51 protein-coding genes and 1 pseudogene are annotated in these 56560 nt (G+C 43.5%); 20 read left to right on the forward strand and 32 right to left on the reverse strand.

The annotated features are described in order from the left end of the window. Window positions 1–181: hypothetical protein (locus tag E4K68_RS20855; RefSeq protein WP_206751217.1), on the forward strand; the 181-nt coding region annotated here is incomplete at its 5' end. Window positions 182–861: 680 nt separating this feature from the next. Continuing rightward, complete coding sequence (locus E4K68_RS18625) at window positions 862–2067, forward strand: N-acetylmuramoyl-L-alanine amidase (RefSeq protein WP_135380417.1); 1206 nt, start codon at window positions 862–864, stop codon at window positions 2065–2067. A gap of 99 nt (window positions 2068–2166) precedes the next feature. Here the strand turns inward: E4K68_RS18625 and E4K68_RS18630 are convergent, their stop codons facing one another. Beyond that, a complete protein-coding gene (locus E4K68_RS18630; RefSeq protein ID WP_135380418.1) occupies window positions 2167–3768 on the reverse strand; it encodes a peptide chain release factor 3 in 1602 nt (533 codons plus the stop codon). Window positions 3769–4068: 300 nt separating this feature from the next. Here E4K68_RS18630 and E4K68_RS18635 point away from each other — a divergent pair, with 300 nt between their 5' ends. After that, window positions 4069–4527 (forward strand): YbjN domain-containing protein, encoded by a 459-nt coding sequence (locus tag E4K68_RS18635; RefSeq protein ID WP_135380419.1) that lies wholly within the window; start codon window positions 4069–4071, stop codon window positions 4525–4527. A gap of 120 nt (window positions 4528–4647) precedes the next feature. Here the strand turns inward: E4K68_RS18635 and E4K68_RS18640 are convergent, their stop codons facing one another. Further along, window positions 4648–5298 carry a hemolysin III family protein gene (locus tag E4K68_RS18640; protein WP_135380420.1) on the reverse strand — a complete coding sequence of 217 codons (651 nt, stop codon included), beginning with the start codon at window positions 5296–5298 and terminating at the stop codon, window positions 4648–4650. A 247-nt stretch (window positions 5299–5545) separates the two neighbouring features. Between E4K68_RS18640 and E4K68_RS18645 the strand changes: the two genes are divergently transcribed. Next, a complete protein-coding gene (locus E4K68_RS18645; RefSeq protein WP_135380421.1) occupies window positions 5546–5752 on the forward strand; it encodes an alpha/beta-type small acid-soluble spore protein in 207 nt (68 codons plus the stop codon). 278 nt (window positions 5753–6030) lie between these two features. On the opposite strand, the gene E4K68_RS18650 is transcribed toward E4K68_RS18645, so the two are convergent. Beyond that, entirely contained in the window at window positions 6031–6228 is a 198-nt protein-coding gene (locus E4K68_RS18650) for a hypothetical protein (RefSeq protein WP_135380422.1), read from the reverse strand. Window positions 6229–6465: 237 nt separating this feature from the next. On the opposite strand from E4K68_RS18650, the gene E4K68_RS18655 reads away from it, so the two are divergent. Further along, window positions 6466–7458 carry an MBL fold metallo-hydrolase gene (locus tag E4K68_RS18655; RefSeq protein WP_243450448.1) on the forward strand — a complete coding sequence of 331 codons (993 nt, stop codon included), beginning with the start codon at window positions 6466–6468 and terminating at the stop codon, window positions 7456–7458. Window positions 7459–7600: 142 nt separating this feature from the next. Here E4K68_RS18655 and E4K68_RS18660 read toward each other — a convergent pair whose 3' ends face one another. From E4K68_RS18660 to E4K68_RS18685, 6 genes are all read right to left on the reverse strand, one after another. Beyond that, window positions 7601–7801, reverse strand: coding sequence for a cation transporter (locus tag E4K68_RS18660; RefSeq protein ID WP_135380423.1), 201 nt, complete (start codon window positions 7799–7801; stop codon window positions 7601–7603). 230 nt (window positions 7802–8031) lie between these two features. Continuing rightward, window positions 8032–10830 carry a heavy metal translocating P-type ATPase gene (locus E4K68_RS18665; RefSeq protein WP_135380424.1) on the reverse strand — a complete coding sequence of 933 codons (2799 nt, stop codon included), beginning with the start codon at window positions 10828–10830 and terminating at the stop codon, window positions 8032–8034. A gap of 77 nt (window positions 10831–10907) precedes the next feature. Then, window positions 10908–11252 (reverse strand): metal-sensitive transcriptional regulator, encoded by a 345-nt coding sequence (locus tag E4K68_RS18670; protein WP_135380425.1) that lies wholly within the window; start codon window positions 11250–11252, stop codon window positions 10908–10910. Window positions 11253–11529: 277 nt separating this feature from the next. Further along, complete coding sequence (gene hutH / locus E4K68_RS18675) at window positions 11530–13086, reverse strand: histidine ammonia-lyase (RefSeq protein ID WP_135380426.1); 1557 nt, start codon at window positions 13084–13086, stop codon at window positions 11530–11532. 145 nt (window positions 13087–13231) lie between these two features. Continuing rightward, window positions 13232–13672 (reverse strand): HutP family protein, encoded by a 441-nt coding sequence (locus tag E4K68_RS18680; RefSeq protein WP_135380427.1) that lies wholly within the window; start codon window positions 13670–13672, stop codon window positions 13232–13234. 154 nt (window positions 13673–13826) lie between these two features. Next, window positions 13827–14144 carry a YmaF family protein gene (locus tag E4K68_RS18685; RefSeq protein ID WP_243450449.1) on the reverse strand — a complete coding sequence of 106 codons (318 nt, stop codon included), beginning with the start codon at window positions 14142–14144 and terminating at the stop codon, window positions 13827–13829. Between the two features lie 204 nt (window positions 14145–14348). On the opposite strand from E4K68_RS18685, the gene E4K68_RS18690 reads away from it, so the two are divergent. Beyond that, window positions 14349–15770, forward strand: a complete 1422-nt coding sequence (locus E4K68_RS18690; protein ID WP_282433013.1) for an amino acid permease — start codon at window positions 14349–14351, stop codon at window positions 15768–15770. Window positions 15771–15909: 139 nt separating this feature from the next. On the opposite strand, the gene E4K68_RS18695 is transcribed toward E4K68_RS18690, so the two are convergent. The 3 genes from E4K68_RS18695 to E4K68_RS18705 form a co-directional block, all read right to left on the reverse strand. After that, entirely contained in the window at window positions 15910–16209 is a 300-nt protein-coding gene (locus tag E4K68_RS18695) for an SHOCT domain-containing protein (protein WP_135380429.1), read from the reverse strand. 14 nt (window positions 16210–16223) lie between these two features. Continuing rightward, window positions 16224–16406, reverse strand: coding sequence for an SHOCT domain-containing protein (locus E4K68_RS18700; RefSeq protein WP_135380430.1), 183 nt, complete (start codon window positions 16404–16406; stop codon window positions 16224–16226). Window positions 16407–16895: 489 nt separating this feature from the next. Continuing rightward, complete coding sequence (locus E4K68_RS18705; RefSeq protein ID WP_135380431.1) at window positions 16896–17120, reverse strand: hypothetical protein; 225 nt, start codon at window positions 17118–17120, stop codon at window positions 16896–16898. 224 nt (window positions 17121–17344) lie between these two features. On the opposite strand from E4K68_RS18705, the gene E4K68_RS18710 reads away from it, so the two are divergent. Further along, window positions 17345–17545 carry a hypothetical protein gene (locus tag E4K68_RS18710; RefSeq protein ID WP_135380432.1) on the forward strand — a complete coding sequence of 67 codons (201 nt, stop codon included), beginning with the start codon at window positions 17345–17347 and terminating at the stop codon, window positions 17543–17545. A 76-nt stretch (window positions 17546–17621) separates the two neighbouring features. On the opposite strand, the gene E4K68_RS18715 is transcribed toward E4K68_RS18710, so the two are convergent. The 5 genes from E4K68_RS18715 to E4K68_RS18735 form a co-directional block, all read right to left on the reverse strand. After that, window positions 17622–18965 carry an acetyl-CoA hydrolase/transferase C-terminal domain-containing protein gene (locus E4K68_RS18715; RefSeq protein ID WP_135380433.1) on the reverse strand — a complete coding sequence of 448 codons (1344 nt, stop codon included), beginning with the start codon at window positions 18963–18965 and terminating at the stop codon, window positions 17622–17624. Between the two features lie 459 nt (window positions 18966–19424). Then, on the reverse strand, window positions 19425–21191 hold the full coding sequence (locus E4K68_RS18720; protein WP_135380434.1) for an acyl-CoA dehydrogenase family protein: 1767 nt from the start codon (window positions 21189–21191) through the stop codon (window positions 19425–19427). Window positions 21192–21477: 286 nt separating this feature from the next. Beyond that, window positions 21478–22635 (reverse strand): acetyl-CoA C-acyltransferase, encoded by a 1158-nt coding sequence (locus E4K68_RS18725; RefSeq protein ID WP_135380435.1) that lies wholly within the window; start codon window positions 22633–22635, stop codon window positions 21478–21480. A gap of 11 nt (window positions 22636–22646) precedes the next feature. Further along, window positions 22647–25034, reverse strand: a complete 2388-nt coding sequence (locus tag E4K68_RS18730; RefSeq protein WP_135380436.1) for a 3-hydroxyacyl-CoA dehydrogenase/enoyl-CoA hydratase family protein — start codon at window positions 25032–25034, stop codon at window positions 22647–22649. Continuing rightward, window positions 25021–25674 carry a TetR/AcrR family transcriptional regulator gene (locus E4K68_RS18735; RefSeq protein WP_135380437.1) on the reverse strand — a complete coding sequence of 218 codons (654 nt, stop codon included), beginning with the start codon at window positions 25672–25674 and terminating at the stop codon, window positions 25021–25023. Before E4K68_RS18735 ends, E4K68_RS18730 begins: the two co-directional genes overlap by 14 nt. Before the next feature lie 280 nt (window positions 25675–25954). Here E4K68_RS18735 and E4K68_RS20760 point away from each other — a divergent pair, with 280 nt between their 5' ends. The 4 genes from E4K68_RS20760 to E4K68_RS18755 all read left to right on the forward strand — a co-directional run bounded on the left by E4K68_RS20760 (window position 25955) and on the right by E4K68_RS18755 (window position 29167). Next, a complete protein-coding gene (locus E4K68_RS20760) occupies window positions 25955–26125 on the forward strand; it encodes a hypothetical protein (RefSeq protein WP_199241831.1) in 171 nt (56 codons plus the stop codon). Window positions 26126–26298: 173 nt separating this feature from the next. Continuing rightward, window positions 26299–27027, forward strand: a complete 729-nt coding sequence (locus E4K68_RS18745; protein WP_135380439.1) for a (Fe-S)-binding protein — start codon at window positions 26299–26301, stop codon at window positions 27025–27027. Continuing rightward, window positions 27024–28451, forward strand: coding sequence for a LutB/LldF family L-lactate oxidation iron-sulfur protein (locus tag E4K68_RS18750; RefSeq protein ID WP_135380440.1), 1428 nt, complete (start codon window positions 27024–27026; stop codon window positions 28449–28451). The genes E4K68_RS18745 and E4K68_RS18750 overlap by 4 nt, the downstream gene beginning before the upstream one ends. A 29-nt stretch (window positions 28452–28480) precedes the next feature. Next, a complete protein-coding gene (locus tag E4K68_RS18755; RefSeq protein ID WP_135380441.1) occupies window positions 28481–29167 on the forward strand; it encodes an LUD domain-containing protein in 687 nt (228 codons plus the stop codon). 201 nt (window positions 29168–29368) lie between these two features. Here E4K68_RS18755 and splB read toward each other — a convergent pair whose 3' ends face one another. From splB to E4K68_RS18770, 3 genes are all read right to left on the reverse strand, one after another. After that, window positions 29369–30412 (reverse strand): spore photoproduct lyase, encoded by a 1044-nt coding sequence (gene splB / locus E4K68_RS18760; RefSeq protein WP_135380442.1) that lies wholly within the window; start codon window positions 30410–30412, stop codon window positions 29369–29371. 41 nt (window positions 30413–30453) lie between these two features. After that, window positions 30454–32130, reverse strand: a complete 1677-nt coding sequence (locus E4K68_RS18765; protein ID WP_135380443.1) for an AarF/UbiB family protein — start codon at window positions 32128–32130, stop codon at window positions 30454–30456. Window positions 32131–32219: 89 nt separating this feature from the next. Then, the gene (locus E4K68_RS18770) at window positions 32220–32513 is read right to left on the reverse strand and encodes a polyhydroxyalkanoate synthesis regulator (RefSeq protein WP_135380444.1); all 294 of its coding nucleotides are present in this window, start codon (window positions 32511–32513) and stop codon (window positions 32220–32222) included. A gap of 253 nt (window positions 32514–32766) precedes the next feature. On the opposite strand from E4K68_RS18770, the gene E4K68_RS21710 reads away from it, so the two are divergent. Together E4K68_RS21710 and E4K68_RS18780 are read left to right on the forward strand one after the other, a co-directional pair. After that, the gene (locus tag E4K68_RS21710; protein ID WP_348982878.1) at window positions 32767–33033 is read left to right on the forward strand and encodes a hypothetical protein; all 267 of its coding nucleotides are present in this window, start codon (window positions 32767–32769) and stop codon (window positions 33031–33033) included. A 455-nt stretch (window positions 33034–33488) separates the two neighbouring features. Then, a complete protein-coding gene (locus tag E4K68_RS18780; RefSeq protein ID WP_135380445.1) occupies window positions 33489–34205 on the forward strand; it encodes a C40 family peptidase in 717 nt (238 codons plus the stop codon). A gap of 124 nt (window positions 34206–34329) precedes the next feature. Here E4K68_RS18780 and E4K68_RS18785 read toward each other — a convergent pair whose 3' ends face one another. Next, complete coding sequence (locus E4K68_RS18785) at window positions 34330–36333, reverse strand: molybdopterin-dependent oxidoreductase (RefSeq protein ID WP_135380446.1); 2004 nt, start codon at window positions 36331–36333, stop codon at window positions 34330–34332. A 307-nt stretch (window positions 36334–36640) separates the two neighbouring features. Here E4K68_RS18785 and E4K68_RS18790 point away from each other — a divergent pair, with 307 nt between their 5' ends. Continuing rightward, window positions 36641–37213, forward strand: a complete 573-nt coding sequence (locus E4K68_RS18790) for a xanthine phosphoribosyltransferase (protein ID WP_135380447.1) — start codon at window positions 36641–36643, stop codon at window positions 37211–37213. A 239-nt stretch (window positions 37214–37452) separates the two neighbouring features. Here E4K68_RS18790 and E4K68_RS18795 read toward each other — a convergent pair whose 3' ends face one another. From E4K68_RS18795 to E4K68_RS18820, 6 genes are all read right to left on the reverse strand, one after another. Further along, window positions 37453–38169, reverse strand: coding sequence for a SprT family zinc-dependent metalloprotease (locus E4K68_RS18795; protein WP_135380448.1), 717 nt, complete (start codon window positions 38167–38169; stop codon window positions 37453–37455). Window positions 38170–38549: 380 nt separating this feature from the next. Next, the gene (locus E4K68_RS18800; protein ID WP_135380449.1) at window positions 38550–38843 is read right to left on the reverse strand and encodes a hypothetical protein; all 294 of its coding nucleotides are present in this window, start codon (window positions 38841–38843) and stop codon (window positions 38550–38552) included. 96 nt (window positions 38844–38939) lie between these two features. Further along, entirely contained in the window at window positions 38940–40262 is a 1323-nt protein-coding gene (locus E4K68_RS18805) for an HlyD family efflux transporter periplasmic adaptor subunit (RefSeq protein ID WP_135380450.1), read from the reverse strand. Between the two features lie 161 nt (window positions 40263–40423). After that, entirely contained in the window at window positions 40424–42802 is a 2379-nt protein-coding gene (locus E4K68_RS18810) for an FtsX-like permease family protein (protein WP_135380451.1), read from the reverse strand. Next, window positions 42796–43500: an ABC transporter ATP-binding protein gene (locus E4K68_RS18815; protein WP_135380452.1), complete on the reverse strand. Its 705-nt coding sequence runs from the start codon at window positions 43498–43500 to the stop codon at window positions 42796–42798. Before E4K68_RS18815 ends, E4K68_RS18810 begins: the two co-directional genes overlap by 7 nt. Window positions 43501–43518: 18 nt before the next feature. Further along, window positions 43519–44145 (reverse strand): TetR/AcrR family transcriptional regulator, encoded by a 627-nt coding sequence (locus tag E4K68_RS18820; protein WP_135380453.1) that lies wholly within the window; start codon window positions 44143–44145, stop codon window positions 43519–43521. Between the two features lie 326 nt (window positions 44146–44471). On the opposite strand from E4K68_RS18820, the gene E4K68_RS18825 reads away from it, so the two are divergent. Continuing rightward, complete coding sequence (locus E4K68_RS18825; RefSeq protein ID WP_135380454.1) at window positions 44472–44852, forward strand: TIGR02328 family protein; 381 nt, start codon at window positions 44472–44474, stop codon at window positions 44850–44852. 124 nt (window positions 44853–44976) lie between these two features. Here the strand turns inward: E4K68_RS18825 and E4K68_RS18830 are convergent, their stop codons facing one another. Then, window positions 44977–45789 carry an EFR1 family ferrodoxin gene (locus tag E4K68_RS18830; RefSeq protein WP_135380455.1) on the reverse strand — a complete coding sequence of 271 codons (813 nt, stop codon included), beginning with the start codon at window positions 45787–45789 and terminating at the stop codon, window positions 44977–44979. A 344-nt stretch (window positions 45790–46133) separates the two neighbouring features. Between E4K68_RS18830 and E4K68_RS18835 the strand changes: the two genes are divergently transcribed. Next, complete coding sequence (locus E4K68_RS18835) at window positions 46134–46331, forward strand: DUF1858 domain-containing protein (protein ID WP_135380456.1); 198 nt, start codon at window positions 46134–46136, stop codon at window positions 46329–46331. A gap of 133 nt (window positions 46332–46464) precedes the next feature. On the opposite strand, the gene E4K68_RS18840 is transcribed toward E4K68_RS18835, so the two are convergent. From E4K68_RS18840 to E4K68_RS18850, 3 genes are all read right to left on the reverse strand, one after another. Then, on the reverse strand, window positions 46465–47268 hold the full coding sequence (locus tag E4K68_RS18840; RefSeq protein WP_135380457.1) for a helical backbone metal receptor: 804 nt from the start codon (window positions 47266–47268) through the stop codon (window positions 46465–46467). Window positions 47269–47401: 133 nt separating this feature from the next. Further along, window positions 47402–48562, reverse strand: a complete 1161-nt coding sequence (locus E4K68_RS18845; protein WP_135380458.1) for a benzoate/H(+) symporter BenE family transporter — start codon at window positions 48560–48562, stop codon at window positions 47402–47404. Between the two features lie 24 nt (window positions 48563–48586). Continuing rightward, window positions 48587–51565: an EAL domain-containing protein gene (locus E4K68_RS18850; RefSeq protein ID WP_158291470.1), complete on the reverse strand. Its 2979-nt coding sequence runs from the start codon at window positions 51563–51565 to the stop codon at window positions 48587–48589. Between the two features lie 463 nt (window positions 51566–52028). Between E4K68_RS18850 and E4K68_RS18855 the strand changes: the two genes are divergently transcribed. The 4 genes from E4K68_RS18855 (at window position 52029) to E4K68_RS18870 (ending at window position 56128) form a co-directional block, all read left to right on the forward strand. Next, a complete protein-coding gene (locus E4K68_RS18855; RefSeq protein ID WP_135380459.1) occupies window positions 52029–52244 on the forward strand; it encodes a hypothetical protein in 216 nt (71 codons plus the stop codon). 212 nt (window positions 52245–52456) lie between these two features. Beyond that, window positions 52457–52951 carry a 4Fe-4S dicluster domain-containing protein gene (locus E4K68_RS18860; RefSeq protein WP_135380460.1) on the forward strand — a complete coding sequence of 165 codons (495 nt, stop codon included), beginning with the start codon at window positions 52457–52459 and terminating at the stop codon, window positions 52949–52951. Between the two features lies 1 nt (window position 52952). Next, a complete protein-coding gene (gene cooS, locus E4K68_RS18865) occupies window positions 52953–54857 on the forward strand; it encodes an anaerobic carbon-monoxide dehydrogenase catalytic subunit (protein WP_135380461.1) in 1905 nt (634 codons plus the stop codon). Between the two features lie 14 nt (window positions 54858–54871). Next, on the forward strand, window positions 54872–56128 hold the full coding sequence (locus E4K68_RS18870) for an FAD-dependent oxidoreductase (RefSeq protein ID WP_243450450.1): 1257 nt from the start codon (window positions 54872–54874) through the stop codon (window positions 56126–56128). A gap of 89 nt (window positions 56129–56217) precedes the next feature. On the opposite strand, the pseudogene E4K68_RS18875 reads toward E4K68_RS18870, so the two are convergent. Beyond that, window positions 56218–56560, reverse strand: a pseudogene (locus E4K68_RS18875) (hydroxylamine reductase); the annotation flags it as partial.

Consider the following 56560-nt stretch of genomic DNA (forward strand, 5'->3'; position numbering starts at 1 on the left):
CAACTTCTGTATTGAAGAAGATGATGACTTGCTCATTGTTTCTTTGAAACTCTTGCGAGTTTCTCTCATTGGCTGTCCTTGTTGTTTAGTTTTCAAAGACCATGGTTTAAATTTTGTTTCCAGCACCCGTTTGGGCCGGAATCACATCTTAGCATTTTCAACTCGCGTTGTCAATCACTAATTTGTTTGTTCTGATTGATTAGTTCAAAGGTTTTACACCTTACCTTTTTCAATCGGTTTGCGTCTTTGTGGCGCTTAGTTATAATACCATTTCCTGTTGGTGCTGTCAACTATTATTTACGTATATTCGACTTTTTATTCAACTCGATATCCTAACTCTCTTAGCACCTCATTCCGCAGTTTGAACAGTTGGCTAAAATTCACAACAGATATTTAAACGTAATTCCTCCGATGAATTTAGCGAGATATGATTATTAGCCATCGGCTTCGCAAGATATCGCAGATTAGACAGCTGCTCACACGCATGGATCTCTTCCAAAGCTTATACCACTTTGCGCCTAACGATTGTCCAATAAAGTAAGCTCCTACTAATATAGGATACGTCGTCCACTCCCATCCCAGACCTAATCGTATGCGTAGGAAGATTATAAGTGGTATAGGACAATGAACCGATATAAACCATTGCCAAGAAAATTTTCTAACATTCCCTCTCCAATAGCCAAATGGAATATTGAGTATAATTACCACAGCCGAAACCATAATCCAAACCATATTTCCCACCGTCTTTCTTAAACTAATCCTTGGAGAACCCACTTTAAGATTATCTTTAAATTTATGTTTACGGCGCGCTTACTCACAATATACATAAGTGATAACTCTTTAGAGAGGAGCGTGAGCTTAATGTTTCAGCGGCCGATCATTCTGCTAATCCGCAAAACCTGGGCATTGGGAGCCATTATAGTCCTGGCTATTTCATTAATCGGATTAGGATCATTTAAATTAACCTCGGTATTCTCTTCAGATTTAAAAAACAAAGTGATCGTCATAGATCCTGGACATGGCGGAGCTGACCCTGGCGCACAGAATTCAGGCCTTAAGGAAAAAGACGTAAATTTGGATATATCCTTACGTTTACGTAAAGTTCTGGAGTCAAAGGGGTGCACCGTGATCCTAACTCGTGAGGTGGATAAAGATTTTTTTCTCCCGGGGGCTGTTGTGGGCCGAATGGCCAAACGAGCTGAACTGAACAACAGAATTTCTATAGCTTCTAAAAATAATGCGGATTTATTTATAAGCGTTCATGCCAACAGCTTTCCCCAAAGGAATACATACGGAATGGAAACCTACTACCATCTAAAATCATCAACTGGAAAAGTTCTAGCTGAAGGAATCCAAAGACAGTTAACTCAACTCCAACCCAATAATAAACGCCCAGCTAAAGCTGGCGATTATTATATAATCAAACAAACGAAAATGCCGGCCGTTCTCGTCGAAGTGGGTTTTATTTCTAACCCAAAGGAAAGAAAACTCTTGTTGACTGACCATTACAGGGATTTAGTCGCCGATGCCATTGGTACTGGAATTGTACATTACTTCAATGACCACCCAATGGGTGTCCCCGAGAATTCACCAACTGCCTCTGCGCCAGAAGGTCCCCCATCTGCTACCGAAAACACCTATAAACTCTATTACCCAAATGATACCCTAGAAAGTCTTATCCCTGAAGACCGTGAAATTCATGACTCAATATGGGCAAAATCAGACCTCTCCCAAAAGGCCACCTTTATCTTACGTGAACTTATTCGTGGTCCTCAATCAGGCAAAAGCACCCCAACTATCCCATCAACAACAAAAGTGCTCTCGGTAATCATTCAAAATAACGTCGCTACTATTAACTTTAGTAGAGATATACAGGATCATTTCCCTAGTGGGGCTTTAGAAGAAGATATAACGATTAAATCCATTGTTTGGTCATTGACCCAACTCCCTGGGATTAACGGCGTAAATATACTTATCGATGGCGAATTTGGAGAGTCGCTCGGTGGACACATCCTTTTAGATCATACGTTTGGAACTCAACTGAAAATTGTACAAAATGAAGTTTAATAATTGGTACAGAAAACTAAAAAGTCTGGGATAATCCCAGACTTTTTACGTTAGCAATTAGTATTCACCAGTAAGTTGGCAACAGCCAAGGATGGTCGTTTACTCGATAGTCATAGTCTGTGGTTGCATATAAAATTCAATGTCATAACGTTCGCTTAACCATTTTGCTTTCCAGTCATCCAATAACAGAACAGCATAGTTCTCATCTTTATCCAGCGTTACTGTACTCATGCTGGATTCTGTAAGCAACTTGAGCGTCTTTTCATCCTTTTCAACCCAACGAACAATTTCATAGGGAAGGTGTTGAATATCGACCTTTACCCCGTACTCTTCACGCAAACGATATTCTAACACCTCAAACTGCAATTGCCCGACAACACCGACAATCGGAGCCTCTACTCCCATATGGAGATCTCTAAATACATGAATGGCCCCTTCTTCCTGTAATTCCTGAATTCCTTTAATAAATTGCTTTCGCTTTAAGGCGTTAGCAATATTAATACGGGCAAAATTTTCAGGGCTAAAGAAAGGCATTGCTTCAAACTGTAGTCCATCTTTTTCTGAGAGAACATCCCCAATTCGCAAAGATCCACTATCATGAACCCCGATAATGTCACCTGCAAATGCCTCGTCGAGAATCGTTCGTTCTTGAGCAAACAACAACTGAGGCTGAGCAAGTCGGAGTCTACGATGGGTACGCGTATGAATAACATTCATACCCCGTTCGTAGCGACCAGAACAAATCCGAATAAATGCGATACGATCTCGGTGTTGAGCATTCATGTTAGCTTGTATTTTAAATATATACCCCGAAAAGCTAGGGATCTCAGGGTTCAGCTCACCCATATTAGTGCTTCTGGGTTGCGGGGCTGGTGCTAAGTCAATGAAACTATGCAAAAAATTAGGAACTCCGAAGTTATTGAGCGCACTGCCGAAAAACACAGGCGTTACTTCTCCGCGATCTACCCGCTCCTGGGAGAAGGAATTTCCAGCTAGCTCCAACAGCTCGATTTCCTCGTTAAGCTGTTTCAGCAGAGTTTCTCCGATACCTTCTTGTACATCAGGATCACTGAGAGCGCCAGATATAGGAGGCTTGGCATTTGATTTGGTACTTCCTTCAATAAATCGTTCCACCTGCCCTGTCTGCCGATCGTAAATGCCTTTAAAATCCGGACCCATGCCGATAGGCCAATTCATGGCATATGATTCAACTCCCAGTACTTTTTCTACTTCATCCATTAAATCTAGAGGATCCTTGGCATTACGGTCAAACTTATTAATGAAAGTGAAAATAGGGATTCCACGTTTGCGGCAAACATGAAATAACTTTTTGGTCTGAGTCTCAACCCCTTTGGCAGCATCAATCAGCATCACGGCGCTATCAGCAGCTGTCAAGGTTCGGTAAGTGTCTTCACTGAAATCTTGGTGACCAGGTGTATCTAGGATGTTGATGATGTGTCCTTGATACTTAAACTGCAGAGCACTAGAAGTAATAGAAATACCCCTCTGCCGTTCAAGATCCATCCAGTCCGACGTGGCATAGCGTTCTGCTTTTCTAGCTTTAACGGATCCGGCTTCGCGAATTGCACCTCCAAAGAGTAGCAGTTTTTCCGTCAAGGTTGTTTTCCCTGCATCCGGATGGGAAATGATCGCAAAGGTTCGACGGGCATTAATTTCTTTGTTTAAGTCCGTTTGATTCAATGTTTTTAACTCCTTAGCTTATGTTAGTTATACATTCTATTCAAATTCATTGATCTATGAATATACTAAAAATCAATTATAACACGCAGAAGTGAATAACCTCAAACCTTTTCCTTTCGGTGCAAGCTATTTACACCCAGAAACCCCTTCCTGAAAAGGCAAGATCAACTCTACCACCCTTGAAGTTGGTAATATCAAATGCGCTCTGAGATATTTATCGACACACTCATTTTCAGAAGGAATTAGCCAGCCTCACGTGGAATGTAGGTAAGCAAGCGCATATATAGGAGGATGGTAAACATGTCCTTGTTTCGGATGCTTTATGAAATTCTAAACCAAAATGGCTGGGATTTTGATTTTGACAACAAGAATGAGATCATCAAACTTGATATTAATGGCGTTAACACTAACTTCCATGCTTTCCTTTTGGTTGATGAGGAGCAAGAATCCTTACTTTGCAACACGCATATTGACCAAAAGATCCCCCACTCAAAACGCCTTGAGGTTTGTGATTTCATGAGCCGCGTTAACTATGAACTTGCGAACGGTAATTTTGAAATGGATATGGATAACGGTGAAATTCGATATCGTACATTTCTTGATCTGGCAGATGCAGTACCGTCTAAAGATCAGGTACTAAATATTCTTTGGAATGGTGTACTAGGATTCGACACTTTCTACCCTGGGTTAATGAAACTCGTTTATGGGAATTGTAGTGCGGAAGAGGCAGCCTCTTTCTGCACTGAAGAAGATACTTAAATAATAAACTATCGAAGAGGATACTCAGGAGGAGTGACAAACACATTGTCACTCCTCCTTTTTCTAATTAAAGATATCGTTAATTGATCTACAACAGTTTTCGCTTCCATACGTATGAGCCTATTCGGTCATCGGCACAATATAAATGAGTATCATCAGGAAATGTACTACACTGCCTGCTGCAATAAACAAATGAAATATTTCATGAAAACCAAAACGTTTCGGAAAAAAATCAAAGATTTTAGTGGCGTAAATGATAGCACCCATGGTGTAAACCACTCCGCCAACAGCCATAAGAATAATCGCTCCAAAAGGTAAATTTCTAATAAGTTGTAAGAAGGGAACCAAAGCAATCCAGCCTAACGAGACATAAAAAGCTGATGAAACATAGCGAGGTGCATGGATAAACCAGATTTTTAATGCCATTCCAATTATGGCCAAGGTCCAAACTGCAGTAAGCATTGCCCAGCGCCATGCTCCCTCGAGCCCATAATAAAAAACTGGCGTATAAGAGCCTGCGATTAAAAAGTAAATGGCAATATGATCCACCTTTTTCAAAAGAAGTTCTTTCTGAGGTGTGGTCCGAACCCAATGATAGATAGAGCTGGCCCCATAAAGAGCGATCATACTAATCCCATATATCGTCATAGTAATGAGTTTAGACAAATTGTTTCTACTCAAGAAAATAAGGAAAACAAGTCCCACAATTGCTGCTACAAAGGCAATAAAATGTGTCCATGTGTTTACCGGTTCCTTCATCTTCAAGCTCATTCTTGAGTCCTCCAATTCTCTCACCAATGTCAATCATAGTGTTATTTTAAACCTTGAGTCAGTTAAAATCAACCTTCTTAATGCCTCACGATTAGCTTCCCATAGTGAATAACTCAATATTTACTACCATCCATAAAAGGAAACCTCTCTATATTGTAGTAATAATTACCTGAGTAAGAAAAGTTCCATAACACATAATAAGAATGTTCCAGTACACAAATTTAAAATTTAAAGGAGGGCACCTACCATGGCAGGAGAAAGAAGTACTAACACACCAGCAGCTCAAGGAGCTTCACAACAATTGGATCAATTCAAGTATGAAGTTGCAAACGAAATGGGCCTTCAACTGGGCGGCGATCGTACAAGTCGTGAAAACGGTTCTGTCGGTGGTCAAATGACCAAGCGGATGATTCAATTCGCAGAAGAACATTTAAAAGGTGGAACCAAAATCTAACGTTAACCCAAAAGGGTGACACGGGTTATAGTAAGAGGGATATCTAGGGATATCCCTCTTACTCAATTTAAGGTACAACAACCTTTGCTCAGCTTGCTTCGACTAAAATATTTTCGTGAGGAAATAGTCTAAATAAGGCCAGACGAACGCCAAGCCGAAGGCGACTGCCTAGTGGCACTGATATTCGCCGGCCATGGATCGCAAGTGTCCGTATAGCTAAAGAATGAGCAAAAGGGATCAGCTCGGATTTAATTGTACAAAAAAAGGAGCCTATGCTCCTATTTAATTGTACCGTCTGTTTCCTCTAGGTGTTTCTTCTTCGATGCTAAATGTGCTTTGACATCTTTGATTTGATGTGAAGTAAGTTCTCCAGCGTTTTCTGCTAAAAATTCTTCATTTTTATGGATGTTTCGAAGTGTTAATTCTATTTTCTTTAGGTCCTCATTCTTATCTTTATTGCCATCATTTCTTGGCATGATCATCACCTCAAATTTAGTTTGTCCAAAGATAACATAATCATTCTGACTGTAAAGCGGGATTTTCTGAATAAAATCATCTATACTTTGGTTACAACTATTGTTAAAAATAATCCTAAAACAAGAGATTGCCCCATGAAGTTAAGAAACTATATCTTCCAAAGGGAAACAAGGAAAATTCAGGATGACCTTGAATAAGTTCAAATACTAAAACATCGTGATGCGAGGTGATCCCTTTTGAATAGATTTAAGGAAACTCCCTCTACGGGAAATAAACCTGTCAAGAAATGGACTCGGCGACAAATCTTACGCGCAGGTTTTTGGGGAACAGCAGTCATGGTCAGCGGATTTACCTTGTCTCCGGTAGGGAACGACTTCCGATCTCAATTCGAGCAAACGGAACTTACTCTAGCTTCTATCGATACACGACCAGTCCCTTCAAACTGGTCAGACCTTGATTTCACCCTAACTTGGCTCGGACATGCTAGTTTCCTTCTTAATTTTTATGGTACACGCATCCTGATTGATCCAGCTCTAGAAGAGCGAATTGGCATTACCCCCATAGCCAATTTCACAGTCGGTCTTAAACGCACTCAACCCGCCGCCTTAAGTGTCTCTGAGATTGGACCTGTCGATCTTTTATTACTTTCACACGCCCATACAGACCACTTTGACTATCCAACGTTACGGCAACTTCAGTCCCCCAACACAATAGCTGTTACAGCCAAAAACACATCTCCCTTGTGGCAAAACCTTCGTTTTCAATCCGTTTCTGAAATACACTGGCAAGAAAGCAGAACCTACTCAGGAGTCCAAGTTAAATCAATAGAAGGAAAACATTGGGGAGCACGTTTACCATGGCATAAGGAAATGACTGCTAATAGTTATCTTTTATCTAAAAACGGTGTGAACATTTTCTTCGGAGCAGATACGGGATATAGCCAAAAAATCCTTGACCAATTGTCTGGGATTTCCATTGACCTAGCCATCATGGGGATAGGGGCCTATTCTCCGAAGTCTTTCGAAGCCCGTCATGCGACACCTGAACAAGCTTGGCAAATGGCTGAAGAGATGGGGGCTAAATGGGTCATTCCTATGCATTGGGGCACCTTTCGCCTCTCCCAAGAACCCATGGATGAACCGATTGCTCGCTTCCGTCAAACCGCTGCAGGCCAGATGGAGAAGATAGCACTTCAGAAAATAGGTGCCACATGGGCCCGGCCGCGTTAACTTAACTTCGAATAATAGGAACTTCGATTTATACATTGCAAAAAGAACCGCCTGAGCGGTTCTTTTTGACTAATATTCTACGTTACTGTGAATCAACTAAATTATTTTGAGTCATTTGGTAGTCATATCAATAAAAAAAGACTTATCCCACTACCGAGTAACCGGCCTCTTCAACTGCTTTAACAAGATTTGCGTGGTCAACTTCTCCTGTTACGACAGCTTCTTTGGCCTCGAGATCGACTTTAGCACTTTCTACGCCGGTTACCCCTTGCAACGCTTTTTCAGCTCTCATCTTGCAGTGGTTACACGTCATGCCTTCAATCTTCAAAATAGTTTGGCTCATTCCTTTTCACCTCCTAAATCAGAAGTCAGGGATCAGAGGCCAGAGGCCAGATGAACAATAACTTCATCAAAGTAATAGACTGATTTTCTCCTGAATGTAACTAGAAATTTCGACAAGCATAAGTTAGTATACACATCCTCCCAAGATACACCCAAAAATATTCGAGAGGAAAATCAACGATTAACTAATAACTTTAACCCTTAACTCTCAGCTTTCAACTAACAATTATTCTAACCTTCCAGCTTTTTGTCATACCCTCTCAACATAAGCGAGCTGGTGACGACGGATACGGACGAGAAGGCCATAGCCAGACCAGCCCACTCGGGCGGTAAAAGCTTGCCAGTTAAAGGGTAAAGGGCGCCAGCAGCAATAGGAATACCAATCGTATTGTAAATCAAGGCCCAAAATAGGTTTTGCTTGATTTTACTAAGTGTTTTTCGCCCTAAACGAATCGCTCGCTCAACATCCATGAGATCATTGCGAACTAAAACGACATCCCCAGTTTCCTTGGCTACATCGGTTCCTGAGCCAATGGCAATTCCAACATCGGATTGGGCTAAGGCTGGTGCGTCATTAATTCCATCCCCCACCATTGAGACTTTAAAGCCTTGGTCTTGATACTTTTTAATAATATTTATCTTATCTTGAGGTAAAACTTCGGCCATCACTTCATCGATCCCGACCTGTTCTCCTACCATTTGAGCGACTTTTTTATTGTCCCCAGTGATCATGAAGGTTTTTAACCCTAGCTTATGCAACCGTTCAATAGCCTCTTTTGTGCTTTCTTTAACCACATCGGCTAGGGCGATAAGTCCTATCACCCGACCCCCTAGTGCGATAAAGCTAGTTGTCTTACCCTCTTCAGCCAGGCGCTGAAAGTCCTTTTCTACTCCCTGCACATCCACATGGTTCAAGTTCATCAGCTTAATATTACCGATAAGTAACTGCTGACCTTCATAAGCGCAAGTGACTCCGTAGCCACCCTCTTCCGAATAATTCTCCACCTCTTGGATAACAAGCTGTTCTTTCTTAGCCTTAGCAACAACCGCCTGTGCCAGCGGGTGAATCGAGGGATTTTCACCCGCTCCCGCAATTTTTAGAACATTCTTTTTTGTATAAGAATCATACGGAATGATATCTGTCACCTCAGGAGTTCCTTTGGTCAATGTCCCCGTTTTATCGAACCCAATCACTTGTAAGTGAGCAATTCCCTCAAGTACAGCCGCAGATTTAAATAAAATACCACGGTTTAGCCCTACCCCACTGCCCACCATAATCGCCGTCGGAGTGGCCAGTCCCAATGCACAGGGACAAGCAATAACCAAAACAGCAATCGCAGCCGTGAAGGCAAATATAAACGTACTCTGAAAGGCCAGGTACCAAATCAAAAAGGTAATGACTGAAATTGAAACGACTGTGGGAACAAAATAATTAGAAATTGTATCTGCTAGCCGTTGAATCGGGGGTTTAACCCCTTGGGCATCTTCCACCATTTTAATGATTCCAGAAAGGACGGTATCCTGACCAGTTTTGGTCGTTCTTACCTTAATGCTCCCCGATCGATTAATCGTGGCTCCGATCACAGGGTCGCCCACCTTTTTGTCAACAGGGATGGATTCCCCTGTCAGCATCGCTTCATCGATACTTGCTTGTCCTTCCATGATTTCTCCATCTACAGGTATTCGCTCTCCAGATTTCACGAGGACAAGATCCCCGATTCTCAAATCGGATGCCGCTACTTCTTTTTCTTGTCCATCGACGAGTAAGCGCGCCTTATCAGCCTGTAACTCCAGCAGTCGTTTTAAGGCCTGACCAGCCCGCCCTTTCGCTTTAACCTCCAGATATTTACCGAAACGCACAAAAGTGATCAACAAAGCAGACGTGTCAAAGAAATTGGGGCCCTCGAAAAATAACACCGGGAAGAACATGTGCAACGTCGTCATCAGGCTATACCCATAAGCGGCTGTAATTCCCAAGGCTACCAAAACATCCATATTCGCAGAGCGGTTTTTCAAGGCGTGATAAGCTCCGCGATAAAAGGTCCAACCGGCCGTAAACTGAACAATTGTAGCCAAAGCAAGAATCGTATACATTATGGGTCTGGACATGGGGAGAAACATCAACGGCATAACCGGCGATGAAAAAACCGCACTGAAAATCAGCCAATTACGTTGTTTGACAGCGGTACGATCATCTTGATTTTCGTCCGCAGTTTCAAAAGGAAGATACCCCGCATCTCGCACTTGTTTAAAGATTTCTCGCATATTGACAACACCTGGATCAAACTCCACTGAAACCGACTCACTCGCGAAGTTTACCGCAACGTTTTGTACTCCTTGGGTACCTTTAAGCTTTTTCTCAATCGCTAAGGCACAATTAGCACACGTCATTCCGCCTACTTTAAATTGTTGCTTTCCAGCATTTTGACTTTGTGCAGCATACCCAAGGTCCTTGATCTTAGCAAGGAGAGTTTCCTCCTTCACCACCATAGGATCGAGTTCCACGGTTAGTTTTTCCGAAGCAAAATTTACAGCAACTGATTTAATCCCCGGCATGGACTTCAAACCCTTTTCAATCGTCAAAGCACAATTTGCACAGGTCATGCCACTGATTTTGAACAGCTGTTTTTGGTCTCCTGCAACAGATGTGAGCGCTGTTGCTTCAATCTTCTCTAGAAGTTCTGAACGCACTGAGGTTTCCATGTTACTTTTGTTGCCTGCATTCTTCGGATCTTCCACGCTTACAGGGCATTCCGAGCTTTCGGCGTTTTCCGCGTTTTCCTGTCCTACCTGCACATCGGCCGGTTTTTCCATAGAATAACCGGCTTCCTCAATTTCTTGTCGTATATCCACCAAGTTGACTTGAATCGGATCACAATCAAAAGTGGCCTTCGAATCATCTAAAGACACATGTACATTCTCCATACTTGGGTATTTCTTCAAAATCTTTGTGACGTGATTGACGCAATGTTGACAGGTCATGCCATAGACTTGAATCTCTTTTTTCTCTCGAACTGCTTGTTCTGTCATATATAGTATCCCTCCTTAAGAGCAAATATCTAAGAGCTAAAACTAAACATAGACTTCAGATAGGGCTAAATATTCTTCTAACGATTCATACGAAAAATAGTTTTAAGAACCTCATCAATAACCTGTTCATCTCCACTCTGAAGACGCTCTCTGACGCACGATTTCATATGTTTTTCCAACAGTAATCGTGAAGCCCCATCTAAGGCGGATTGAGCAGAAGAGATCTGGTTCAAAATATCATCGCAATAAACGTGACGTTCGATCATTCCTTTAATTCCCCGAATTTGTCCTTCAATGCGGTTCATCCGCGTTACGAGTTCTTTGATTGTTTTATCGTCATGATGGCTTATCCGCTCTCCAGAATTCTCGCCGTTACTCTGACAAGCTGGACAGGGAAGGGCTTGATTTTCATTCGACTTCATGTAATCACCTCACAATAATATAGTATACCCCCCTATGCTATGTGTCAAGGAAAAGTATACATGGGTGCCACCCCGTGAAAGCAGTTATTCTAAAAGAGAAAAGAAAGGGATTGTCCTTTATATAGAAATAACGTTCTATATAAAAAGACATTCCCTTTCTTTTATAGTGTACCCATTTCCGAAACCTTTACCCTGATCCATTTGTTGATCCTACAGCATTAAGACCCTATCTTAACTGATGTAAGATTCAAGATCTTTTGCTTGATCTTAGGCAAACTTAAGCTTCGGCTTGCAGTTTCCGGCGAACCGCCGTGACTAACTTCCCGGAAGAAACCAACTCTTTAGCCACTTGAATATCTGGATACATGACCCGGTCCTCTCCGAGTGTGCTTACCTTTGTACGAACAAGCTGGTAAGCGCCCTCGCTTCCCTTCCCAAGCTGGAGTTCCTCTTTTCCTTTTCTTAAATCAACACCCTGACAGGCAGCTAGAAGTTCCATAGCCAAAACGTTAACCGTGTTTTCCAAGATACTTCGAGCCTTACGGGCAGCAATCGTTCCCATACTTACATGATCTTCTTGATTTGCCGAGGAAGGAATCGAATCCACACTTGCTGGATGAGCCAAGATTTTATTCTCGGAAACCAGTGAAGCTGCAGAATACTGCACAATCATGAATCCCGAATTTAATCCCCCATCAGCAGTTAAAAACGCTGGTAATCCACTTAAGTTTGGATTAACCAGACGTTCCAAGCGTCGCTCGGAGATATTAGCAAGTTCTGCCACCGCAATTCCCAAAAAGTCCATCGCTAAGGCCACGGGTTGGCCGTGGAAATTCCCGCCCGAGAGTACTTCTCCCTCTTCAGGAAAGATCAAAGGATTATCAGTTGCAGAGTTCATCTCAATCTCCACAACCTTTTTTACATATTCCACAGCATCCCCTGAAGGGCCATGTACTTGGGCAATACAACGTAGGGCGTAAGCATCCTGTACCCTGAGACGTTGTTTTCCGGCCACAAACGTGCTCCCCTCGGTAAGAAGTCGAATTTGTTGGGCCACTTCTATCTGACCAGAATGGGGACGCGCAGCATGGATTTTCGGATCAAACGCATCGTGAATTCCTTCGAGCGCTTCAAAGGTCAAAGCCGCTGTAATATTTGCAGATTCCCATAAAATTTCCGCATCCCAAACGGCGAGAGCTGCAACTGCCGTCATAACTTGGGTCCCGTTGATCAGAGCAAGGCCCTCTTTCCCTTCTAAGATAACTGGCTCTAGTCCCGCTTGAGTTAGTGCCTCCCGACCACTCATTCGACGCCCCTTATAAAACGCTTCCCCCTCACCGATCAAGACCAAAACCATATGGGACAAGGGAGCCAAATCCCCGCTCGCTCCGAGCGAGCCCTTTTCAGGTACAACAGGGACAATACCCGCATTAAGCACCTCAAGCAAGGTTTCCAACGTTGAGAGACGTATGCCAGAAAATCCCTTTGCTAAAGCATTAGCTCTCAGCAGCAAAATCCCTCTGACTACTTCAGATGGCAAGGGCTCACCCACCCCAGTTGCATGACTCATAATGAGATTTCGTTGGAGTTTTTTAGCATCTTCCTTTGAAATCAAGACATTGCTAAACATCCCAAAACCTGTCGTAATTCCATAGACCGTTTTGTTTCCCTCGATTAGGTTGTCGACGTACTCTCTGGATTTCAGGATTTTTTCTTTTGCTGCTGGATTTAAACGTGCTTTGGCACCGTACCGCGCCACCGACACCATTTTTTCAAACGTAAGTGATTCCCCATCTAAGAAAATCTCTAGGTTTTCAGCTAAGACTACGCTCATATTTTCTTCCTCCTTAGAGCAATGAAAAAAGAGGATTAAGCCATAAACTTTCGTCTACAGCTTAGCCCTCTAACATCTAATAGCTCTGAGCATGCCCTGATTTATTGCACTTTACTTAAAATTCTTCAATGAAGGATTTACCTAATCATAAATGATTAATTCCTAATCCACAAACCTCATGTTCATGGCCTTTTATCGGCGCTCCAATCATTCCATACATACCGACCGCAATCCAAAGATCATCTAAATCCTCAAGGGTGCGTGGCCCTTTGACAATGGCAAAGCGAAGTCCTACTGTACGCAGAACATTTCCGAGCTGAAGTGGTCCTCTGCCTAACCCCTGCAGAGCATCGAGAATAGCATGGTAAAGGGCATGTTGGGCTCGATAACGCTCATTCGTAAGGCCCTCGCGTTTCGCTGCAGTTTCAACCGCTGCTATGACCTTTTGTACATCCATAGATCCAACCTTACCCACCGCAACCTCAAAACCCTTGTCTCTGGCATTCGACACATAATCTTCAGTCATACTTCCTTCGGCCATGGCAATAAGTAAGGCCGTTTTCCCTAAGGATGAACAATGTTCCATAATAACCCCCTGGTTCAAACGTGAAGTGAATCTTTTTCACTATGCCAGCTACTGATACTTCACCTAATCCCTGCAACTGACTCTATACTTATCATAAACGAGAACCGCTTAGCCTTCAATATAAATTTTTCAGCTACTTGCTATTTGTTATAGCTTAAATACCCGGTGCCGGCATATCTGGACCGCTGACATGATGACGATGTCCTGCAGAAACCGACGTATAGAAATCCCAATTATGAACATGGTAGTTATTTGGTAACGGAACCGCTGGTCCAGAAACTGCTTTATAATAATGAGAATGTCCCTGTTCATACATTACCCAACTTTCCGAATGATGAACGTGGCTTCCATCCTCAGTCCATATGGCTGGCGCGGTAATGTCTAGACATTGATGGGCATGTTCATGATCACTGGACGTGTGGGTGACACTTCCATGGTTATGAGCAGGATCAGATTTAACGTGTGTATACAATGGAATCCCTCCTTCTTCCCTTAAAACACAAGCTAACTCAACAAGCTCAAAATTCCAATTATGATCCAAGTAGCTATCCATTTTATGCTGAAAGAGTTTCCTCTGTGTTAATTTCCATATTCTTATAATAACCCGCAAAAGGAAAAAGGGAAATAGTGTCGAATTAAATCAGAACAGGGAATAATACCTGTGATATAAAACAGAATGGAGATGATAATTATTAATAGCCTTTTACGCAAAAAATCTATCGAACAGCTCCTGACTGAAACTCAGGGCAAAGCCGCTCTGAAAAAGACACTGGGTGCACTAGATCTTACAATGCTAGGAATTGGAGCGATCATTGGAACGGGTATTTTTGTCCTAACGGGTGTAGCTGCTGCTAAATATGCTGGCCCAGGCCTCATTCTTTCGTTTATTATTTCAGGAATTGCTTGTGCTTTTGCGGCCCTGGTTTACGCAGAGTTTGCTTCGTCTATCCCTGTTGCAGGAAGTGCCTACACTTACAGCTATGTATCACTCGGAGAATTTATGGCTTGGATCATCGGGTGGGACCTAATCCTTGAGTACTTGTTAGCAGCCAGTACCGTGTCAATCGGGTGGTCTGGCTATTTTCAAATGTTGCTCAGTGGTTTCGGAATTCATCTCCCAGTTTGGGCAACTGGCGCTTTAGGTTCTTCCCCAGGAGCCATTTTTAATCTCCCCGCAGTGGTCATTGCTTTGGTAATTACGTTACTACTTTCCATGGGGGTCAAGGAAGCAGCACGTTTTAACAACATTATTGTATTTGTCAAACTTGCAGCGATTATCCTATTCATTGTCGTCGCTTCACGGTATGTTAAGCCTGCCAATTGGACCCCTTTCCTTCCCTTTGGGTTTAAAGGAGTATTAGGAGGGGCAGCCGTTGTATTCTTTGCCTATATCGGATTTGATGCAGTCTCTACTGCAGCTGAAGAAGTCAAGGACCCGAAACGGGATATGCCTATAGGTATTATTGCCTCACTTGTGGTTTGTACCGCGCTCTATATTATTGTTTCCCTGATTTTGACTGGTATAGTTCCCTACCAACAACTGGATGTTGCAGCTCCTGTGGCCTTTGCCCTTAACTATATTCATCAAGACTGGGCAGCTGGAATTATTTCTTTAGGCGCTATTGGTGGTATTACCACAGTCTTACTCGTAATGCTCTATGGTCAGACTCGTGTGTTCTTTGCCATGAGCCGAGACGGTCTGCTACCAAGAATATTTTCGCATGTTCATCCAAAGCATCAAACTCCATTCCTTAGTACCTGGTTGACAGGGATTGTTGTCGCCATCATCGCTGGCGTGACACCCATTAATACCGTTGCAGAACTCGTCAATATTGGAACCCTCTCAGCATTTGTCTTTGTTTCGATGGGAGTCATGGTCTTACGCAAAACCCAGCCAGATCTTCATCGTTCATTTAGAGTTCCCTGGGTACCTCTGGTTCCGATTTTAGCTGCGTTTTTCTGCCTATTTCTAATGTTTCAACTTCCACTTATCACATGGATTCGCTTCGTCGTGTGGCTTGTGATTGGGTTGGCCATCTATTTTGGCTATGGTATCCATCACAGTACCCTCGCGAAGCCTGAATCTAACAATCCATAAGAAACAAGATGAAGCTATAAATAACAACACCGTAAACGATTAAAGAGCTGTGAATGAACTAAAATGTTCGTCACAGCTCTTTAGCAATATTCCACCCGCTATATTACACGGCCTGATTCGCTCGGTCACAACCGAAAGATTAATTGGAAAGATCTTGCTTTTTCAGATTAAACTCTTCGGTGCCAATTTCTCCGAGGGCATATCGTTCACGCAGAATCTTTAAGGCAGGGTCGTTTTGTTTTCTAAGGATTCTAACCTTAGAACGATGACGACGCAAGACGATTAAAGCGATAATAATGACGACCACCATAAAGATCAAGTGACAAGCTAACGGAAGCCAACCCATCCACCCGTTATTCCCATAAGCCCTGAAACCTTGGCCAAATCCACGCATTAGATGACCGCTACCATACATCATAGATCCACCGCCGTGCATCATTTATTACTCCCCCTTTATTCTAATGCCTTTTTTCGTTCATTGAATTCTTCCGAGCTTATCTCCCCACGTGCATAACGTTCTCGGACTATGTCGAGAGCATTTTGATGAGAATTTACCGAACAAAAAGGATGACAACCCGTATGCTTACAATGTAAAAAGGCACCGAAACAAAGCAGAATTATTAAAAAACCAAACATTAAAACGTCCTCTCTTCCATGGTTTATTTCGATTCTTAATTAAGACCTAGGCTTAGTATACACTTGGATTAATAATAAAAGGTGAATTAATTGTGAATTTTACGTTAAGATTACTTAAAGTGCCCGAACATGAAGCCCGGATACTTTTTCTTTGAAAGAAATCTTTAAATTAGCATGTATTGTAGACATGAGAGGATAATTCAGTCTATACTAATGGCTAGTTAAACCTTGAATCGTTCCACTTCATATTGAAGATAGTTGGCGTTTTGTGCCAGAGACTGAGCAGCCGTAGCGATGATTTACATAGTTACCGCCACTTCCTTAGTGGACTCCTCAATATTTCCGGCTGTTTCAGCAGCCATTTCCGAAACTTGCATTACCGTGGATACATAATTCCGCAACATCGCTATATTCTAGGACTTCAACTCTCTGCGTCAAATCTCCTTGAGCCACCTGAATGATTCCTTGTTCCATCACATAGATAGGTTTTTAAAAACGACGATAATTTTTTAATGAAGCAAGTATCCCTATGAGTATGCCGGCAAGAAGAAAACATAGCAATAAGATCACGGATTTTTTCAAATCGAGATGCATGACGAAAGCAATAGCTAATCCCATAGCAGATATCATAGGAACAACCGTCACAATTGTTTTGTTTATATATTTGCCTAAACTGATGTTTCCTTTTATGGACATTCCTTCGCTTCCTTCCATTGATAAACTCCTCTCCTCCCACATAATAAACACACCTACATTGACGGAGACCTGCTCCAGCTACGAATTGACACCTTTTATAAAAAGAAATGTTTATTCATTATCCCACTGGTATAATATTGCATAAGATGTATAAATTAATCGTAATTGGCTATAATGATAGTTATGTATTAAATTATGCATATTGTTTCGCAATAGTAGAATTTTCGATTAGGAGGATAACTATGAATACAGCTCTTAACACAGTTGAAACAGCTACTACGATATTAAACGAAAAAAGGCCTGAAAATCTCTCTTATTCATACCGTGTCGTTTGTGAGCGCTGCCACAAAACTATATTTTTTTCTGGTCAAGATGATGCAGAAATTTTCCCTATCCTCTGTGATGAATGTACACTATCGACATTTGATTTTCCTGAAAAATAAATGTCGATAGTGTACATTGTATAGCCGAATAGGCCATGTCTTGCTAGACAATGGCCTATTTTTATGTCTTTTTATTCTATAGATGTTTATTGCTTTCCCGCCAAATGTTTAACTTCTGTGCTTCGAGAATTAATTCCTCTCGGAAATCTGGATGGGCAATGCTGATTAACTTTTCTGCTCTTTGCCAAATAGTTTGCCCTTTAAGGTTGACCTTCCCATACTCTGTCACAACATATTGCACCGTGGAACGGGTATCCGTCACTACTGCACCGTGCGTTAACAGGGGATTTATCCGGGAATGAACCTTTCCATCTGGATCAGTATACGTGGAAGCCATACACATGAAACTTTTCCCGCCCTTAGAATTATAGGCCGCATCCACGAAATCTAATTGTCCACCAGCACCGCTGATCATGCGAGATCCAATTGATTCAGAACACACTTGACCAGTAAGGTCAATTTCGAGAGCATTATTGATCGAAACAACATTATTATTGAGACTGGCAATTACACGATCATTGGTGTAATCCACGGGATAACCTGCCAGTTGTGGATTATTATCAATAAAATCATAGAGCTTTTGAGTTCCTCCAGCAAAGGTATAGACAATCCGGCCAGGATCGATTTGTTTTTTCATACCTGAAATGCGTCCTGCTTCCATCATATCCACGAAACTATCGACAAGTATCTCCGTATGAACCCCTAAGTCTTTCAGGTCGGACTGAGCAATCATTTGCCCCAAGGCATTTGGCATCGAGCCAATTCCAAGTTGCAAACAATCTCCATTATTAATATCCTTGAGAACAAATTCTGCAATTTTTCGATCCACGTCATTTGGATCTTCGGAAGGAACCTGCGGCATTCCTGTATGCCCACCCTCAACAATGTAATCAACTTCAGAAACATGAAGAAAATTTCCATACCCTCCGTGGGCGATAGACATATCCTCATTGACCTCGACGATAATAATTTTGGTCTTGTCAGCCGCCGATCGATAATGAGAAATCGTAGGCCCCAGATTGAAATTACCATGCCTATCCATAGGACTCACTTGAACCATCATAACATCAACGCGTACATTCTCACGAATATAGCGTGGAACTTCAGAGTACTTTAGCGGAATATAAAAGGCTCTTCCCATTTCAAGATATTTACGATCAATTGCACTGAGGTGAACACAATTCCAGGTAAAGTGCTCTCCCTTAGGATCCGCTTTAATTACAGCATGGGGGCGCATTGAAACTCCAGCAAGAAGTTGAATGTCATGAAGTTCAGGAGTACGTGCAGCCAAGGCCCGGTCTAAGATCGGCAAAGTGTTCGCACCATAAGAGTACATAATCCAATCCCCGTTTTTGACAACGCTTACCGCTCTCTCTGGAGAAACGAGCTTACTTTGGTATTCTTTTACCCATTCTGCCATCTTCCTCTTCCTCCTCATTTCTCTTGAACTCTAACTTCAGTCCTGACCCACCACATTTTTCTTTACTAGTCCAACAAATTTATACTACTCTCAAACAAACTCACCCGAACTTCTATATTATAGAGAAATTCCTCAACCTGAATCTCTGTTCGTTAATGTAAGCACTCATGTTAGCGAAATTCTCGCCATCATGAGCGCCTACATTAACGGAATCACACGCACTCAATTCACAAGATGCACAGCATCATTCTATCTCTAACCAGAAACTGGGGAGGCTTTACTAAGTGTACACGTCAGTGGAGTTCACGATACAGGGAGCCCTAATTCTAAAGCATTGTCACGCCGTGCCGTGGTTCACTTATTGCTCTATCCAGAGGTAGGCGCGATAACCTTAGCATCCACGAGCCAGTAAATGGAACTCGTGTGAACATGCAAAGACTCCCTAGTTTCACCGCCGGCTTAGCGAGTCGGATATTCGCCCTTCGCGATGACATATTTAGCAATTTCGTGGCGTAACCCAATCATATCCACAACGGGGCGACGAATGAGCTTGCGCATGCCTGCCAAAACAGTGCTGAGAGAATCTCCTTTTTCAACTGCACAAAGTACTTCTTTGGCTTGTTGCTCCAGGATATTAAAAGCTGCAAAGGTTCCTAGGGTTGCCGCCTTCTCAACGAACACTTTATGATCATCAGATACGTCAAGGGTTTGAACCTTCTGGGCCCGGAGAACGGCACTTTCCATTGAGTAAACTTGGAGCACCATTTCAGCCAGTCCCATCAGAACATATTGATTGTCTTTCAAGCCAGCACCCAAGTTTTGAGCGGCAAGTCCAGCTGCCATCAAGACTAGTTTTTTTGCGTTTTGAGTTATTTTGTTGAATCCCGCCAATCCTTCTTCAAGACTACCACTAACGGAGAGTAGGTCTTTGCTAACAGCTTTAGCGGCTTGGAGTAGTGGGAGTTCACCAGTCATAGCCCGTTTTAGGAGAGTTCCAGGTACGAGTAGACGGTTGATTTCATTGGTTCCTTCAAAGAGTCGATTAATGCGAGAATCCCGGTACATACGTTCAATCGGATATTCCCGAATATAACCATATCCGCCATGAATCTGAACCCCTTCGTCCACGGCAAAATCCAGGACTTCAGAAGCAAGGACTTTGTTAAGTGAGCATTCAATAGCGTACTCTTCTAACGCCTTACCTGCCTCTTTACGGCAGTCACCAGTCAGATCTAGCCCATGGAACCCGTTCTCCATGAGCCCAGCAGTACGATAAACGACACTCTCTGCCATATAGGTCTGGGTAGCTATTTCTCCGATCTTGCCTTGAATCGCTCCAAATTTATCTAGCGTAACTCCAAATTGCTTGCGCTCGGAAGCATATTTTAAGGATGTCTCCAATACGACTTGAGCACTTCCAATTGCACCAGCGGCCAATTTAAAGCGTCCGACATTAAGAATGTTGAATGCAACCACATGCCCACGTCCAAGTTCGCCCACTACATTTTCTACGGGGACCATGACGTCCTCTAGGATGACTTGACGCGTGGAAGACCCTTTTATCCCTAATTTTTTCTCTTCTGGTCCTAATGAGAGCCCTTTCATGTCACGTTCAACAATGAAATTGGTCATTTTTCCATCAACTTTAGCATAGACGAGGAAGATATCGGCAAAACCAGCATTGGTGATAAATTGCTTTGTTCCGTTCAGACAATAATGGGTTCCTTCTGCATTAAGTACAGCAGTGGCTTTGGCACCTAATGCATCTGATCCCGAACCGGGCTCAGTCAAGCAATAGGCGGCAATCGTTTCACCAGTCGCTAAACCTGGCAGATATTTGGCCTTTTGCTCTGGGGTTCCGAAATAAACGATTGGCAATGTCCCAATCCCTGTATGCGCAGCATAAGCAACCGCAAACGGCCCCCCTCGAGGAACTTCCTCACCAACCACGACAGTGGAAGCCTTATCCATGCCAAGTCCACTAAATTCTTCCGGAACTTCAAGGCCCAGTAAGCCCAGTTCTCCAGCTTTACGCATACATTCTCGGACTACACCTTCTTCTTGTTCTTCCATTTCCTCAATTTTAGGAGCAACTTCTTTTTCCATAAAGTTATGCGCCATCCGTTTGAGTTGCAAGTGGTCGTCATTAATTTCCTCACGGACAAAAATTTGTTCTGGGGTAACTTCGGCGAGTAAAAATCCTCCACCACGTACTGCTAAATCCATAGTATTATCCTCCTCATATTCGATTCGACGTTCGAGACACTTGATTACACATTTAGCATTATCGACATTCGATCTTGATGAAGACGTTCGAAGTTCGAGCTCAACAAACTTCGAACATCAAACACGAACCTTGCACTTCGTGCCTCTTCCCACAAATATATCTCTTCCCCCTCGTCCCCCAACGAGAAACTAAGGAGGCTTTGTTAAGTGAACACGCGCACGTCAGTGGTTACTGTAGGGCGAGTAAACGGAACTCGAGTTAACGTGCAAAGACCCTTTAATTTCACTAGAGCAACTCGTACACGCCTGCGGCCCCCATGCCGCCACCGATGCACATGGTCACTATGCCGTATCTTAAGGACCGTTTTTTCATTTCATGGATTAAGGTTGCTGTGAGCTTAGCCCCCGTACAGCCTAGTGGATGTCCGAAGGCAATCGCTCCGCCGTTAACATTGACTTTTGCTGGGTCTATATTCAGAGTTTTAATGATCGCCAACGATTGTGAGGCAAACGCCTCGTTCAATTCGAATAAATCGATTTGGTCTAGGGTCAGTCCGACTTGCTTCAAAACTTTTGGTATAGCCTTGATTGGTCCAATACCCATCAGTTCGGGCTCTACACCAGCTACGGCAAAACCGCGCCAGACAGCAACAGGCTTGAGATCAAGGGCTTTAACTTTTTGTTCCGACATGAGCAAAGTCATGGCTGCGCCGTCACTGGTCTGAGACGAGTTTCCTGCCGTGACTGATCCGCCGTTCAAGAAGGCAGGCTTGAGTTTTGCCAATGATTCTAGTGTGGTCTCTGGACGAATCCCCTCATCTTTGGTGAACCATTTTTCACCTGGCTTGCCCCAACTGGGGATCAACACGGGTACAATCTCCGCATCGAAGCGTCCACTGCTTTGTGCTGCATAAGCTTTTTGATGGCTTGCGACGGCAAAAGCGTCTTGTTGATCACGGGTTACTTCATATTTTTTGGCCACATTTTCAGCGGTGATACCCATGGAGAGATAGACTTCGGGGGCATTGGCGATCATGTAAGGATTGGGTGCTGGCTTAGCTCCGCCCATGGGAACCATGGACATACTCTCTGCCCCACCTGCCAGCATGACATCCGCTTCGCCTAGGCGAATTCGATCCGCCGCCATAGAAATGGCCTGGAGCCCTGAAGAGCAAAATCGATTGATAGTCACGCCGGGGACGTCGAAAGGAAGACCAGCGCGTAGAGCCATGACTTTAGCCAAGTTCATACCCTGTTCTCCTTCAGGGAAGGAACATCCTATGACACAGTCTTCGATTTCATTGGCTTGGAGTGTTGGAACCCTTTTGAGGATATCCTGGATAACGTAGGCTCCCAAATCATCTGGACGTACTTGCGCCAAGCTCCCTTTGACCGATTTTCCAATGGCTGTCCGCTTGGTTTCTATAATGTAGGCGTCTTGCATGCTTTTCCCCCCTAATTCCGTAATGGCTTGCCTTTGGCGAGCATATGGCGGATACGATCTTGGGTCTTTGGTTCTCCAACTAAACTCATAAAGGCTTCTCGTTCAAGGTCTAAGAGATATTGTTCATCGACGAGCGTTCCAGCTGGTCGATCCCCGCCAGTAATGGCATAGGCGAGTTTGTTGCCCATATGCCGATCATAGTCAGAGATGTAGTTCCCTTCGTGCATTCCGTACAGGGCGAGTTCCAAGGTAGCGCGGACGCCAGCGCCTCCCATTTTGACTTTTGTCTTTAAGTTAGGTCTAAAGTTACGAGCTAAGTCGATAACTCGCGCTTTAGCATCCAGAATTATATGTTCTGGGTTCATGCTGTAACGATCATGATCACGCAAGTAACCGAGCTGTCGTGCTTTTTCGGCACTAGTCGAGACATGGGCCATAGCGATAGCTTCAAATCGTTTGGCAAAGAAGTAATCTGGGGCTACTTGCACGCCAGGAAGAACTCCTTCCATGGCTCGCATTGCCATCTCTTTGGTTCCGCCCCCGCCTGGTATTAAGCCTACACCCATTTCAACGAGGCCCATGTAGGTTTCTGAGGAGGCTTGTATGGCATGAGAGTGGAGGCAAATTTCCGCTCCTCCCCCGAGGGTCATTCCGAACGGTGCTGCTACAACAGGTTTTTTGGCATATTTCAGGGCCATGGTTCCGTTCTGGAATTCACGGACCATGAGATCGAGGTCATCCCAGTTTTCATCTTCAGCTTCTAAGAGAATCTGCATAAGGTTGGCGCCGACGCAGAAATTTTTTCCTTGATTGCCAATCACCAAGCCTAGATAGTTTTTGTCGACTTCGGCCAAGGATTTATGGATCATATTCAGGATGTCTGCGCCGATGGAATTGTTCGGGGAGTGGAATTCAAGACAGGCCACTCCGTCACCGAGATCAACTAGGCTTGCTCCGGCATTGCTGGTGATAACTTTGCCTGCTTTATGGGCCTGTTTTAAAGAAAAAGCATAGGGACTGACAGGTTTTTGGCGATAGTCTCCGTCTTCATAGTAAGAGAGCTGTCCAGTTTCTGTCTTCTGATAGAATCGCTCATGCCCTTTGGCGAGCAATTCTTCCACTAATGGAGGTAAGGTGCCCCCTTCTGCGACGATTCGAGCAGCAATCGCTTTGACGCCTAGGGCATCCCAAAGTTCAAAGGGACCCATTTGCCAGTTGAAACCCCAGCGCATGCCCTCATCGATTCCGGTGATGTTGTCTGCGATGTCCTTAGCTAGGGTGGCGGCATAGAGCAAAACGGGTTTTAAGACATTCCATGAAAACTCAGCTCCAGCATCTTTGCCGTTTACTAAGGTTCGAATTTTATCCGTGAGGCCCCCGGCTGCTTTGGCCCTATCGAGGGAAGCGAATTTGACGCTCTTTTTTGGCACATAGGTCATGGTTTGTGGATCGAGAACTTCTACAATTTTGCCTTGAGGTCCTTTGGACTTTTTGTAAAAACCTTGCTTAGTTTTGTCACCCAACCAGCCATTTTTCAGCATGGTTTGCATAAATTCGAGTAAGGCAAAGTTGTCCTTTTCAGCAGGAACTCCTACGGCGACAGTGTTGGCTGTATGGATAAAAGTATCTAAGCCGACAAGGTCAACGGTTCGGAATGAGGCGCTTTTTGGGCGTCCCATGACAGGGCCTGTTAAGGCATCGACTTCGTCAACTGATAGGCCGGAACGCATCATTTCTTGAAGAGTCACGGCTAAGCCGTAGACACCAATCCTGTTGGCGATGAAATTAGGCGTATCTTTGGCTAAGATAACCCCTTTGCCCAAAACCCTCTCGCCAAATTCACAAAGGGATTTGAGAACATCAGGATCGGTATTGGGTCCAGGGATGACTTCTAGAAGTTTCATGTAACGTGGAGGATTAAAGAAGTGTGTCCCCAAGAAATACTGGGTAAAGCTCTCTGGAAGCCCTTCTACCATGGATTTTAGAGAGATTCCAGAGGTGTTGGAACTAACAATCGTACCTGGACGAACTTGGGCTGCTATTTTTCTGAAGAGATCAACTTTTATGTCTAGGCGTTCAACGACAACTTCTATAACCCAATCCACTTCGCTTAAGCGTACTAAATCATCGTTTAAATTTCCAACCTCAATCCGCTCCGCAAACTCCGGAACTAACAATGGGGCAGGATTCATTTTCTTTAGATTCCCCTTATTGGTTTCCGCAATGCTATTTCGCACCTTTCGATCCTCTAGTGTCAATCCGGCTGCTTCTTCTTTCGCCGTCAGTTTGGTAGGGACAATATCCAACAACAGGCTCGGGATTCCCGCATTGGCTAAATGCGCTGCGATGGTACTTCCCATCACACCTGACCCTATTACCGCTACTTTATGAATCTGCATTTCCATCCTCCTCTCGTTTCTGTTGGGCAACACGTTGAACTTCCTCGTTCGCTTGTTTCTTTAACCGTAGTGCGCCTTCGAACAACGCTAACATCGGCTCTACTTCACTAACGAAGGTTCGTGGGTTATGGGCCATTACCCAATCGGTTGTGGCCTCATCTAAGGACCCAAAGATCATCTGACGAGCTACCTTTATATCTTGGCGGGGAACTTCCTTACGTTCTATACCTTGCCGGATCACCTCCTCTATCAGGCTATAATAGTCCAATAAGGGACCATTGATGGCTAACCGCACACTCGGATCGGATTGCCTAAGTTCTAATTGAGTGACGATTGCCAATAACCGGTTTTGCTCCATATAGGAAAAATGTGCTTTTACAATCGTCCGTAAGCACGCTTCCGTTGTCTCACAATGCGAGAGTTCACGGCGCATACTGCTGATAAAATCACCCATACGATGCTGAAAAACCTGTATAAGGACTTCCTCTTTGTTTTTAAAGTATAAATAGATTGTGCCATCTGCTACTCCCGCTAAACGAGCAATTTTAGATACCGGGCATTGGTGGAATCCAGATTCTGCAAAAGCTTCAATAGCAGCATTGAGAATCCGTTCAAATTTACCCTTGCTCGGCGCTTCCATGGAATCAACACTCCTTAAATAACCAATTAATGAGATAAACTTTTTCTTGAATGAATACCCATTCAGTGATATCATCATATCACAGGCAGGCTGTGAAATAAATAGATTTTTCTAAATTTAATACAATAATTTATATTATTCCATCTTTTAGATTGAATAACCCCTCTGGTTTTTTTCTTGTCCCATAACCTATTGACTTCGTGTAGTGATGTTAACTTGACAATGATCGTTGCTAACGTATGATAGAATTACTACGCTACAATGGAAAGGACGAGCATGGATGAAAGTCAAAATTTTCAGTTCCCCGGATACTCGTATTTTGGATAAAGAAATTAATCAATGGTTAGAGGACAACAGCTGGCTGAAGGTGGTCAACATTACCCAAAGCACGGGCACTGCAACCGTCGTTTCCATTTGGTACAACGAACCCAGTGTACCGATACTTGGGTAATCCCTCAATATCCATGGATTATAGAGAAGAGAAGCAATAGGCCGTTAAACGTCTATAGCTTCTCTTTTTAATTTAAATCAAGGCTCTGAGATCCGCATCAAAACCTACTTTATTTGGAAATACTAGGCTTACACCGTAAAGAACAGAGTCATTTTACGAAGGGATGGTATTTTATGAAGGTTTCCCTCTTCGCTACCTGTCTTGCTAATGCCTTCTATCCGGAAGTGGATCTAACGATGGCAAAAATACTAAAGCACCTGGGGCATTCTGTTGATGTTCCTGAGGGGCAAGCCTGCTGCGGACAAATAGCGTTTAATTCTGGTTATGTCTCTGACGCTCGACAAGTCGCTCGTACACTCATTGATTCCTTTGAACACAGCGAAGTTGTGGTAGGCCCCAGTGGCTCCTGCATTGCAATGATCCATGACTATTACCCCACACTTTTCGAGAAGGAACCAGTTTATCTCAAAAAAGCCCATGATCTTATTCATAAGAGTTATGAATTTACTCAATTCATTGTTGACGTCTTAAAGCAACCGGATTTGGGTGCCAGTTATTCCGCAAAAGCTACCTACCATCCATCGTGTCACGCGACCCGACTTTTGGGGATTAGAGAAGCTCCCTTAACACTGCTAGAACACGTGAAAGGATTAGAACTTCTCCCCTTGCCCGAGGCGCAACTTTGTTGTGGATTTGGCGGAACGTTCTCAGTGAAGATGCCTAAGATTTCAGAAGCGATGGTTGCCGAGAAAGCACAACATGTTCTCGAATCCGGGGCAGATTTACTCCTTGGACTCGATATGGGCTGTCTCATGAATATTTCGGGATACCTCGAAAAAATTAAGAAACCTGTTAAAACCATGCACATTATTCAATTGCTTGGGGAGGGAATGAAGTCATGAGCATGTACAACCCCACCATTGATCAACGCGTGGATAAGGCTCTCGCTAATGACTTCTTGCGACAAGCTACACGCAGGGCGACAGATCGTTTACGGAACCAAAAACTTAAAGCAGCTGAGGATTTAGGAGATTGGGAAGAGTGGCGTGAAACAGGGGAAGCGATTCGTACCCAAGTAATTGCTAATCTGGACTATTATTTACAACAACTGATCCGCCAAATCGAAAAACACGGGGGGCATGTGCATCTTGCCAAGACCCCAGAAGATGCAGTGGCCATCGTTCGCAACATTGTGCGTGACCATGACGCAAAAAATGTGATTAAATCCAAATCCATGATCTCGGAAGAGATCCACCTCAATCACGCTTTGGAAGAGGACGGCATCACCGTCACAGAAACAGACCTTGGAGAATACATCATCCAAATAGCCGGTGAGCCCCCCTCACATATCATTGTCCCAGCGATGCACAAAAACCGTCAGCAAGTAGCGGATTTGTTCGAACCTATTGCAGGACATGCCTTAAGTTCTGACACCCCCACACTCACACGTTTCGTTCGCACCCAAATGCGTGAACGCTTTCTTCAAGGGGATATCGGCATCACTGGCTGCAACTTTGCAGTGGCCAATACGGGCAGTATCGTCATGGTTACCAATGAAGGAAATGGACGTATGGTAAGTACCCTACCCAATGTTCAAATTACTCTTATGGGCATGGAGCGCATTGTCCCTTCGTTTCGGGAACTCGACGTTTTGCTCAATCTCCTAGCACGGAGCGCGACCGGGCAGCGGCTCTCTAGCTATACGTCGATTATCACGCCTCCAAGGCAAACCTCGGATTCTGATGGTCCGGAGGAATTCCACCTTGTGATGCTAGACCACAACCGCTCAGAAATTTTAGGAGACAAAACCTTTCATAAAGCCTTAAATTGTATCCGTTGTGGAGCATGTTTCAATGTTTGCCCAGTCTACCGCCAAATCGGTGGGCATGCCTACGGCTCTGTCTATTCTGGTCCGATCGGAGCCGTGATCACGCCGCTGTTAGAAAAAGATTGGGAAACATGGGGACATCTGCCGTACTTCTCCTCGCTCTGTGGTGCTTGCAGTGAAGCCTGCCCCGTCCGAATCCCTCTGCACGACTTACTCGTGAAACTTCGGGAACGCAAAACCACTACAGGACATACTCCCAAAGTCGAACAACAGATTTTCCGTGCCTATCGCTACCTCTTTACACACGAAAAAACCCTCCGAAGCGCCCTGCGTTTAGGAACTCATTTACAACGACCGTTCGTCCGCAACAACCGAATAGTTACAGGACCTCCGCCCCTCTCCAATTGGACGAATAGCCGCACACTTCCCAAAGTAGCTCGCAAACCCTTCATGCAAGTCTGGGCAGAATTACAACGAAATGGAAAATCACCTAAATAAGGTTTACTAGAGTATACGAGGTGAAAGGTATGACACACCCTCAAGATTTTATCAGCGAACTCGCGGCAAAGTTAGGCCGTTCAACACCCACAAATCCCCCTGAACTGGTTCCGATCAATCTTCCGATGTATCAGCTACCTAACCAAGAGGAACGGACCGCCATCTTTCTTCAGAACTGGCAGGCCTTAGGTGGAAAGGGAACTGTCGTAAAATCAACGGAGGATATTATCCAGGCGTTGAAAAATTGGTTTAGCGAACCTTCCGTAGATTTACTTAGAAATCAAGCCATTGTCGCCTGGGATGCCCTTCCAGAAATCGTTGAAGCAGCGTTTACATCTTTAAATTGGAGCTTGACGCGTTATTCCCAAGCTGCGGCAAACCCACGTGACCGCTATCTCCTTGCTGCTCAGGCTGAATTGGGGGTCACAGGTGCAGACTTAGGAGTCGCTCTATCCGGCACACTCGTGATCAAAAGTGAGCCTCATAGAGGACGGACGGTCAGCCTTCTTCCTCCACGTCATTTAGCGTTCATTGAAGCTTCCAAGCTACGAGATAACCTCTTTGAGGTCCTTGATGAACTCTCTGAAATCGGAGACGCACTTCCTGCTGCAATCGAGTTCATCACCGGACCCAGTAGAACCTCCGATATTGAAATGGATCTTTCCATTGGAGTCCACGGTCCGATTGAAGTTTATGTCCTCATCATTGAGGACTAGACCGCGTCATCAGACAACGCTAATAATAGCGTTGTGTTGTGATTGAAAGACCTGCAACTAACTACGCTTAGGCGATCAAATATGATCCCACTAATTTTAGACACTAAGAAATCTCGGGATAACCCGAGATTTTTAGTGTCTAATCATTTACTTCTCAAGTTCGTTAGAAAATATCCTATATACTGGAATCAACGGGTTACTTCAAATCAAGTACTCTATATGAGCCTGAGGAAAGAAATCCTCAACTTGAGCTCTAAAAAACGTTTTCAACTCTTCCATCTCATCTGGATGATAAATATATTTTCCATACCCGAACTGCCCATATTTATACTTCCGAGCATCTTCATCCATGGGCAAGGATGACTGGGGAAAAACCTCTAAGATATTCGTTTTAGCCCTGGCTGTAAACCGATGCGAAATAAATTCGAGCGAAAGTTGTTCTGAGGACCACCCACAAGGTGCACTCTTAGCCAACTTCTCTGCTAAATGTTCGAATAAACGCTTATAATCCTTCTGCCAGCCGTCAAAACGAACGATCGGCGCAATAATGAACCCCAGTGGATACTCGGCCTTCAGCACTTTCGCCGCAGCTTCGATCCGTTCGTTGGGAGGAGGAGTGGCATGTTCATACTTACGTACCACCTCATCACAATTCAAACTAAAGCGAAACCGTGTATGCCCTTCATGTCTCGCATCGAGTAAACTATCGACATCCGTAAACTTAGTAACAAAACGAAAACGGCCGTTCGACTCTTGACCAAAAAATTCGATAACTTGCTTCAAGGCCCCCGAATATTGCTCCACAGGAAGCGGATCTGACGTGGCGGCGCCCTCGAACTGAGTGATCTCCGGAAGCCTTTCCTGAATCAGTTTTGAGGCGACGCCTAAGATCTGACCTAGGTTCACATAAACACGCACATAAGGTTTTTTTCCCAAGGTTGTCGCTAAATAACAATATTCGCACATGCCAGGACAACTAGTAACGAGGGGCAACTGGTAATGGGCCGATGGTTTACACGATTGAAACGCTTCGTTGCGACGCACTCCGATCACTAACGTTCGCTTAGCTTCGCGGTATGCTTCAGCAGCGTCTTTACCTGGAATCCCAGTTACCCGATTGTGGGATGCAGTGGGAGAAATGGGGATCCCCATGTGCTGAAAACGCTCGACTAAGCTTTTCCCCAGAGGATAGTCGAGTGCACCTGGCTCGTAATACACGCGAGTAGGTATGAATTCCTTTGACATCTTCATTCACCTCGGGATTAGGTTGCCCTGAGGAAACAAAACTAAAACTTACCTGATTTAAAAATAGAGATAAACAGCCAAAGCAACATAAGTGTAGCCATCCCAAACCCTATTTCAATAGCAGGCACCTGCCAAAGTAAGATGGGCTGACTGCTCAATGCCGAAGCTATAATTAGGCCCATCATCACAATACTAAAGGAGAGCAAAACAATACTAAAGGAAATCTGATTCGTGATGCGATCCAGCTTTCTAAGAAAAATATCAAGTTCTGGAACACTAACTTCTAAGTGAATACGGCCTCGCAGTAGATCTCGCATTAAATCCTTCATTTGCTTCGGAAGATCCACTAGAAGATCACTATAATCCGAGATATTATGCCAGACCCTCCCTGCCATCGCACTTGGGCGGTAACGCTCCTTGAGGAGTCTGATGCCAAACGGTTCGGCCATATCCATGATGCTAAGTTGAGGATCCAATTTTTCCACAATTCCTTCTAAAATCAGCAAGCACTTTGCCACCATCGTGAAATCTGAGGGAATGCGGATCTGATGACGAAAAGCGACTTTAAATAGGTCACTAATCGCCTCACCCAGACTAATGCGACTCATAGGAACATCCATATACTTTTCCCTTAATTCATCCACATCGGTGCTAAGAAGCGCTAGATTAACACCATCCGGGACAATGCCTATTCTTAAGACTGCTTTAATCATACTTTCTGTATTCTGGCGCATCATAGCGATGACCAGGGAAGCAAAATTATGTTTCATCTCTAAAGTGAGTCTTCCAACCATGCCAAAATCGATGAACGATATCACACCCCCGGATAACAGAAAGATATTTCCTGGATGTGGGTCAGCATGGAAAAACCCTTCGATTAAAACCTGATGGAAGAGAGCCTGCACAAGCTGCTCTGCAATGGTTTTTCGGTCATACCCCTTTTCTTCTAGAGCATCAAACTGATTAAGCTTCAGCCCTTGGACAAACTCCATCGTGAGAACGGTTCGAGTTGAGTAATCCCAAAATATCGTAGGAATGTGAATCGTCTTATCATTTCTAAACTGCTTAGCGATCTTCTCAGCATTTCTAGCTTCGATGGTATAATCCAGCTCATTGCGCAGCGACTTGGCGAACTCTTCAACAACATCTCGTAATTGAAGACGTTCCATCCGTTCCATGCGGTGTTCCGCAAGCGTCGCCAAATCCAGTAGGATTTCCAAGTCTGTTTCAATCATGGCCTTAATTTGGGGGCGCTGCACCTTTACGGCAACTACTTCTCCCGTTCGCAACTGGGCACGATGAACCTGTCCAATCGAAGCCGCCGCGATTACATCCTTATCAAACGAAGAAAAGATCTCCTCCAAAGGGGAGCCTAGTTCTTCTTCAATAATTTTACGTACTTCCTCGAAGGAAAAGGAAGGAACGTTATCTTGTAATTTTTCAAGTTCACGTAGAATATCCTCTGGAATGACATCAGCCCGAGTGCTGGCAATCTGCCCGATCTTGACATAAGTAGGGCCCAGTTCCTCAATGACTTGCCGTATCCGTTCACCGACCGTCATAGGGTCAATATGTTCCATATCCGTGAATAGCCGTTTAGGCAAAGAAAGCATATGTAGAAGCCCTATCTCCTCCACGAAATAACCAAACCCGTGGCGAGCTAGGACTTTAGCGACATCACGATATCGTTTGATATGGCGTATCCTTTTTCCAATCATAAGAAGCGTCCCCTTTATATGTATAGGACCTGAAATGTACTTCAGGTCCTATGGGTTCTAGCACTCAGTCGTGGCACTTACCAAGCGATCTATATATTTCGATTTTCTAATTCAATAATACGTTGTTCCAAACGCTCTAGATCCGCCTTAGTGGGAATATTTAAGTCCTTCAGAAGCTTCTCTAGTTGTTCCTGAATACGGGAATTCATCTCTTTCTTCTCCGCTTCGCCTTTTTCAAACAACTCACGTATCAGTTCCTTAGATCCTGAAGCAGAAACTTCCCCTTTTTTGACCAACTCGTCAACAAGCTTTTCAATCTGTTCCTTGCTAACCACTGCTAATCCCAACCCTAAAGCCAGCCCTTTGTTAATTAGGTCTTTCATACTAGACCTCCTCCTTTTTCTACCATTATACCTTCTTTTTGATGGATGTTCACTAACTGATTAACATATCCCATTCGTCATTGTTACATTACTAATTGTTTACAAAAACGCCTAAACTTATTTAACTATCAACTAAATTTAGTAAGTATAGTAGGCATCAGTTTGTTCGAGCAACGTCGCCTTCAATATCGCCAACCAAATCCACGAAGCCGTTGCGATGAACGGGCAAAACTCTTACACGTCTATATTCGAGGTGGACAACCCACCCCAGGTAAATAGAAGGTGCATCAGCTCAATAGAAGAAAAATCCTTAGGCTGTATCTGCAAAGCAAGACATACACGCCCCCATTCAATCGTTCTACAATATGGTGAAATTTCCAGTGGCAAAGGACTTTACATCATCGATACTCCCGGTCAGGACATCGAATCCATTACAGGAATGCTTGCCGGAGGCGCAACCATTGTAATTTTTACAAAAGGATGCGGTACCCCCACCGGTTCTCCCATTGCCCTGTTATAAAAATAGCCACGAATTCTCGCACGTATACAAATGATGGAAGACAACATCGACATTGACGCCTCGACGATTATTTCAGGTAAAGAAACCATCGAGCAAGTGGGGCACTAAAATTTTAATGAAATCGTCACTATAGCGAATGGACGGAAAACAAAAACAGAGAGCTTAGGTCATAGAGAGTTCGGCATTTACAAAATTGCACCAACCAATTAATGCTTTTAGTAATACTTTTTGGGTTCATCGTGGCACTTATCCAATTTCAATATGTAACTCGAATTCGACAAGAGCGCCACTCGTTTGAATAAAACGGGCGGCGCTCTTGTCTTGCAACATATCCCCTTCGACCCATTATGTACCAGAGACAAGCCAACTATTATCCACTATACTGAGAGACAACTTAACAAAATAAAAACAGTTGTTAGTCACATAAACGACCAACAAAAGAAAGGATGAAGAACATGAAAAACATTATGAATATGAAATGTAATCAATGGTTCCTTCTCCTCGCTCCTGTCATTTCTGCATTCCTATTTGTTACAATTGTCACAGCCGCCCCCCCAACAGTGACATGCGATTCCAATATAAAAGAAAAACAAGTCGCTATGACAGCAGAACTCCAAACTACAGTAAGTTCAAATGCAACCATCGTTAACTCCAGTGCCCCTGTTACTAACAATGTTCCCCAATCCGTCTCGGCCCAGGCAAACAGTGGCAGTACTCCGAAATCAGCTCCTGTAAAACAGGTAGTAACCAAAGAAACATCTCGTTCATCAACTGCATCGACAGCCCCAAAATCGACCTCGCAACCAGCGAAGGCGAGTGCGATTATTAATACAGCCAAACAATATACCGGGGTAAACTATCTTTTTGGTGGGACAACACCTTCAGGGTTCGACTGCTCTGGTTTCGTACAGTACGTTTTTGCGAAAAATGGTACAAATCTTCCCAGAGTTTCGCGTGATCAATTTAAAGTCGGTACCCCTGTGTCATTTAGCAATCTACAACCAGGAGATTTAGTCTTCTTTTCTTTAGCTAAAAATGGTGTCGTTGATCATGAGGGAATCTATGTCGGTAATGGACAATTTATTAATGCAGCCTCTTCAAAAGGCGTGACGATCTATACCTTGGGATCTTATTGGCAATCAGCTTACATCGGAGCAAGACGAGTGCTATAAGCAGCTCATTCATTACAAAAGGGCCTCTAGGTCTAGCATTTTCTGCTACCGTACTTGATATCGCTACTGAACGAGCCCTCCCAATTAGATCTTATCTAACTTGGGAGGGCTCGTTGTTACTTATTCAGGCAAGCCGAATATCAATCTTGACATCGTAAAAGGTACTGCCCGCGGCTCTATCAGTTAGGCGTTGAGATGTAAGCGCATTTACCGTTCGGCCACCTGCTGCGTCTTCGCTTGAAAATAAACCTTCTGTTACGACAACCCCTTGAGGAACCTTCGACGTCAGTTTAAGAATGAACGACACCTCACCTCGCTCATTAAAGGCGATAACTTTCTGACCGTCGTGCAAATTCTTGGCTTCAGCATCTTGGAAATTCATTTGAAGAAACGCTTTCTTCTTGCGAAGTAAATCAGGCCGCTCGTTAAACGAAGAATTTAGCGAATATAAACTAGGCGCACTCATCAAATAAAAGGGGGCATCATCCCCATGGGGCTCAAAATAGCGTGGCAGTGGCTCAGGATCCTTGGAACTATAGAGTTCGATCTTACCTGATGGAGTCAGGAAGCTGGTTTTGTAATTTTCGGGTAGAGAAAGTTCAATCGGAAACCCTTCTCCAAATTTCGCCAAATCAACACCTTCTAGCCAGGGTGTCGGTGGATCAATAAGTTGATTAATTAGGTCATCCGTCGTTTGGCGAAAGAACTCCTCTTCAAATCCCATGGCCTGCGCAAGCAACTGGAAAACCTCCCAGTTAGACTTAGCCTCACCAATCGGAGGAATAACCGCCTTCGCTCTCTGGATGCCATAATGCCCATAAGAACGATAAAGATCCGCGTGCTCTAAGGAGCTTGTAGCCGGCAAGATCACATCGGCATAACGAGCAGTATCCGTCATGAATCGTTCATGAACCACTGTAAATAAGTCCTCTCGCCTAAGTCCTTTGATAATCATTGTTTGGTCAGGGGCTACGACAGCAGGGTTGGAGTGATAGACATACATGCCCATGATCGGCGGATCCGCTAATTCTGTCAATGCGAAGCCCAGCTGATTCATATTGACAATACGTGTTGGCTTTTGCATAAAGTCTTCGCGCTTAACTCGATCCGTTATAAAAGCAGCGCCCGTAGTTACACTTGCGAGCAACCCCCCTCCCGGTTTGCCCCAAGCTCCGACCAGCGCGGGAAGACAGGTAATCGTGCGAACCGTCATCGCGCCGTTGCCATAGCGGCAAAGCCCTGATCCCAAAGCAATAAAGGGTGCGTAGGCTCCGGCGTAATAACGTGCCATTTTTTCGAGCAAACTGATTTCAATTCCTGTGATTTGACTTACTTTATCCGGCGGGTAATCGGGCAAAACTGTTGTTCGTAACTGTTCAAACCCCTGGACATGCCTACCTAAAAACGGGTGGTCAATCCATCCCTCACGTACCAAGATATGCATTATGCCAAGTGCCAAAGCGCCATCACTCCCTGGCCGTACTAATACGACCTGATCCACCATCTGCGCCGTAGGGTTTTCATACGTGTCAATCAGCCAAACAGAGGCACCTCGTTTTTTCGCTTCACCAACCTTATGCAGTAAATGGATATTAGTCGCTAAGGCATTCGTTCCCCACAAAAGTATTAAATCGCTTTTTTCTACTTCATCTGGGTGAGGCGCAAGGGTATCACCCATTACTGACGCCCAGCCATAGCTCTTTGAAGCGGCGCAAATGGTACGAGCCAACCTTGACGCTCCCAAACGGTGAAAAAAACCCTCCCCACAATTACGTTGGACTGCCCCCATGGTCCCCGCATAAGAATACGGCAAAATAGCTTCCGTGCCATATTGAGCCATAATCCCCTTCCAACGGTCGGCAATGACTTGGATTCCTTCATCCCAACTAATGGGCTTATACTTGCCCGTTCCTTTTTCCCCAATGCGCAGTAGGGGCTGAGTCAGCCTTTGGGGAGAATGAACAGTTCGTTCATAGTGGAACATTTTCGGGCATAAAGTCCCCTTCGTGAAGGGATGTTCCGGATCGCCCATCACCTTCACTGCTTTGCAGTCGACAACCTCAACTAATAGTGCACACATATCCGGACAATCGTAGGGACAAACAGACCGTTTTATTTCAGAATTCATGTTAACACATTCTCCTCTATACACCATGTTGTTTATCGTTTTTAAATTCCATGTAAAGTTTTCTTGCCTTATTACTCTAATTATAACTTATATTTTAAAACGTGTTTTTCTCTAGGGTTCAAAATATTCCAATCTCATGGGTATTTCCTTCGATAAACTGCCCCAGGTAAATATTGAATAAATAATTTAATTGATTTTTTAGGATAATCGAGTTATCCTGTTTATTATTACATTTCTGTTACTATTTTTTACACTCCTTAAAGTATTTAGGGGTGTCGTTTTATAATGAGAAGGGAGTATTTACTATATGGAACTCTTGAAAGAAAAAATCCGTACAGATGCGAAAATAGTCGAAAATCGAATCATCCAAGTCGATAACTTCTTGAATCATCAATTAGATATTACTTTGTTTAATGAAATCGGTAAGGAATTTAAACGCAGGTTTTCAAGCAAATCAGTAACAAAAATAGTTACGATCGAAACGTCTGGTATCGCCATTGCAAGTATAGCCTCTCAGTACTTTAACAATGTACCCGTCGTATTTGCAAAAAAACACGCAGGAATCAATATGAACAAAGATGTTTACGAAGCAAAGGTTTATTCTTATACAAAAGATCAGGAATACACAATTAAAATATCCAAAGAATTCTTAGGTCCTAATGACAAAGTATTGATTATCGATGATTTCCTGGCAAGTGGAAATGCGCTTATGGGCTTAGTTAGTTTATTATCTCAAAGTGGCGCTGAAATTTCCGGAGTGGGCATCGTCATCGAAAAATCATTTCAAGGGGGTAGAACACTCGTAGAGGAAAAAGGCTTGCAGTTAGAGTCTTTAGCCATCATTGACGCATTAAGTGATGGCCAGGTACTTTTCAAATAATACTAATCGAATAAAACAAAGCCAGGATGACCCTGGCTTTGTTTTATTCGATTGCGGATATAATTCTCCCAGGCCCTATCGCCACTTCGATCGGACGCTCCAATCATAGGACCAATTAAGAAAAAGGCAGAGGGCAGGTAGCATGTTTTTGCTGCCTGTCTCCTTGTTTACACTTGTAATCAGAATCTACGGGTAAACCTCTTATTGCGGTCTCTCATCTTATGATAACTTGTTTCACTTCATTTCATTAATTCTTGTCCATGATCCTTAAACCATTTTATCCAATGTGCATACTCTGGCATGAACTCTGCAACCCTCTGCCAGAACTTCTCCGAATGATTGAGATGCGTCAAGTGCGCTAGCTCATGAATAATGATGTAATCAATCGCTGCGTCAGGGGCCATAATGATCCGCCAATTCAAATTAAGGTTTCCTTTACTTGAACAGCTCCCCCACCTTGTCTTCTGTTCCTTCAGTCGAAACGTCTGAAAGGTAACCTGCATCCGCTTCGCCTGTTTCTCAAGCTTGTCCATGAGCACACTACGCGCTTGGGCTTTATACCATATTAAGACCGCCGCCTTGACACTTGACGCGCAGTCCTTATCTTGTAAGTCTTGAGGTAAATAAACCTCAAGCACCTGACCTCTCAGAACAACTCGCACCATTTGGCGCGGATGCCTTATAATTTCCAGCTCGACGGAATTCCCCCGATACAGAAAGTGTTCCCCATCGATATATCTCACTGGGCATTTCGCAGAATCTTGCTTCTCGAGCCAGTGCTTTAAGACCCATTCCTCCTTGGCAAGTAATAATTCTTTCAGTTGCTTGGCAGATACATTCTTAGGCGCCGAAATGCGAAGACGATCTTCAAGGATACTCAGCGTAATTCTTCGATAACTTGAGCTCCGTCTTACTTCAAAAGGAATCGTTTGATCCCTAATACTCAGTTGGTTCATTTAAGGCCCTTCTACCTCCCCGCGAAAATTATTTCCCCCGATATAAGCTAAATTCACATGGATTGCCGGAACGTATAATTGCGAATCGTGTATATTGTACCATTACCAAGGGGCTTCGCCTACGTATTTATAAAGTCCACCTCACGTAACGGCTAATACATATATCATCAAGAAAATTCGGATCATCAGTAGGGGCAGTTCCGCAAACTAGGTTGTTTGGGTCAAATAGACTGCAAAGCACTAAGATTGGTAGTTTTCGCGGACAATAAATGACTACTTACAAGTATGTAAATCCAACCGAACTAAATCCATATTTGTTGATAAATGTATAAAAGCCCGCTTTTGGCGGACTTTTATACATTTAAGTTATATTAGAAGTTTTAACTTAGCGAGTTTTGATCTTGACTCTGCTGAAAAGCTTGCTGCTTCTGATTCATCTCTTGCTGACTCATGGTCTGATTTTCCAATTGTTCATTCATATTTGCAGTTTGTTGCGATAGACCCTGTTGTATGTTTTGAGTGGTAAAGTTTTGCTGAGAAAAAGAGCTTTGATAGGAAGAATTTTGGGCATTAAAGTTTCGTGCTTTTTGCTCACCCATTTGAGCCTGTTGAGCAAGTTGTTCGAACTCTTGAGCCCTTTTTTGGGCTTGTTGTGCAGCAAAATTGTTATTCATTAAGAAACCTCCTCAAGTTTTAATCCCACGGTTTAGTATTGCCTTAATTCCTAACATTATGTTTTAAAATGTTGATTGAACGTTGCATCCATCATTTCACTCAAGGATTGCCTTAACTCGTTTACCTTCCTTAAGTTTTGTCAAATTAGTGTCTAAGAGAATAACATCTCCATCAGATAAGCCTTGCTCAACGATCACGTCACTGTCATTCTCGAGGCCCTTTTTTATCGGCTGAATTTTAGCAATACCTGCCTTGACGACCCAGACTGCCTCCCCTTGTTGATAGGGAAATAAGGTCGTTTTAGGAATCAGGAGCTTATGGGGAGCTTCTATGGTTGTATACCTGATATCCACAGTGCTACCAAGAACGAAGGCAGGAGAAGACGAGTTTCCTGCGAAAAGAAGCGTGACTTTCACACGGTTTTCCTTAAGCCCGAGTGGAGAAACCTGCTCCACCGCGACAGAATCCACCGCTTCGACCTTACCCGAAAATTGTTTATTTCCAGTACTAGTCGCTTGAAGAATTTGCACAGAACTTCCCATTTTAATGTCCAGAGCATCACTAGCGAGGACAAAACTCTCTAATTTATATCCCTTGTTTCCATAGACAGACATCACTTGCTGGCCCGAGGGTATAACATTCCCTTCTTTAAGTGAAAGATCTTTAATAATTCCGTCTTGAAGGGCCACCCCCTCGGCATTGCTTATTTTATCTTCTAATTGATTGATTTGCGCTTGAACTGCCTTTTCCTGATTGTTGTAATACTGTTCCGTCCCTTGAGAAACCTTATTTTGTTCATAAATCAAGGTTAATCCTGCTTTTTGCTGTTCTAGGTAATTTGTAGCCTTGTCAAAGGCTGCCTGAGCCTCTTCATATTGAAGCTTAGATATGGAACCAGTATCAGCCAAGGCCTTCATCCTAGTCAGGTTGAGTTCCGCAGTCTGAGCATCGTTTTCGGCTTGTTCTATCACCAGCTTTTGTTGCGCAATTTGGGCATCATTTGGAGTTTTGTAATTTTGTAAGCGTTGTCCCTCCAAGCTTTGCAACTGAGCTTTCAAGCTTTCCATCTGAAAGTTTAAATCACTGGTACTCATTTCAAAAAGCACTTGTCCCTTTTTGACAAACTCTCCATTCTTAACCTTTAGAGATTGTAGTTTCCCTTCGACTTGGTTGAAAATGGGCCATTCCTCGGCAGCCATAATTTGTCCTTGCTCTGTAAATCCTTTAGTAAAGTCCTGAGGATGAAGCGTGAATGCTTTAGCGGATAGAGGCGAGGCATTCGATACTGCAACCGCCACTAAAATGAGGACAACAAGCCCTCCTACAATTATGAACTTGCGCTGTTTACGATTCGGCATAAAATTAAGCAGTTTAGATATTTTTGGCGTTGAACTAAGCACCGTCTTCTCAATAGTCATTTTCAGCCCCCCTAACTTGTAATTCCTAATTCGCAATTTGTAATATAACTCTTTAACACTTAGTTCTCTGTTCTAATTCCTGCATTAAGCCATAGTTCCTATCTGACAAGCCAAATTTAGGTTTTTCTACTCCTAAGTTCCTAGATTATTGATTATAGTTTCTAGTCTCTCGTCGCTAAAATCTCAACATAGGGCAGCGATTTTATCTTGAAGTAGGCCCTACTCTGGGCCACCAGAACAGAAAACGCTGTCCCAGCCGCCGCACCCAGTAATGCCACAGGCGGAAGAACTGCCGGAAGTGAAAACAGATCCGTGCTCATGGCCTGGGCCATGCTAATCCCTAACCCATAGGCCAACGGTATACCTAGAAGAATGCCTAAAGCAAACAAAGCCCATTGTTCCGAGGTGATGACCCGCAATACCTCTCTCGGCGTCATTCCTAAAACGCGTAGAGAAGCCAACTCTCGTTTCCGTTCAGACAGGGAAATAATACTGGAATTATATATTAGGGCAAATCCCGTTATTCCACCTAAAATGGCCAAAAGCCAAGTTGTGAAACCATACGAATCCATCATTTTATGAATTTTATCGCCCTCATCTTTTAGAGCTGTGATCGATGCAACATTACTGGCATTGAGATACTTACTTTTCATAAGCCCAACCTGCGATGGATTCATTTTGACCAGCATCGAGGTACTAATATCTCCCTGCCGGAGAAAACGTTGTAGTTCTTTTTCCTCCATAAAGGCATTAAGCCCGACATATTGAGGAACCACCCCTTTGACCACCAGGCGTTCACCTTTCTCACCCAAGGGTTCTCTCCGCAAGGGACTTTCGACATAGATCTCCTCTCCGGCCTTGACGTTTAAGGCCATAGCTAAACGTTCGGATAACAAAATACCGTGATCTGGAATCTCGACACGTTGACCGCTTTTATCCAGAATGTTATAAAGCGTAGACCTTTTTTCAAGACCCATAAGAGCAACTTCTTTGGATAACCAACCGTTCTTCAAGGTGGCTGGTGCTTCCAAGACAGGCTCCACTTTGTCAACTCCGACTTCATGAGCTAGGGCTAACTCAACGTCACTTGTCGCAGAAGGTTGGGCTAATTGTAGTTTTACGTCGTAAGTCTGAACCTGTTCCAATTGAACCACGGTCAGCAAGTTGATCATGTTTTGCAGGGACCAAGATACCGTCATCAAACTAAAAACGACGGCAATACCTAGGACGTTAAAAAGGCTTCTCGTAGGCGTGCGAAACACATCCCGAAGCCCCATTTGGGCTTGTGAAGAAAGAGATTTCCAAAACCAAGTGATTCTCTCAATTCGAGTCTTGCGCGCTGTCATCGGCGCTGGGGGCCTCATGGCTTGAGCAGGTTCCAAACGCAAAATATCCAGACTTCCTCGGAGACCACTCAGAACGCTAAAGAAAAGAGACAGCGCAAGGCTAATAAAAAGGTATTTAACGGAAAATGCGCTTTTAAGCCCCGGCAGTGCGAAAAATTGCTTGTACAAGGCGGTAAGCGGAAATGACAAGGCGATTCCCGATAAACTCCCCAGTAATCCTCCCGCTGTTCCTATGACCAAGGGATACGTGAGATAGTGCCAGACGATCTCTCGATCCGTGAAACCAAAGGCCTTCATTGTCCCTATGGCCATCCGTTGCTGTTCAATCAGCCGCCGTAACATAGTGTACAAGATAAAGGAGGCAACTCCCAAAAACACTACTGGCAGGGTTGTGGCCATCGTTTTCATACCTTCTATTTTGGTGGTCAAAATAGCATGGCTGGTTTGGTCCTTGCGTGCGACAAAACTTTGCACCCCATAGGGTTTTAATTCGGCTTGCAGACTGTCTTTTACTGCATCAAAACTAGCACCTTTCTTAAGGGTAAACGCGAGATCGTTGAACTGCCCCTTTTCCTTCACTAAAGCTTTCAGGGTACTCAAAGGAACATAGGCAATCCCGAAATCCGTAGGAGAAGGGTAAAGATCTTGAGAATTCCTCATAATATAGACAAATTCTGCACTTTGAGCGGTTCCTGAAATATAGAAAGTGGCTTGCTGCCCGTCAATAACGACTTTAAGAGCATCTCCTAATGACAGATGATTCGCCGTCAAAAACTGGGGATCCACTAGGATTTCTGATTGGTTATCGTTTGGTAAATGCCCCGTGATGAGACGAAGTTGATTGAGTTTTGAAGAATTCGTCATAGCCATAGAAACCATTCTCAAATAGCGATTGGAGTCTTTCTGCTGGTCAATAAGCCGCACGTCTTTGACAATTCGCCCTTCAACTTGATCCACTCCAGGCAGAGATGTGAGCGAGTTTACTTTGTTTTCCGGATACCCTGTGACCTTAATGAATCCGTCGGCAAAATGCGTTTCACTATAAAAAGTCTGTTGGGCCTTATTCATGCTTTCGAACACCATCGACATCGTGGTGTAAATCATTAAACCAATGGCGATCACCACGATACAAGCAAAATAAACCCCTTTATTCTCGTTAATATCTCTCAATGCTTTTTTTCTGAGCATTACCATGATATCTCCTCCGGAGAAAGTGGGTGTTCATTGACTAAGACATCATCTAAAAAACCATCTTTTAAATAAAACACCCGATCTGCCATTTTCGCAATTTCAACATTATGAGTAATTATCATGACTGTCTTATGGTATTCACGATTCAACTTCAATAAGGCCTTAAGCACCTGTATCCCAGTTTGAATATCTAAGGCCCCTGTCGGCTCATCACAAAGCAGAAGCTCAGGGTTCTTAACAATAGCCCGCGCTATAGCAACCCGCTGTTGTTGTCCACCTGAGAGTTGGGAAGGAAAATGATCTAACCAGGATTCAAGTCCCACCTCACGTAAGATGTCTGTCGCTGAAAGGGGATTTCGGGCAATTTCCACTGCCAACTTGACATTTTCATAGGTCGTTAGATTTGGCATTAAATTGTAGTTTTGAAAGACAAATCCAACCTCATTTCGGCGATATAGGGTGAGAAGATGATCGTCGCTCTGATGCAGAGGTTGGCCCTTGTAATAAAGCTCACCTGCTGACGGTTTTGTCATTCCTCCAATAATATTTAGAAGCGTGGTCTTACCCGAACCACTTTGACCCAAAACTACAATAAACTCTCCTTTGAAAATCTGAACGTCAATCCCCTTTAGAACTTCGACTTCCACTTCGCCCGTGCGATAAACTTTGTGGAGACCTTTCCCTTCCATCAGAATGTCCATCCCATACTCCTCCTAATGTCACGAATACATTCCATACTTTAGGATCTCCATATACTCGTTATACTCTTCCGTCAATTTATCGTAGTTCTGTAACAAATCTTGCTCCTTTCCCTGATAGCTCTTCATGTATTTATCTCCCAAGGCCTGAAGAAAGAGCATTATTATTTCCATCGCCTTAGAAGGGTTTACTCCGCTTCGAAATCTAGAATAATCAATTTCCTGAAAGAATGTCGGCATGTACTCACTTGAAAGCTGGGCATACCTTCTCTCGACTTCTGAGCGAATGTCCTCTGGCGAATTTCCTAAAGCTCCCATCATTATCTTGCTAACTTCCGGGTTAGCATGAGTCAACTTTAGCTTGATAACACTCAGTTCGCTCAACCTTTGAAAGATATCCCCTGTCTCTGTCAAAGGGTATCGATTATACTCTTTAACGAAAGTTTGGATGCAATAGTCCACAATATAGAGGAATAGCCCTCGCTTATTCTTGAAATAATGGAATAAGATTCCCTTAGAAATACCTGCCTCCTTTACAATCGTGTTCGTTGAGGAGTTCTCATAGCCTTTCTCTGCGAACTCGTGAATACAGGCATCTAAAATGGTTTTCTTTTTTTCTTCACTTAGGTTTTCAAAATTAGAATACATTTTATATTTCTCCTTATAAAATCTCGGCTCATTATAGAGATTATCTTATGTGGTTCTATGACCGAATTATACGCTCCATTGACCATCTGGTCAATTAAAACTTTATACCTCTTCGAAGGCTATTTGATAACTCAGAAATTCTCCCGATATAAAGAAAATAGCCCGCTTTAGCGGACTATTGAGTAGTTGATATTCCAACAAAATACCAGAAACAAGAGCTTTCAAAAACTATCTGGTTGTTATATACCCTATTTCTCCTTACCATGTCGGCGTATTCAGGTGAGAATTACTTATAGTAAAGTAAGTAAGAAGAAAGGATGTATCTCATGAGACTCTGGCACCAGGACCTCCTAACTTTTTTACCCCGTGCCCAAATCTTGGGTCAGCATCGAGAATGCTGTGCCCTGCGGGGATTGGGGTGGGGAAAGAAACATTCCACTATAGATTACGTGTTCACGTACAGTGTAAAGAGACTTGTTGACTATCATCAGCTTGTTCTCAGAGAAATGGAGAACAGGGGATACAAACCGGACCAACAATGGTATTGTCCTGAATACCGTGGAAAAAACACGGTGCCTTGGACTTGCACTTTGCGTGATGAACTGGATGATATACCAGATGGTCATATCTATCCCGAGCACGATGACGCTTATCGTGAAGAATGCCTCGCTAATCTAAGGAAGAAGGGCATTGAGCTCTTTCCATGAACTCGGACACGATTGCCTGATCCACTCACAAACAGGACATAGTTGGCTCTATTATATGAGTATATTAGAAAAACCGAGGTTGCGCCTCGGTCCTTGATCCTTCAGTCGAAAGAGCTTGTAGTTTTCAAATAAATAATTCTGGTTCTCTTCGTAAAGCAAAATCAATTTCTAATTCATGTTTATGTCTTAAATAATTATCATTATCATAATACTTTGCTTGAGTAGGACATTTTTTAATACAAGCACCGCATTTAATACAAATTCCATTTAATTTAGATACATCTTCATAGTCAATGGAACCCATAGGACAGACATCTACACAAAGCTTACAATTAATACAATCGCTATTTGTTTTTGGAGTAACCTTTCTAATATCAGCAGGACTACCATCTTTATTTTTAGGCATATAATAGTTCCTGTAAGGCGTATTACCCTTTACAGCTACGTTTGAAATATTCTCTTGAGTCGTCATTTTTGTATAGATTTGATTCGCAAAATCACTTACTATGGCCATATCTTTTTCGTCAGGTCTGTTTTTGGCAAGTGTTTTTGAAAATGAATGTTCGCCTATAAATGCCCCAGCAGCAATAACTTTAAAACCGTTCATTTCAAGAAGATGTTTTAATTCTATTAAAGCATCGTCATAATTTCTATTTCCATAAACAACTACAGGAATTGCTAATGCACCATTACCTGTTATAGTACTTAAATATTTCAGTAATATATTAGGAACTCTTCCTGCATAGACTGGAACCCCCAGAATAACAACATCATCTTTTGAAAAAGACACTGGTTCTTTTCTAACTTCCGGTAATGTGAAATCTACATTATGTACAATTATTTCCTTGCCGATGTTCTCAGTAATGTTCATTACAATTCCAGATATTACTTTTTTTGTAGTATCAGTCGCACTAAAATACATCGAATTAAATTGCATACTAAGATCCCCTCCGATACATTTTTAAGTATAAATACTAAATATCACCATCTAATAAGTTATTCGAATTAATTATACTTCTATTAATGCTTATATTACATCCGCATTAAATTAATATTTTGTCAATTTAAATATTCTAACTCTTCAAACACTCTTACTACTAACTTAAAAATACAGATCCTTTTTGGCTCAAACCATATTCCGACGAGTAGGTAAAAAATGGTTTGTAAAAGATATCGTAAATCTTGGGATAAAGGTTACATTACAAAAAGACACTTTTTTGTCTATAAATCACTACCTCTTAGAATAAATAAAAATGAATCGATAAGGAGTTGTTAACATTCATGATTACAGGAGCTGAATCGATTACTGACGTTGTAGAGAAATATCCACAAACTGTTGAGGTCTTTAAAAAGTACGGCATGCATTGTTTTGGTTGCATGGCGGCCCGTTTTGAGAATGTCGAACAAGGAGCTTCAGCCCATGGAATTGATATATCGAGCCTAATTAAAGACTTGAATAAAGCAGTCGAGAACCACTAACCAAAAACTGGAAACCATATGTGTTTTTCTCAATGCCTGATTGCAGTGGACATCTGTCTATTGTAATTAGGCATTTTCGGGGCAGCAATGTATCTCTGCGCAAACCAAAAAAAGTTCTTTGCGCAGGGATATATTATAAAGTACAAAATATTTGATTGAGTCGCTCCATACCCTCGATCAATCTCGGCCCCGGTCGACAAATGGTTTCGCAAGCCAACGGAAATATCCTGTTTTCGCGCACTGCAGAGAGCTGCAACCATTTCTCATTTACGATATCCTCCACCGTTCTCTGACAAATTGGCAGCTTCGCAGTGCATCCTTTACAGCGTCGGGGACGTGTGGCATGGCTTTCAACACCACAAAATAGGATCACTTCAGGATCAAAAGCGACGATTTCCTCCCACCTTACTTTGACATAAGCCTCTTCGGATTGAATCGGCATCAATTTGGCACCCGCAATTTGGAGGGCATCATATTGATAAGATCCTAGACCAGGAATAATATACGGTTCTGTTGTCATGATGCGCAGCACGCGTGGCCTTTCGCGCCAAGACTCTCGACGCATTTCATTAATCCGCAACCGGTAGGCCTCAACAATGCCATCTACAGCAGGCTCTCTCCGAGAAAATCGGCCAATCATTTGCATATTGCTTAGTATCTCTTCAACACCCTTCGGTTGAAATGCTAGTACGTTGACGTCCATTCGTCGCAATTTCTCCAACACCGCTTGATGTAAAGCCCCATCCCCTAAAACAAGATCCGGTTTAAGCGCCAAGATTCTCGATCGATCTGGCTGTGCAAAGGTCCCTATTTTTTCCTTGATCCTCGCGTCCTCCGGATAATCACATTGCTCTGTTACTCCGACAACCTCTGCTCCAAAGCCCAGTGCATAGAGCGTTTCTGTGATTGAAGGAACTAATGATATTAGTCTCAGCATTTACCTCACCCTTCTCTCTAAAAACCGCTTGTCCCTTTACCCTTAAATTTTCATAGAGCTTCTTTTGGACGTTCACCCGCTAATATCCTCGTTGGAAGTAAGCTAAAAATAGACTTCTAATAGTGTTGTTGTTCTATTTTTCTTCAACATAACGTGAAATGAAGGTACCAATGACCAAGGCCCATACGGGAGCACTGATATTAAAGATTGTCATATTAGATACTGCAATGACGAACGTAAATGCAGCACTCAATTTCATGGTTGGCTTTGAGAAACCCACGGACAGGCTATTGCCAAACACACCCAAAAGGGCAAAGCCTACAAGTATTGAAACAAACGCCATAGGTAATGCCTGAATCAAGGGAACTAGCTTCCACGCAAATATACCGAAGAAAAGGATGATAATCCCTGAGACAACCGCTCCCATATATCGTTTTTCCTTCGGACCTGCCTCTTCATCTGAACATATAGCGGTCATCATTCCCGCTATATTGGCTGATTGTCCTCCGAAAAAACTTGTAATTATGGAAAAAATGCCGCTTAAGGCTATGATCTGATTCACCGGAGGGCGATAATTATTTTGTTCCAAGGCCCCAATTCCAACCGCTGCATCATTGCTCAAAATAAGGAGGGCAAGCGGGATCGAAACGGTAAAGAAGCTTAGTAAGTTGAATTCAGGGAGTTGAGAAGTTGGAATAACAAATGACGACGCCAATCCGCCATTATTTAAGTGCTGTGTCAAAAGTAAGAGCATAAATCCTGTCGCAATGGCTGCAACCATTGGGGGAATTCGATTATTCCATTTGCTAAAAATTAAATATGCAACAAGAGATACTCCACCAACCAGCGGGAGTTGGTGTATCGAAGTTACAAAGTTAACCATATACTTCATGATCATTCCTGCTAACATTACGGAAATAATTTGTTTGGGTACATATTCGAGTAGCCTTGAGAAAACACCCATATATCCAATCAGCAGCATCAACAGTCCAGCAAAAATATAGGAACCTATAAACTGATGATAGGTAAATTGGGTCGTAACAGTTGCCAGAAAGGCAACTCCAGTAATAGAGTGGGCACCCACAATAGGCATGCGATAATAGAGCGGGATCAAAATACTGTAGATCCCACCGAACACATAGACAGAGAACATCCAAAGAATAGTCTGTGTCATTGTGAAATTACCCTTGGATGCAGCTTCTAATATAATGGCTGGAGGGCCCGTTATCGCTAAAAGTCCTGATGCGATGCCAGCCGCCAAATTTTTAGAATTTAAATCTCCTAAAATACTCATGATTCGAATCAATCCCTCATTGTTTTATAGATGAAAGGTTCTTTTAGAAAAGAACGGCGCCATTTCTTCTACTGGAGCTGGTTTAGCCAAAAAGAAACCTTGTACTTCGTCACAGCCCTTAGTCCGAAGGAAATCCAACTGAGCCTGGGTTTCTACCCCTTCAGCAATCACTTTTAAACCAAGATTTTCAGCGAGTTGAATGATGGTCAGGACTATAGCCTGCCTATCTAAACGCTCGTTTAGCACAGAAATAAACGAGCGATCAATTTTTAACGTATTCAGTGAGAAACGGCTTAAATAACTAAGGGACGAAAAGCCCGTGCCGAAATCATCAATGGCAAGATATATTCCCATATTCTTAAGTCTTTTAAGAATGTCCACGCTTACCCTGACATTTTCCATGCTTAGGCTCTCGGTAATTTCCAGTTCCAACCACTGAGGATCCAAACTAGTCTCCTCGAGAATTCCAGCAATCTGCTTAACCAGATCCTTTTGACGAAATTGACGCGCCGAAAGGTTAACCGCCACGCGCACAGGGGGGTAGCCCATGTTCTGCCACAACTTATTTTGGGCACACGCAGTTCTTAGGACCCATTCTCCTAAGGGTAGGATTAATCCGCTGTCTTCTGCGATCGAAATGAATGTTCCAGGGAGGAGGAAGCCTCGTTCTGGATGTTGCCAGCGTACAAGTGCTTCGATTCCACATAACTGACCGTCACTAAGACGATACTGAGGCTGGTAATAGAGAATAAACTCTTTCCGTTCCAGAGCCCGGCGCATCTCGTTTTGCAATGCAAGTCGCTCCGCCAAACGTTCATTCAAGGTGCGGGTATAGAAGTTATAGTGGTTGCGCCCGTCCGCTTTCACCTGATACATGGCCATATCTGCATGCTGGATAAGAATCTCAGAATCCTCTCCGTCTACCGGGTAGAGCGCTATGCCCAGGCTCGCTGAGAGATAAACCTCCTGTTTGAGAAGCTGAAAAGGGGCGTTAAGAACATCCAAAAGTTTTTGAGCCACTTGGGCTGCTTGTTGCTCAGAGGGTAATTTGGGCAACAGGATGAGAAACTCATCCCCTCCTTGTCTAGCCACCGTATCTTGCTGACGCAATGTACCTTTAAAACGTTCACCGACCTGACAGAGTAGACTATCTCCCGCGGCATGGCCGAGCGTATCATTCACTAGCTTGAATCCATCCAAGTCAATAAAAAAGATAGCCACTTGCTCCTGTTGGTGGCACGCGTCTAAAATAGCTTGATGAACCCGTTCTTTAAATAACTGGCGATTGGGTAAGTCCGTCAGTGCATCATGGTGGGCCTGATGTGACAACCGATGTAGAAGCTCTCGTTTCTCACTAACATCGTGAAAGACAAGAACCGCTCCGATCATCTGCCCATCTCTGTCGCGGATAGGAGCAGCCGAGTCATCAATGAAAAATAGCTGTCGTCCATCACGATGTCTCAAGACTGCATGATTAGACAATTCAATCACGCGATTCTCTAGTAGACATTGATGAACCGGTTGTGCCAAGGGCTGTCCGGTTCTCTCATGGAAGATGTCAAACACCTTATCAATTCTTAAACCCCGGGCTTCCTCATTCCGCCATCCTGTCATCGTTTCAGCAACTGAATTAAGATAGGAGACATTCCCCTCGACATCAGTGGTGAGCACAGCATCCCCAATCGAAGCCAAGGTCACCTGAGCACGTTCTTTTTCATGCCAAAGTGCATTTTCGTTCAAAACACGTTGACTTACTTCGTCATAGAGAAAGACAATATTTCCTGTTGAAAGCTTATATATAAGTCCTTCGCTCCACCCTGTTGCGCGTTGGTTTTTGAAAAAAATAGCGGGAAAATGAGCCATCTCTCCAGTATTATAAACTTGAAAGCAAAGTTTTAAGATACCTAATTCTTTGATAAGGGGAAAAACGTGCACCATAGGAGCTCCAATCGCCTGTCGACGAGAAATATTTTCGATTTTCTCAGCAGCTCGATTAATATCCGTGCATATGAAGTCCTGCCCATCGTCTGATATCCTGAATACCACGACAGCACTGTTCATGGTTTCAAATATATCCCGAAATTGTTCTTCGCTATCTCTTAAGGCTCTTTGGTTCGCCGCTCGTTCGCTTATATCCTGCTTTACGGCCACTAAATGAGTAATTTCTTGACCCCTTACTTTTACTGGGGTAATGGTCATTTCCTCCCTGTAAAGTGTTCCATCAGCGCGACGGTTAATTAGTTCTCCCTGCCAGATTTGACCTGCCGAAACGGTTTCCCACAGCCGTTCGTAAAAGGCATGATCCTGATATCCAGAACGGAGAAAGCGTTGGGTCTTGCCTAACACAGTCTTGAGGGTATAGCCTGTCAGCTGGGTAAAGGCGGGATTAGCCCAAAGTATTATTCCTGAGCCATCCGTAATGACGATGCCATGGACATCAGCGACGAGGGCTTCGTTCTGAATGTGGAGTTTACGTCGTGCTTCATCCGCCCAGAATACCAAATCGAGTTGATCCGCGAGGGATTGCATTCCCTCTACTCTTGTGACATCAAAGTATTCTTCCCTCTGAGAATACAAAGCGAGAACCCCCGAAACCCGATTATTTAAAAAGATTGGGAACATGACCACGGAACGCAATAACAGCTTTTCAGAGATCAAATGCCATGTTTGGGAAATGTGATTATCCTTCGGGTTGTAGATCTGCGGGGTGTCATCCCAAGGTATTTGGAAAGATGTGATTTCGGCCTCCATCAAACCGCATTGAGCTACTATCCGAGCCAACCCATTATCCTCTTTCAACGCCACGTACGCGACTGGATAACCCATGGTTTGAACCAATTCTTCGCAGAGGTATTGGGAAATGTCTGGAAGAGGTTGTTCGGCAAGGACGCGCCGGGTGATCCCGTGAAGAATGTTTTCCCGATGTTTTGTGAATTTATGTTGTTCAGCTAGGGCGTGCGCCAGAGCATGCAATTGAACTTCGTTTGTCTTAAGCTTGTCCATATAGCTTACACCCCTCTAAGAGATATCTCGTTTTTGCACATTTGAGTAAAGAACAAAAACCGATGCTTATAATCCTTATTTATAATGAAAACAGAACCAAAGTTAACCAACTAAACGCCCAATTATGAGTACTTTCAGTATAAAACGCGAAAGTCCTGCATGAATCGCGTTTAATTTTTTTGATTTCCTCACAAATGACATCGTTAACCCTGCAGTATAAATTAAGGACCATTTTGCTAGGTAAGGCATTCGTGATCTGAATTGCATATAAGGCCATGAGCATTACTCAGATCTTCGCTAAAGAGTGGCTTGATATAATGGCTTCAAATGCATCGGTCCATGCTAAACAAGTTGTGCCTGTAAGGATTGTTATATAGTTATGAAACTTTCTGCGTAAGGTAACCGAATGGAAACACGCACTCGGCCTAATTACATATATTGGAATAGAAGGGGCGGAAATAGCATGTTCTTAGGAAAAAATCGGTTCTTAAATCAAGGCGAAGCACCAGCAGAAGGTGGCAGTCCAGGAGTTGGAGAAAACACAGAATTCCTTAACCAAGCCAAAAATATGTCAATGGGTATGCAACGTTTCCTAGCTAAAAAAGGAATCAACTCTACTGAGGATCTAGCAAACCGTGCTCAGTTCGCACCTCCTAAGCCTTTCAGAAAAGTACGATGATCGAAAAAGTGCGGGGATTTCCCCCGTTCTCACACAAACATAGGACTATATTTGAAAAACCGAGGCTGCGCCTCGGTCCTTTTATTGTTTAATATAAATCAAAATAAGAAAGGTCGCGTGATCAACAAACAACGCTCAACCGATTGCAAGAGTACCATAAAATGTTAGGTCATGTAGTAAATATATAGCAGAAGTATTAAGGAGGGATAAATGTGAGACAGATTCTGGTCAGAAGCGAACATTGCCTCGGGTGTAAGAGCTGTGAGTTGGCTTGTGCAGTTGCTCACTCGAACAGTAAGACTTTGTTCGAGGCGATTGGAGAATTTAAAGCTCCACAAAAAAGGATTTTTGTCGAGTCCAACGGGGATCATAATTTCCCCTTACAATGTCGACAATGCGTAGATGCTCCTTGTGTTCATGCCTGTATGAGTGGGGCTATGCAGTCTGACTTAAAGACTGGGCTAATTCAAGTCGATGACCTAAAGTGTGTTGGGTGCATGATGTGCGTAATGGTCTGCCCGTTTGGAGTTATTGGGGAAATTCCTACTACCAATAGAGTTGCAAAATGTGACCGATGTCAGGATATAGACTATAATCCAGCTTGTGTCTCAGCCTGTCCAACAAAAGCTTTGGTATTTGTTGAAGTTCAAGAGTTTGCCAAAAGTGGGCGGCAAATCTTCCTAGACTATATGAAAGGGGTCAACTAATATGAATAAAAAATCAATAGATCCAGCCGTCTTAGAATTGTTACCTAAAGCGGCCTTTGATGGAGTAGAAACAGTTTGGGATCGTCATGAAGCACAACAACCTCAATGTGGGTTTGGAAGTTTAGGAGTCTGTTGCAGACATTGTATTCAAGGACCCTGTCGTATTGATCCCTTTGGGAACGGGCCAAAAACAGGAATTTGCGGAGCAAGTGCGGATGTGATCGTAACTCGCAATTTACTTAGGCAAGTGGCCGGCGGAGCGGCAGCCCATGTGGATCATGCCTATGAGGCTGTTGAAGCTTTAGAGATGGCAGCCAAGGGAGAAATTAATTATAACATCACTGATGAAACAAAATTGCAACAGATCGCTCGCGGGTTAGGCTTGGAGATCTCAGCCAAAAACAAATCAGAACTAGCCTTGGAGGTTGTCGATGTTGCGTATGCTGATCTGGCTAACCATGGAAGTAAACCTGTGCAATGGCTGATGGCCAATGCACCCAAAGAAAGAATTGCCGTTTGGAAGAGTCTAGGGATTCTCCCACGTAATCCTGATCGGGAAATTCGTGAAGCCATGCATCAGACAACCATGGGTATGGATGCTGACCCGGTGAATCTTGTCCTAGCTACTGCTAAACAAGGGCTAGTAGACGGTTACTCTGGCCTAAAACTGGCAACAGACATGCAAGATATCCTTTTTGGGACACCTACGCCCGTCGTGACGGAAGCTAATTTAGGGGTTCTCAAAGAAGACTACGTTAATCTCATCGTACATGGGCATGTCCCCTTGCTTTCGGAAAAAATCGTCTATTGGGCTGGCAAACTCCAAGAGGAAGCAATCCTTGTTGGGGCCAAAGGAATCTTAGTCTCGGGAATCTGCTGTACAGGTAATGAAGTCTTAATGCGCAAAGGAATTCCGTTGGTCACTAACTTCTTGGCTCAAGAAATCGCCATAGTTACGGGAGCCGTTGACGCTATGGTCGTCGACGTACAATGTATTATGCCTTCCTTAGCTAAAGTCGCTGCTTGTTATCACACAGAGATCATCACAACAATGCCGATCGTCAAAATGCCTGGAGCCACTCACGTTCCATTTGCTTTAGAAAGTGTGGATGAAGCTGCTCAGGAAATTGTGCGCAAGGCAATCACCTCTTACGGGCGAAGGGATAGCAAGAAAATCAAAATTCCCAATTATAGACGTAAGATTATGGCTGGATTCAGCGTAGAAGCCATTATTGGAGCACTATCAACAGTGAACCCTGACCAACCTCTTAAGCCTCTCATCGACAATATTGTCAATGGTAATATCTTAGGGGTTGTGGCTACGGTGGGATGCAACAATGTCAAAGTGACTCAAGATCTCATACATGTAGAATTAGTGAAAGAGCTTGTGAAAAATAACGTATTAGTCGTCGCTACCGGATGTTCCGCTCATGCCCTGGCTAAAGCCGGCTTTATGAATTCTGAAGGAGCTGAAGCCTATGCTGGAGAGGGTTTGAAAGCAGTCTTGTCAGCGATTGGCCAGGCCGCAGGTCTTGGTGGCCCACTTCCACCCGTACTGCATATGGGAAGCTGTGTCGATAATTCGAGGATTGGGGATTTGGTCACAGCGATTGCAGCCTATCTAAATGTGGATTCCGCCTCGTTGCCCGTGGCAGCAAGTGCTCCAGAACTCCAGCATGAAAAAGCCTTGAGTATCGGAACTTGGGCTGTGACCATGGGGCTTACCACTCACCTTGGAGTTGTTCCACCCGTGCTAGGGAGCAAAGCTGTCACCGAGTTGCTGACCCATGGCCTAAGTGATGTAATCGGGGGGAAATTCTATGTAGAAACCGATCCCTTGAAAGCGGCGCAAGGACTTCTTGAGGATATCCGAGCAAAACGAAAAAAACTCGGACTTCCTAGTTAAGGAAGGAAAAAATTATGATGACTTATATCGTTGTTGGCAATAGCGCAGCTGGGTTATTTGCGATTGAAGAGATCCGAAGACACGACACAGAGTCGGAACTAATCGTCCTCACAGCAGAACAAGAACCTAGTTATTCCCGTTGCCTCACTACTTATTTCCTAGCAGGAGATATTCCTGCTTCCCACCTTTACTTACGTAATGCTGATTTCGCCGAACGACTGAACCTAAAGATAGTTTACGGAGTCAAGGTCAACAGGATCGATCCCACGCGTCAAATGGTGCGAAGTATTGATGGGCGGGAGTGGCACTATAGCAAACTTTTGATCGCCATGGGGGCATCAGCGAATAAGCTTACCATTCCAGGTGGAACGCTTCCAGAAGTTTTTACACTACGTACCATGGGGGATGCTTTAGCAATTAATAAGACCTTGGATCAGGGCGCGAAAAAGGCAGTCGTCATAGGAGGAGGTTTGATCAGTTTAAAAAGTGCTTATGCCTTGAGAAAACGCGGGCTTGAGGTAACAGTTGTGGTCTCCTCTGGACAGATTCTCTCCCAAATGCTGGATGAAAAGTCTGCTGACATGATTCAAGCGCACTTGAGAGTCAATGGATTTAAATTTCTTTTACAAACTGAGGCGATGACGATCACTGGAGAAGACCACGTTCAAGGTGTGCAGATCACGCCCAAAACAGAACTTGCCACTAATTTGGTGATTGTTGGCAAGGGAGTTCATCCTAATATCAGAGGGTTGAGCGATTTCGGCTTCAATATCGGGCAGGGCCTACAGGTAGATTCTTCGTTAGCCACTAACCATCCCAATATATACGCGGCCGGAGATATTGCCGAAACTTGGGACCTTGTTCGCCAGAAATTCACCGTAAATGCCACTTGGCCCAATGCTACAACCCAAGGCAGAATTGCCGGTGCAAATATGTGCGGAAGACAAGAGGTTTATCCAGGATCTCTTAGCTTAAACTCTGTGGACTTTTTTGGCCTCTCGGCCATGTCCGTTGGTATCACGAAACTACAAGACAACAACGGGACTGGAGATTGGGACCAAGAAGAAGACCTGAAAACAGTTGGAAACATGTCCAACTATCGCAAACTGATTTGGCAGGGGGACATTCTAAGGGGGTTCATTCTAGTTGGTGACACATCCCAATGTGGTGTATTAACAGGCTTGATTAAAGTAGGTCGCCCACTGACCCAAGCCCAAAAGAGTTTGACGTTGGCTAAAAGAGGAGCCCTGGCAGTAGGAATAATGAAGTAGAAAAAAGGCGGCTATGCAACGTGAATTGCAAGCCGCTTTTTTCGTAGTGACTGCTTTTTTGATGAAAGGAAGCTACTTCTATCGGGCTATTATGCCATGAACATTTTGATATCATCTTCAACATTGGTGATTCCTGCAATGCCAAAGTTATCAACTAAGACTTTCACGACGTTCGGGGACAAGAAACCTGGTAGTGTCGGTCCTAAGTGAATGTTTTTTACTCCTAAATGCAGAAGAGCCAGTAAAACGATGACAGCTTTTTGCTCGTACCAGGCAATGTTATAAGAGATGGGGAGTTGATTAATATCATCTAAGCCAAAAACTTCTTTGAGTTTCAAGGCGATCACGGCCAAGGAATAGGAGTCATTACATTGTCCGGCATCGAGAACTCTCGGAATCCCACCGATGTCCCCTAGGTTCAGTTTATTATAT

The organism is Desulfosporosinus sp. Sb-LF (genome assembly GCF_004766055.1).
Lineage (GTDB): Bacteria > Bacillota > Desulfitobacteriia > Desulfitobacteriales > Desulfitobacteriaceae > Desulfosporosinus.

Bases quoted from the DNA above. Each gene is read 5' to 3' on its own strand.
- E4K68_RS18725 (WP_135380435.1), bottom strand. From the start codon at position 22,635: ATGCAAGACGCCTACATTATAGAAACCAAGCGGACAGCCATTGGAAAA.
- E4K68_RS18825 (WP_135380454.1), top strand. From the start codon at position 44,472: ATGAGACTCTGGCACCAGGACCTCCTAACTTTTTTACCCCGTGCCCAA.
- E4K68_RS18735 (WP_135380437.1), bottom strand. From the start codon at position 25,674: ATGGAAGCGCCGAGCAAGGGTAAATTTGAACGGATTCTCAATGCTGCT.
- E4K68_RS18790 (WP_135380447.1), top strand. From the start codon at position 36,641: ATGGAACTCTTGAAAGAAAAAATCCGTACAGATGCGAAAATAGTCGAA.
- E4K68_RS18645 (WP_135380421.1), top strand. From the start codon at position 5,546: ATGGCAGGAGAAAGAAGTACTAACACACCAGCAGCTCAAGGAGCTTCA.
- E4K68_RS18625 (WP_135380417.1), top strand. From the start codon at position 862: ATGTTTCAGCGGCCGATCATTCTGCTAATCCGCAAAACCTGGGCATTG.
- E4K68_RS18770 (WP_135380444.1), bottom strand. From the start codon at position 32,513: ATGAAAGACCTAATTAACAAAGGGCTGGCTTTAGGGTTGGGATTAGCA.
- E4K68_RS18710 (WP_135380432.1), top strand. From the start codon at position 17,345: ATGAATACAGCTCTTAACACAGTTGAAACAGCTACTACGATATTAAAC.
- E4K68_RS18635 (WP_135380419.1), top strand. From the start codon at position 4,069: ATGTCCTTGTTTCGGATGCTTTATGAAATTCTAAACCAAAATGGCTGG.
- hutH (WP_135380426.1), bottom strand. From the start codon at position 13,086: ATGAGCGTAGTCTTAGCTGAAAACCTAGAGATTTTCTTAGATGGGGAA.
- E4K68_RS18795 (WP_135380448.1), bottom strand. From the start codon at position 38,169: ATGAACCAACTGAGTATTAGGGATCAAACGATTCCTTTTGAAGTAAGA.
- E4K68_RS18870 (WP_243450450.1), top strand. From the start codon at position 54,872: ATGATGACTTATATCGTTGTTGGCAATAGCGCAGCTGGGTTATTTGCG.
- E4K68_RS18850 (WP_158291470.1), bottom strand. From the start codon at position 51,565: ATGGACAAGCTTAAGACAAACGAAGTTCAATTGCATGCTCTGGCGCAC.
- E4K68_RS20760 (WP_199241831.1), top strand. From the start codon at position 25,955: ATGAAAGTCAAAATTTTCAGTTCCCCGGATACTCGTATTTTGGATAAA.
- E4K68_RS18715 (WP_135380433.1), bottom strand. From the start codon at position 18,965: ATGGCAGAATGGGTAAAAGAATACCAAAGTAAGCTCGTTTCTCCAGAG.
- E4K68_RS18705 (WP_135380431.1), bottom strand. From the start codon at position 17,120: ATGGAAGGAAGCGAAGGAATGTCCATAAAAGGAAACATCAGTTTAGGC.
- E4K68_RS18805 (WP_135380450.1), bottom strand. From the start codon at position 40,262: ATGACTATTGAGAAGACGGTGCTTAGTTCAACGCCAAAAATATCTAAA.
- E4K68_RS18680 (WP_135380427.1), bottom strand. From the start codon at position 13,672: ATGGAACATTGTTCATCCTTAGGGAAAACGGCCTTACTTATTGCCATG.
- E4K68_RS18765 (WP_135380443.1), bottom strand. From the start codon at position 32,130: ATGATTGGAAAAAGGATACGCCATATCAAACGATATCGTGATGTCGCT.
- splB (WP_135380442.1), bottom strand. From the start codon at position 30,412: ATGTCAAAGGAATTCATACCTACTCGCGTGTATTACGAGCCAGGTGCA.
- E4K68_RS18700 (WP_135380430.1), bottom strand. From the start codon at position 16,406: ATGTTTGGTTTTTTAATAATTCTGCTTTGTTTCGGTGCCTTTTTACAT.
- E4K68_RS18830 (WP_135380455.1), bottom strand. From the start codon at position 45,789: ATGCAATTTAATTCGATGTATTTTAGTGCGACTGATACTACAAAAAAA.
- E4K68_RS18730 (WP_135380436.1), bottom strand. From the start codon at position 25,034: ATGCAGATTCATAAAGTAGCGGTAATAGGGTCAGGTGTGATGGGAAGT.
- E4K68_RS18820 (WP_135380453.1), bottom strand. From the start codon at position 44,145: ATGTATTCTAATTTTGAAAACCTAAGTGAAGAAAAAAAGAAAACCATT.
- E4K68_RS18780 (WP_135380445.1), top strand. From the start codon at position 33,489: ATGAAAAACATTATGAATATGAAATGTAATCAATGGTTCCTTCTCCTC.
- E4K68_RS18835 (WP_135380456.1), top strand. From the start codon at position 46,134: ATGATTACAGGAGCTGAATCGATTACTGACGTTGTAGAGAAATATCCA.
- E4K68_RS18640 (WP_135380420.1), bottom strand. From the start codon at position 5,298: ATGAGCTTGAAGATGAAGGAACCGGTAAACACATGGACACATTTTATT.
- cooS (WP_135380461.1), top strand. From the start codon at position 52,953: ATGAATAAAAAATCAATAGATCCAGCCGTCTTAGAATTGTTACCTAAA.
- E4K68_RS18855 (WP_135380459.1), top strand. From the start codon at position 52,029: ATGTTCTTAGGAAAAAATCGGTTCTTAAATCAAGGCGAAGCACCAGCA.
- E4K68_RS18695 (WP_135380429.1), bottom strand. From the start codon at position 16,209: ATGATGCACGGCGGTGGATCTATGATGTATGGTAGCGGTCATCTAATG.
- E4K68_RS18660 (WP_135380423.1), bottom strand. From the start codon at position 7,801: ATGAGCCAAACTATTTTGAAGATTGAAGGCATGACGTGTAACCACTGC.
- E4K68_RS18800 (WP_135380449.1), bottom strand. From the start codon at position 38,843: ATGAATAACAATTTTGCTGCACAACAAGCCCAAAAAAGGGCTCAAGAG.
- E4K68_RS18745 (WP_135380439.1), top strand. From the start codon at position 26,299: ATGAAGGTTTCCCTCTTCGCTACCTGTCTTGCTAATGCCTTCTATCCG.
- E4K68_RS18815 (WP_135380452.1), bottom strand. From the start codon at position 43,500: ATGGACATTCTGATGGAAGGGAAAGGTCTCCACAAAGTTTATCGCACG.
- E4K68_RS18670 (WP_135380425.1), bottom strand. From the start codon at position 11,252: ATGAAGTCGAATGAAAATCAAGCCCTTCCCTGTCCAGCTTGTCAGAGT.
- E4K68_RS18840 (WP_135380457.1), bottom strand. From the start codon at position 47,268: ATGCTGAGACTAATATCATTAGTTCCTTCAATCACAGAAACGCTCTAT.
- E4K68_RS18650 (WP_135380422.1), bottom strand. From the start codon at position 6,228: ATGCCAAGAAATGATGGCAATAAAGATAAGAATGAGGACCTAAAGAAA.
- E4K68_RS18785 (WP_135380446.1), bottom strand. From the start codon at position 36,333: ATGAATTCTGAAATAAAACGGTCTGTTTGTCCCTACGATTGTCCGGAT.
- E4K68_RS18665 (WP_135380424.1), bottom strand. From the start codon at position 10,830: ATGACAGAACAAGCAGTTCGAGAGAAAAAAGAGATTCAAGTCTATGGC.
- E4K68_RS18750 (WP_135380440.1), top strand. From the start codon at position 27,024: ATGAGCATGTACAACCCCACCATTGATCAACGCGTGGATAAGGCTCTC.
- E4K68_RS18845 (WP_135380458.1), bottom strand. From the start codon at position 48,562: ATGAGTATTTTAGGAGATTTAAATTCTAAAAATTTGGCGGCTGGCATC.
- E4K68_RS18810 (WP_135380451.1), bottom strand. From the start codon at position 42,802: ATGGTAATGCTCAGAAAAAAAGCATTGAGAGATATTAACGAGAATAAA.
- E4K68_RS18720 (WP_135380434.1), bottom strand. From the start codon at position 21,191: ATGGATTTAGCAGTACGTGGTGGAGGATTTTTACTCGCCGAAGTTACC.
- E4K68_RS18755 (WP_135380441.1), top strand. From the start codon at position 28,481: ATGACACACCCTCAAGATTTTATCAGCGAACTCGCGGCAAAGTTAGGC.
- E4K68_RS18690 (WP_282433013.1), top strand. From the start codon at position 14,349: ATGGAGATGATAATTATTAATAGCCTTTTACGCAAAAAATCTATCGAA.